We start from the raw sequence: 56,709 nt of genomic DNA, 5'->3' as shown, positions 1-56,709 counted from the left end.
TGTCGGCGGCGTTCTTGACGCTGCCGGCGGTCCCGAGGGGCGTCTCCTCGGTGGCGTAGTGCAGGCTCATGCCGAGCTCGTCGCCGTCGCCGAAGTAGTTGCGCACCAGGACGGCCAGGAACTGCACGGTGACGACGGTCTCGGTGAACCCGTGCCGCCGCAGCAGCCGCAGCACGTGTTCCATGATCGGCCGGTTGATCACAGGGAGCAGGGGCTTGGGCTGGTTGGCGGTCATCGGCCGGAGCCGTGTCCCCTCCCCGCCCGCCATCACGACGGCCTTCACGAATCACCTCTTAAGGCGTTTGGCTCCTTTGACGAGCTGCCGCACCTGTACCCAATACAGCACTCCCGACCACCAGTACAGGCCCGTGCCCCAGATGGCCAGCGACCAGCCGACGATCCGGGCCGGACCGGCGTACCACGCGTCGTGGTGGGCCAGGAACAGCAGGGGGAAGGCGTAGAGCAGGTTGGCGGTGGCGGCCTTGCCGAGGAAGTGCACCGGCAGCGCCGGGCCGTACCCGAGGCGGCGCAGGATGGGCGGGATGCCCAGCATCATGACGTCGCGCAGCGGGATCGCCAGTGCCAGCCACCAGGGGATGATGTCGCGCAGGGCCAGGCCGAGCAGGGTCGCCAGGATGTAGAGGCGGTCGGCCAGCGGGTCCAGCAGGCGGCCGAGTCTGCTGGTCTGGTTCCACGCCCGGGCGATCTTGCCGTCCAGCCAGTCGGAGAAGCCGGCCAGCATCAGCAGCCCGACGGCCCAGCCGTCGGCCTTGGGGCCCAGCACCAGCCACAGAAAGACCGGCACACCCAGGAGCCTGGCCAGGCTGAGCGCGTTGGGGACCGTCCAGATACGGTCCTCGGTTTCCGATGCTTCCGGATTCACCGGTATGTCTCCCCTCCCGTACTTGATGCCGACCCTACCTGTGCGGGGCATGCGCGAACCGTATCCCTGTTACGGGTACGGCCCGCGGCCTCCCCCCTCCTTCCGGCGGCGTCCCCGCCCGGCCCGCCCCGTACGGTGCCAGGTCCCGCCGGATCGCACCGGTCCGGACGGCCCGGCGCCGGGCACGCCGAAACGCCGCGGTCCCGGGGGGACCACGGCGGCGCGGGGGTCTTCCGCACGCCCGCCGGGGACGGCGCGCGACGCGGGCTCGGTCAGGAGCGGGCCGGTCAGGAACCGGCCGGTCAGAAGCGGGTCTGTCAGAAGCGGGTCTGTCAGGAGCGGCGCACCGCCGCGCGGGACGACCAGGCCCAGATCAGCACGGCCACGACCAGGCCGAACAGCGTCAGCCCGCTGGGCACGTGCGTGCCGAGCATCTCCCAGCTGAAGTGCTGGCCCAGGCCGATCAGCAGCAGGCCCAGGCTGGCCAGCGCGGGCCAGCCGGCGCCCCGGCCGGGCCGCCAGACCAGCACGGCGGCGACGACCTGCAGCAGCGCGATCAGGTGCACCACCATCCCGGCCATGACGTGCGTCTCGGCCAGTGCCTCCCCGCCGCGTACGGCCTGGCCGGCGAACGAGGCCGCGACGATCAGGCCGGCCGCCTGGGCGGTGACCAGGACGCGCAGGCCGTACAACAGGCCGGCGGGGACGGGACGGCCGTCCGCCGTCGGCCTGGCGATGACCTCCTGCATGAGAGGTGTCCTTCCTCGGATGAACGATTCCGGACACATCGTGGCGGTGGAGGGGCCGCCGCGTCGTCACCCCCGGGGCGGATGCGCCGATCCGCCCCGGGGCGGATGCCCGACCGGGCGGAAACCGGCGTCGACCAGCCCGATCCGGTGCGCGACCACCGCGGCCTGGGTGCGGTTGCGCACGCCCAGCTTGTCCATGGCGGTGGAGACGTGGCTCTTGACCGTGGTGACGCCCACGTGCAGCGCGTCGGCGATCTCGGCGTTGGACAGGCCCGCCCCGACCAGCGCCAGCACCTCCAGTTCCCGGTCGGTCAGCCCGGCCGGGACGTGCGCGGCGGCCTGCTCCTCGGCGGCCAGCGCCCGCTCCACGACGCGGCGCAGCACCGAGGGGGCGAGCAGCGGCTCGCCGGTGGCCGCCCGGCGCACCGCGTCGACCATCCGGCCCGGCTCGTCGTCCTTGACCAGGAAGCCGATCGCCCCGGCGCGCAGCGCGGCGTAGACGTTCTCGTCCTCGGCGAACGTGGTGAGGATCACGATCCGCGCCGCGGGCCAGGCCGCGAGGACGCGCCGGGTGGCCTCCAGGCCGTCCATCCGGGGCATGCGCAGGTCCATCAGTGTCACGTCGGGGCGCAGCCCCTCGGCCAGCCGTACGGCCTGCGCGCCGTCCACCGCCTCCCCGCAGACCTCCATGTCACCGGCCGCCTCCAGCAGCATCCGCACACCGGCGCGCACGAGCGCCTGGTCGTCGGCGACGACCACCCTGATCACATTGCCTCCTCCGGGACCGTCCGGTCCTCATGGCACACCCTGTTCCAGCCCGTCCGTCCCGGCAGGCCGGTTCGTCCAGCCCGGCCCGCCGGATCCGCGGGGTCGGCGGGGAGCGTCACCGCCAGGCGCCATCCTCCCGCCCCGTCGGGGCCGGCGGACAGCCGCCCGCCCAGCGCCCTGGCCCGCTCGCGCATCCCCGCGACGCCCTGTCCGGCGCCGGGCAGGGCGTCGTGGAGCCCCCGGGCCCCGGTCTCCGGGGTCTTCGGGGTCTCCGGGGCCTCCGGGGCCTCCCGGTGCTCCGGCGAGCCCGGATACGCCGGGAGGTGTGGGGGCGCGCCGTCACGGGAGGCCGGGGGCGCGCCGTTGACCACGTCCACCGCGAGCCCGTCGCCGGTCACGGTGAGCTCGACGGCGACGGGGGTGCCGGGCCCGGCGTGCTTGAGGACGTTGGTCAGCCCCTCCTGGACGATCCGGGCCGCCGAGGCCCGGCTCACCAGGGGCAGCCGCCCCACCTCGGGGTCGAGGCGCAGCTCCGCCCGCAGCCCGGCCGCGTTCATCCGCTCCACCGCCTCGCGCACGACGTCCTCGGGGTCGAGCAGCGGCGGGTGGACGAGGTCCGGGTCGCGCACCACGCTGAGCAGGCCGCGCAGGTCCTCCAGCACCTGGTGGCCGGTGGCGCGGATGTCGGCCAGCGCCTCGGCCACCGGGCCCGACGGCGCGGCGTACTGGGCGGCTCCGGCCCGCAGCACCATGGCCCCGACGTGGTGGGCCACGATGTCGTGAACGTCGCGGGCGATGCGCTCGCGCTCGGCCAGCAGGTCGGCCCGGGCCCGTTCGGCGGTGAGCAGCCTGGCCTCCTCGGCCATCGCCAGCCGCAGCTCGGTCGTGGCCCGGCGGATGCCGACGTAACGGCCGATGGCGACCGGCGCGGCGACCATCGCCAGCAGCGCGACCACCCGGGCCGGGGTGACCTGGGACAGGTCCCCGTCGATGAAGTTCAGCGCCGTGACGGTGGAGGCGGTCACGTAGGCGACGCCCGTCCACGACCAGGAGGCCCGCATCGCGAACACGCCCAGCGTGACGAGGAACAGGCCCTGCATCGGACCGACGGCGAAGCCGGCGGTGCGGTCGGCCATCAGCACCAGCAGCGCCTGTACGGCGAAGGCCGTGCCGGGCAGTGTGCGCGTCAGCCCGGCGGTGAGGCCGCAGCAGATGATGAACCAGCCCGCCCCCCACACCGGCAGCGGCCCGTCGTGCCACTTGGTCCAGGTGTCGAGCACCATGAAGGCCACCCCGCCGCCCGCGAGCAGCAGGTCAAGGCCGGGACGCCGCTCCACCAGGGCCATCGGCTCGATGGGGTGGCGCAGGTAGCGGCCGACCGCCACGGGGATGACGCCCGCCACGGCCGGGACGTACCAGGAGGCGGTGGTGAGGGCGATCCCGGGGTCGGCCACGTTGACCGCGGTGGCGGCCCCCGCCAGGACCGCGGCGGCCGCGGCGCGGCGCCGGTCGCCGCGGTGGGCGGCCACGCCCGCCGCGACGGACAGCAGGATCTGCGCGGTGTTGGCGGTGTAGGCGCCGACCTGGTCGCACACGACGAGGACGGCCGCCAGGAAGGCGCAGACCGTCAGGGGGAACCGCCGGACGAACCCCATGGGCACCCCGGCCAGCAGGGTGAACCCCCAGGTGATCAGCGCCGGGACGGCGCCGCCGGAATATGTGCCGCCCGAGATGAGCCGGTCCAGGGCGACCGCCGCGGCGGCCACGCAGACGTCCACGGCCCAGCCGCGGCGCCCCGCGCCCGGCGCCGGGCGCGGGGCCGCGGACGGGTCACGGAATCTCATGTGGCACGTCACGCAGTCGCATACACAGCACGGTATAGGCCCGGAGGAGGGGAGGCTCCTCCTCCGGAAGGTCGGCCGCCTCCTCCAAGTGGCCGCCGGGTCCGGCCGCCCGATGGGGCGATTTCCCAGCTCACAGCGCCTATGGTGCACTGCATGAGCAGTGACGCCGCACTCTTCCTCAGGCAGTGGATGCGCTCCCCGGCGACCGTCGGGGCGGTGGCTCCCAGCTCGCGCCGGCTCGCCGGGGCGGTGACCGCGCCGATCCCCCGCCGGGGCGACCCGGTGGTGGTGGAGCTCGGCGCGGGCACGGGCGTGTTCACGGCGGAGATCCAGCGGCGGCTCGGTGGCCGGGGGCACCACCTGGCCGTGGAGATCAACCCCCGGATGGCCGGGCTCCTCGCCGCCCGGCACCCCCGGGTGGACGTCGTCGCCGCCGACGCGGCGCGGCTGCCCTCCTTGCTGCGGGAACGCGGGCTGGCCGGCGCCGACGTGGTGGTGAGCGGCCTGCCCTGGGCGGCGTTCCCCGACGGTGTCCAGGTGGGGCTGCTGGACGCGGTCCGCGCGGTCATGGGGCCCGACGCGGCCTTCACCACCTTCGCCTACGGCTTCGCCCGCCACCTGCCGCCCGCCCGGCGCTTCCGGCGGCGCCTGTCGAACGCCTTCGAGGAGGTCGTGGCGGGCCGGACCGTGTGGGGCAACCTGCCGCCGGCCTTCGTCTACCACGCGCGCCGGCCGCGCCCCGCCGCCGAGGCGGGCCGTCCCGGCTGAGCCCGTACGGCGGCGCGCGGACCCGGAGGGCGGCGCGCGGGCCCGGAGAACGGGCGGTACGCGGGCCCGGAGGGCGGCGCGCGGGCCCGGAGAACGGGCGGTACGCGGGCCCGGAGGGTGGCGCGGTACGCGGGCCCGGAAGGCGGGGCGGAAGGCGGGCGGTACGCGGGCGGCGGGCACGGGCGCCGAAGAGACGGGCGGCGGAGACGGGCGGCGGGCGCGTGGCACTGGATCGGGAACAGAACTTCGTTCTAAGATCGCGCGACCGGAATGGAGTTGATCGCCCGTGGACTTCACCCTTCCCGAGAGCGCACTCGCCGTCCAGCGCGGCGTCACCGACGTCTGCGCCCGCTACGACCTCGGCTACTGGCAGCGCTGCGAGTCCGAGAAACGCTGGCCGCAGGAGGTCTGGGACGACCTGGCCCGGGGCGGCTGGCTGGGCCTGGCCGTACCTGAGGAGTACGGCGGGGGCGGCCAGGGCCTGCTGGAGCTGGCCGTGGCCACCGAGGCCCTGTCGGCGTCCGGCGCGGCCGGCGGCTCGGCGTTCACCTACGTCCTCACCCCCGGGTTCGGCGCCCTCACCCTGGCCCGGCACGGCAGCCCCCGGCAGCGCGAGGAGCTGCTGCCGAAACTGGCCACCGGCGAGGTGGAGACCTGCTTCGCCCTCACCGAGCCCGACGCCGGGTCCGACTCCCTGGGCATCTCCACCTTCGCCCGCCGCGACGGCGACGAGTTCGTGGTCAACGGCCGGAAGGTCTGGATCACCGGCGTGCAGCGCGCGACCTGGATGCTCCTGGTCACCCGGACCGTCCCGGCCGCCGAGGCGAAGCCGCGCAGCCACGGTCTGACGATCCTGCTGGTGAACGTGCCCGAGGCGGTCGCCGCCGGATCGCTGTCCTACCGGCCGATCCCGAAGATGGGCGCCAACACCACCCCCTCCAACACGGTCTTCGTCGACGGCCTGCGGGTGCCCGCGGCGAACGTGGTGGGCGAGGTGGACCAGGGGTCGCGGGTGCTGTGGGACATCCTCAACCCCGAGCGGATCCTCCTCGCCGCCGGCGGGCTGGGCGCCGCCGAGGTCGCCCTGTCGGTGGCGGTGCGCTACGCCGGGGAGCGGGAGGTCTTCGGCCGGCCGATCGGCGCCAACCAGGCCGTCGCCTTCCCCCTCGCCGAGGTCAAGGCGAAGATCGAGCTGGCCAGGCTGATGGTCCACAAGGCCGCCTGGCTGTTCGACGCCGGGCTGCCCTGCGGGACCGAGGCCGGCATCGCCAAGCTGGCCGCCTCCCAGGCCGCGTGGGAGTCCGCCGACCGGGCCTTCCAGACGCTGGGCGGCATGGCCTACTCGCTGGAGTACCCGGTGGCGCGGCTGCTGGCCGACGCCCGCATCGGCAAGGTCGCCCCGGTCACCGAGGAGCTCCTGCTCAACCACCTGGCCACCCGGGTGCTGGGACTGCCCAGGAGCTTCTGACCCGGTTGCGGGGCCGTCCCGGGGGGCAGACTCCCCGCAGGGCCGGGCGATCACCGCCGGGCCCGACGACGGCGAAGAGCGTGAGACCAGCGACGAGGGGAAGCAGCCGATGCCCGCCTACGCCAGCACCGTGATCGACGCCTCCGCGGACGAGGTGTGGAGCTACCTGAGGGACTTCGGGAACCTCGCCGAGTGGCTGCCCGGGATCTCCTCCTGCGTGTTCGAGGAGGGCGGGGGCGGTCCGGGCACGGTGCGCCGGATCGAGGGCGCGGGCGGGCTCTTCCGGGAGCGGCTGCTCACCCTCGACGACGACTCGCGCTCGGCGGCCTACGAGATCCTGGAGAGCCCCCTGCCGGTCCGGGGGTACCGGGCGGTCTACCGGGTCTGCCCCGTCACCGACACCGGCCGGGCGTTCGTGGAGTGGTCGGCGGTCTTCGAGACGGACGGCGGGGCGGACGAGGCCAAGGTGACCAGGAACGTGGTCCGGTACATCTTCGCGCCCGGCCTGGCGGCCCTGGGCGAACGGCACGCCGGGCACCGCCCCGCGGCGGGCGCCGAACCGGTCGGCTGACCCGGCGGGGCGCCCCGGGCGACGGCCGGGGGACGGCTCCCCGGGCCTGCCCGGCTCTCACGGGACGGGCTCCCGGCTTTCACGGGGGCCGGCGCTCCGGCGGGTCCACCCGGCCCGTCAGGTGAACTCCGGCGGGCGCCGCTCCCGTACGGCCCGCACCCCCTCGGCCACGTCCGGGCCGGTGAAGCCGAGGAACTCCATGGCCAGGGAGGCGTCGAAGGAGGGGCCGGCCAGGCGCAGCCAGTTGTTGAGCGCGTACTTGGTCAGCCGGATCGCCTCGGCCGAGCCCGCGGCCAGCCGTACGGCGATCTCCAGTGCCCGCTCGTGCACCTGGTCGTCGTCCACGCACAGGCTGACCAGCCCCATCGCCTCGGCCTGCTCCCCGGTGACCGGCTCGCACAGCAGCAGGTGGTACTTGGCCTTGGCCAGCCCGCACAGCAGCGGCCAGACGATGGCGGCGTGGTCGCCGGCCGCCACGCCGAGGCGGGTGTGGCCGTCGATGACACGCGCCGTACGGCCCGCCACGGAGACGTCGGCCAGCAGCGCGACCGCCAGGCCCGCGCCCACGGCCGGGCCCTGGACGGCCGAGACGATCGGCTTGGAGCAGTTGATCACGTTGTAGACGATGTCGCGGGCCTCGGTGAAGACGCGCATGCGCGTGGCGTGGTCGCGGGTCATCTCCTCGATCATCGCGAGGTCGCCGCCGGCGGAGAACGCCTCGCCCTCGCCCCGGACGAGCACCGCGCGCACGGCGTCGTCGCGGTCGGCGTCGAGCCAGATCCCGGCCAGCTCGCGGTGGCCGACGGTGTCCACGGCGTTGAGCCTGCGCGGCTCGCTGATCGTCACCCGGAGCACCCCGTCGGCGGCCCAGTCGATCCTCAGCTTCTCGTAGTCCTCGTATCCCCTCATCGCCGGGCCCCCTCCGGCAGCGCGGCGGCGCCGGGCAGGTCCCGCACCCCTGGTGGCGCTTCGGTTCCGGCCCCGGATCGGGCTTCGGGCCGCGGTCCGGGCCGCGGTCCGGGCCGCGCCGCGGCCTCGACCAGCGCCGCGACGAGCCGGTCGTCGTCGCCGCGCTCGGGGTGCCACTGGACTCCGACGCCGAAGGGGTGGTCCCGCAGCTCGACGCCCTCGACGATCTGGTCGTCGGCCCAGGCCACGGGGATCAGGCCGGCGCCGAGCCGCCGGATCGCCTGCCGGTGCGGCGCGGTCGCCTCGACGCGGTCGCCCACCGCCCCGCCCAGCCTGCTCAACACGCTGACCTGGACGACGTGCCCGCCCCCGGTGTGGAGCTCATGGCTGTCGACCGCGTCGGGAAGCCACGGGATCAGGCTGCCGCCCTGGGCGACGTTCAGCACGTGCATGCCCCGGGCGACGCCCAGCAGGGGCAGGCCGGCCTGGACGGCGGCGCGGGTCAGGGCCAGCTCGAAGCGGTCGCGGTGGGGCTGGGGCTCGCCGAGCCGTTCGTCGCGGGCCGCGCCGTACAGGGTGGGGTCGAGCTCGCCGCCGCCGGTGAGGATCACCGCGGAGAGGTGGCGCGCGTGCTCGGCGGCCATGGCGGGGCCGAGCGACGGGAGCAGCACCGGGACGCCGCCCGCCCGCTCCACCGCCCGGGCGTAGGCGGGCGGGGACAGGACGGCCTCGCGGACCCAGTCGCCCCAGCGGGCGGCCTCGAGGTAGGAGGTGATGCCGATCAGAGGTCTGGGCATGGGCTCTCCAGTGGCCGTGCGGGAGGCGGCGCCCTGTTCCCGGACGGCGCCTGTCCCGTCTTTCGGCAACATCCCTATCATGCTGCGCGCCATTTCGGTTATGCCACCCATATCAGATCTCAATGGCCCAGCACGGCGAACCCGCCCCGGCGGACCGCTCCAGGGGAATGGAGCGCTCCACCCACCGGTGGCGTCCCGGGGCGATGGAACGATCCACCTTCCGGAGACGCCCCGAAAAGGCCCGCGAGCCGGCTGGGCGGTTCGACGCGACATTAAATACGAAATATTACGAATATCCCTCATTTCCGCACACATGGCCATCAAGAGGTTATTATCCGCGACGCCCTCGCAATTACGGAAGGCCAGATTTCGCACCATATTCCAGAGAAACGGTTGTGACGCCTATGGGAAACTGCAAGAATTCAATGTGAGCGAACCGGCGGGCCGGGGTCACCGGGCGCTCGTCACCCGGAACCGTCATGGAGGTGGTCTGCGTGATCGGACTTTGATCCGGTCGGTGGGGTGAGGTCCGATCACATGTCGTTGAATCCGCGTCTCGTCAAGGAAAGCTTCGCCGTCATCGAGCCCGTCGCGGACCGGGCCGCGGCATACTTCTACGGGCGGCTGTTCGCCGCCAATCCGCACCTGCGTGGAATGTTCCCCCCGGCGATGAACGCCCAGCGCGACCGCCTGTTCGGCGCGCTGACCCGCATCGTCTGGAGCGTCGACGGCCCCGACGGCATGGCGCCGTTCCTCGGCCGACTGGGCCGCGACCACCGCAAGTACGGCGTGCTCACCGAGCACTACGCCGTGGTCCGCGCCGCGCTGCTGGCCACCGTACGGCACTTCGCCGCCGAGGTCTGGACCCCCGAGGTCGAGCGGGCGTGGGAGGCGGCGTACGACGTCGCCGCCGACTTCATGATCAAGGCCGCCGAGGCCGACGCGGGCGTCTCCCCCGCCTGGTGGCTGGCCGAGGTCACCGGCCACGAGCTGCGCACCCCGGACGTCGCCGTCCTCACCCTGAGGCCCGCCCAGCCCCTGCCGTACCTGCCGGGACAGCACGTCAGCGTGCAGACCTCCCGCTGGCCGCGCGTGTGGCGGCCCTTCTCCATCGCCAACGCCCCGCGGCCGGACGGCACCGTCCGGCTGCACGTCCGCGCGGTGCGGGGCGGGTGGGTCTCCGGCGCGCTGGTCCGGCACACCCGCGTCGGCGACACCCTCATGCTCGGCCCGGCGTCCGGGTCGATGGCCCCGCCCGCTTCCGGCCGCGACGTCCTGTGCGTCGCGGGAGGCACCGGGCTGGCCCCGCTGAAGGCGATCATCGAGCACGCCATCGCCTCCGGGCGGCGGTCCGGCATCCACCTCCTGTACGGCGCGCGCCGCGCCGCGGAGCTGTACGACCTGCCCGACCTGGTGCGGATGGAGTCGGAGTTCCCCCGGCTGCGGGTGCTGCCGGTCGTCTCCGACGAGCCGGGCCACGACGGGGTTCGGGGCACCGTGAGCGAGGTGCTGGACCGCTTCCCCTCCTGGGCCGGCCACGAGGTCTACGTCTGCGGCCCGCCCGCCATGGTCGGCGACGCGGTCCGCCGGCTGCGGCGCGGGGGCGTCCCCCTGACCGACATCCACCGGGACATCATCGAGTCCTGAGGTCGTCCCCGAAGCCGTCCCCGCCGTTCAGGCCGTCTCCCCCGCCCGGATCTCCTCCCCGGCCCGGGTGTTCTCCGCCGTCGGAGCGTTCTCCGCCCGGGCCGCCTCCCCCCGGACCTCCTCCGTCCGGACCGTCTCCGCCGTCCGGGTCCCCTCCATCGGAGCCGCCTCCGCCGTACGGGTCTCCTCCGCCGTACGGGTCTCCTCCGCCGTCCGGGTCTCCTCCGCACGGGCCGCCTCCTCCGCCGCGGTGACCGAGGCGGTCGTGACGGAGCGGGAGACCACGGCGACGGCGACGACGCACAGCGCCGCCGCGGCGCAGAACACCGCGGGCAGCCCCGCCCGTTCGGCGAGGAACCCGCCCGCCGCGGCGCCCAGCGGGGTGGCCCCCATCCCGATCAGGCGGGCGGTGGCGTTGATGCGGCCGAGCATCGCCTCGGGGACGATCCGCTGCCGCAGCGAGACGATGACGACGTTGGAGACGGCGTTCGTCACGCCGAGCAGCACCGCCGTGACGGCGATACCGGGCACGGTGGGCAGCAGGACCGGCACGAACAGCAGGAGCCCGTTGACCACGTCGGCGACGATCAGCGTCCTGATCTGGCCGGTCCGGCGCGCCAGCCGGTCGGCGACCAGCGATCCCGCCACCGCGCCCGCCGCCAGCGACGCGGTGAGCACGCCGTACCCGGCGGAGGTCAGCCCCACCCGGGACTCCTCGCCGACCACCCACAGCACGAACACCGCGAAGTAGGCGGCGTTGGCGAAGTTGAGCACGCCCGAGAAGAGGGCCAGGCTCCGCAGCACCCGGTGACCCCACAGGTGGCGCAGACCCTCGGCGATGTCGGCGCGCAGCGGCCGGGTGGAGGGGGTCTCGACGCGGAACCGCCCACGCATGCCGAGCAGCGTCAGGGCCGCCGCCGCGTACAGCAGGGCGGGCGTCCCGAGCGCGGCCGTCGCGCCGATCCCGACCAGGATCCCGGCGGCCGGGGCGCCGAGGAAGTTGTTGCCGACGGTCTCCACCGCGACGAGCCGGCCGTTGGCCTCGCCCAGCCGCTCGCGCGGCACGATCATCGGCAGCACCGACTGCGCGGAGGTGTCGGCGAGGACCTCCGCGACGCCGGTCAGCAGCGTCCCGGCCAGCAGCACCGGAAGGCTCAGCAGCCCGAGCCAGGCGGTCAGCGCCACCCCGGCCAGCGCGGCCGCCCGCAGCGCGTTGGCGGCGACCATGATCCGGCGGCGGTCGTGCCGGTCGGCCAGGGCGCCCGCGTGCAGCGCGAGCAGCAGCCACGGCAGCGTGGCCGCCGCACTGACCAGGGAGACGAGGACCGGCGAGCGGGTCAGCGTCACCGCGACCAGCGAGACGCCGACGACGGTGATCCCGTCGGCGACGTTCGACAGGCCGGAGGCGGCCACCAGCCGGTGGAGGGGTCGTCCGGTCATGCGTGCTCCCGGTATCGTGGAAAGAGAAGTTTGCAAACGATTCTTTGCAAAGATATGGCTGCACATGACGGATGACAAGACCCGTTCCATCGACGCCGCCGCGCTCAAGGGGCTGGCGCACCCCTCCCGGCTGCGCCTGCTGGAACTCCTGGAGCAGCGCGGCGAGGCGACCGCGACCCAGCTCGCCGCCCTGACCGGGGAGAACACCGGCGCGACGAGTTACCACCTGCGGCAGCTCGAACGGTACGGCTTCATCGAGGACGTCCCTGGACGCGGCAGGGGCAAGGAACGCTGGTGGCGCGCGGGCAGCTTCTCCATGGACGGCGACCGCTTCCGCCGCGACCCCGACACGGCCCAGGCCGCCGAGATGGTGCTCGCCCAGGTGGTCCGCCAGCGCGGGGCCGAGCTCACCCGCTGGCTGGAGGAGTCACGGACCGCGCCCCGGGCGTGGATCGAGGCCAGCGTCACCTCCAGCAGCGGCATGCGCCTCACCCGCCAGGAGCTCGCCGATCTGGTCGGTGAGGTCTCCGCCGTCCTGGACGTCTACCGGAAGCGGGCCCGGGGCCGCCCCGGTGACACGCCGGACACCGCCCAGGTCGTCGTCCACTTCGACGCCCTGCCCTTCGGCGTCGGCGAGGCGGATCCCGACAGGGCGGACACCGGCGGGGCGGACACCGGTGGGGCGGATCACCCCGGATGAGCTCCCGGCCACGCGATGTCGTCGACCGCCAGGAACGGCTCGCCGGCCACGGCCGCCGGGGTCGCCCCGGTGAACGCCATGACGTCCCGATGCAGGTGGGACTGGTCGGCGTAGCCGGCCTCCACCGCGACCCGCCGCCCTCCTCCTTGCCTTCACCGCGGCCCATGCCGTGCGGGCCGGATGAGGTGAGGGCGGCGGAGGATGACCTCGGTGTCCGGGCGCCGGCCGGAATACGCCTCGGCCTCCTCGCGGACCTGGTTTCCCCCACAGGCGACCGCCTCGGCGACGCGAGCCTGTCACCTGGTCATCGCGGCCGGCTGGCCATCGAGGCGGGCTTCGACGCCATCGAGATCCACCTCGGCCACAACTACTTCGCCAGCTCGTTCCTCAGGCCGAAGATCAACAAGCGCCGTGAGGTTACGGCGGACCGCTGGCCAACCGCGCCAAGGTCGTCCTCTCCGTCACCCGCGCCGTCCGCGACGCCGTCGGCGACCGGATCGCCGTCCTGGCCAAGCTCAACATGGACGACGGCGTGCCCAGCGGGCTCTGGCTCGACGAGAGCCGCCAGGTCGCCCAGTGGATCGAACGCGACGGCAGCGTGGACGCCCTGGAGCTGACCGTCGGCAGCTCCCTGCTCAACCCCATGTATCTCTTCCGCGGCGACGCCCCGATCCGCGAGTTCGCCGCTACCTTCAGGCAGCCCATGCGACTGGGCGGCAACCTCGTCGGCGACCGCTTCATCCACGCGTACCCCTACCGGGAGGCGTACCTGCTCGACAGCGCCTGTCAGTTCCGCGTCGCGCTGGGCATGCCCCTGATCCTGCTGGGCGGCGTCAGCCAGCGCGCCACCATGGACCTGGCCATGGCCGAGGGCTTCCGATTCGTCGCCATGGCCCGCGCGCCGCTGCGCGAACCCGACCTGATCAACCGCATCCGGTGTGAGCCCGCCACCCGGTCGCTATGCACCCACTGCAACAAGTGCATGCCGACGATCTTCAGTGGTACCCGGTGCGTCCTGGCCTGAGGGCCAGGCGCGACCGGCGTCGTGCCCGATCATCCATGGCGGCGTGCCGGGCCCCGGCGGCCGACCGGTGCCCGGCACGCCGGGTGCTCAGAGCGGGACGACCCGGTAACCCCCGTCAGGGGGCGACGCGGCCGTTGGCGACGAACGCAGCGTGGGTGAGGGGCATCAGCCCCGCCCAGACGGCCTCCATCTTCTCGGCCACCATCTCGATCTCCCGCTGCGGGAACGAGGGCACCTTGGCCTGCTCGCTCTTGGTGCGCAGCGACAGGAAGTGCATCAGGGACCGGGCGTTGCAGGTGGCGTACATCGAGGAGAACAGGCCCACCGGCAGCACGGCCCTGGCCACCTCGCGGGCGACGCCGGCCTCCAGCATCTCCTGGTAGGCGGCGTAGGACTGCCGGTAGGAGGCCTCCATCGCCTCGGTCACCAGCTTGTGCTGCTCGTCGGTCCCCTCGACGAACACGTATTTGCCCGGCCGGCCCTCCTGGACGAGCCTGCGCTCCCTACCCGGAACGTAAAAATCGGACTGCAGCTCCCTGTATCTCCCGCTTTCCTCGTTGTAGGAATTGTGAACGACGATTCCATTGGCGAGGAAGTTGTGCCAAGGACCCTCGACCGACAGGTCATAGGTCATCTCCTCGCCACCGTCCTCGATCGAGACGATCGGGTCGGGTTTCGCGATCGAGACCTTCCCTCCTCGCTTGGCGAGTGCCTGCTCGGCGTCACTCTTCTTCCGGTGACATGGCGAGCAGGCAGGCATGAGATTGCTTGGATCAAGGGCTTTCAACAGGTTTGCAGCCACAGGAACCACATGGTCGAGCGCAAGTTCCTCACGCGGGAAGCTCCTGAAGCATAGGTGGCACGTGTCCGTCTCCCTGATCAACCGGAGCCTCTGCATGGACGTCCAGACACCGATCCCGCGCCGCAGGGAGGGCGGAACCAACGCCTCCGAAGGAGGTACGGCGGTGGCCGCGGCCATGAGCTGGTCTCCGACTTCCAGTTCTCCGGCTTTTCGCCACCCTTCAGGTGTGAGAACCGCATGGTCCACCGAGCACCTCAGCGACCGGCCGCTCTCCGTGGTGAGATGGATCAGCCGCTTCACTCCGGACTCCATGACGTCCAGAATCCGGGCGCGGGAGGCGAGCAGAGTCGTCTCGTCGTAGCAGCGGACGTGGTTGCGACGGACGGATGCGAGCTTGCGCAGCCGCTTGGAGGGGTGCTCGGCCCTGAACTCGGCCACCACCCGCTCAGCGGCCTCTCTCGTCTCGTGCAGCCCCAGATAGTGGGATTTATTAGCGTATTTGACCTGAGCGCTCCACTTCCCGGCGCTCTTCTTCCACGTCACCCCTCCACCAGAGCTGGGCAGGGCGTCTTCGACTCCGTGATGCCAGAGCCTATAGAGCTCGGCGATCGTCCGCCTGCGGATGTTCCCCTTCTCGCTCACTAGTGTGATCTCAGAGTCACCCGCCAGACACCATCCCACCCTGTGACGGTGGAACTCCCGGAAGACGAAGATGGGCGCCCTGACGAAGAAGGTCATGGAGTTGTGCTCGAACGGGCTCCCGTGCCTGTCGCGCATGAGGTAGTTGATCAGTCCCTTGGACCGCTCCGGGTCCTTGTTGATCTCCTCCAGGGACTGCTCCCCCGCGGTCGACACCCGCGCGGCCCAGAGCACGTCGGTGTCCGAGGCGCTGTGCCTGACCAGCTCGACGGTGACGTCGTCGAGGAAACGCGGCTGACTGTCGTCCATGGGCGGTAGACCTTCCGGTGGCGGTTCGCGGGCACAGGCAAGCCTAGCGCCGCCTCTCCGGACGCCCCCGGCGCCCGGGCCGGCCGCCCCCGGTGTCCGGTCCGGAGGTCTCCGGTTCGGGGGGCGCGGGGAGCGGATCGCTGAGCTGCTCGCGCAGGTAGTTCCACACCACGGCGATCAGGGCGGTGATGGGTACGGCCAGCAGGCTGCCCACGATGCCCGCCAGGCTGCCGCCCAGCGTCACCGCCAGCAGGATCACCGCCGCGTGCAGGCCCAGGCCACGGCTCTGCACCATGGGCTGGAAGACGTTCCCCTCGAGCTGCTGCACGGCGACGATGATGGCGAGCACGATCAGCGCGTCCGTCAGGCCGTTGGACACCAGCGCGATGAGGACCGCGACGAAACCGGCGAACAGGGCTCCGATGATGGGAACGAAAGCCGCGACGAAGGTCAGGACGGCCAGGGGAAGGACCAGCGGCACGCCCACGATCCACAGGCCGATACCGATGAAGACGGCGTCGAGCAGGCCGACGAACGCCTGGGAGAGGACGAACGAGCCGAGGGTGTCCCAGCCGCGCGTGGCCACGGCCGGCACGTCCCTGGCGAGACGGCCGGGGAGCTGGCGGGTCAGCCACGGCAGGAAACGCGGGCCGTCCTTGAGGAAGAAGAACATCAGGAAGAGCGCCAGGACGGTGGTGACCAGGCCGTTGACCACGGTGCCCACCCCGCTGAGAGTGGCGGTGACGATGCTGCCGACGCTGGACTGGATGCGGGTGACCGCGGTGTTGAACACGTTGCTGACCTGGCTGTCGCCGAAGTTCAGCGGTGGCCCGGAGGCCCAGTCGCGCAGGCGCTGGATGCCGTCGCCCACGCCGGTGACCAGCTCGCCGGACTGGGAGGCCACCGGGACGACGATGAGCACCACGATGCCTGCGGCGACCAGGAGGAAGAGCAGGGTCACGACCGAGGCGGCCAGGGTGGGGTGCCAGCCGCGCCGGCGCAGGAAGCGGGTCACGGGCCAGGTCAGGGTGGTCAGGAGCAGCGCGATGACGAGCGGCCAGATGACGGACCACATCTGCCCCAAGATCCACAGGGCCACCGCGGTCATCAGCACGACGAGCAGCGTCTCCAGGGAGACGCGTGCCGACGTGCGCAGCGCGGCGCGGGTCTTCTCGGCGTTCAGCGGGGCGGCCACGAGAACACCTTAGACATACCCGGCCGGGCCCGCGTCGGCGGGGAACCCGGCACGGACCCGGGCCGACGCGGGTGAGGCGCCGGCGCGGCGCGGGCCGGATCCCCGGCCTTCACGGCTCTGTCGCCCGGTTCGGCGTGACCTCCGGGAACGGCCGGTTCACCCGGATCGACCTGGAGCTCACCGCATGGTCCAGGCGATCGGGCGACAGAGGTCCTTCAGGCCGGGGAGCGCGTCAGGAGCACGGAACGCGGACTACACGGGGGTGCGGCAGAGCCGGAGGACATTGGCGATGATCTTTGCTCCGGCGCCGCCCTCGGCGGTGAGGATCGACTCGGGGTGGAACTGCACGGCGAAGCGCCGCCGTTCGGTGTCCTCGATCGCCATCACCGCGCCGTCGGGGGTGAGGGCGGTGGCGGTGAAGCCCACCAGGCCGGGCCGCTTGGCGTGCAGCGAGTGGTAGCGGGCGGCGACGAACTCCTCGGGCAGGCCGTCGAGGAGGGCGCTGTCGCCGGCCCTCCTGACCTGGCCGCGCTTGCCGTGCTCGGGGTTGGCCAGCAGCTCCAGCGTGCCGCCGGCCTGCTCGACCATGCCCTGCAGGCCGAGGCAGACGCCGAACACCGGCAGGTCGCGCTCGTAGAGGGCGTCGATGAGCGACGACAGGCCGAAGTCGACGGGCCAGCCCGGACCGGGCGAGAGCACCACGAGGGACGGCGCGATCTCGTCGATCATGGCGACCGGGAAGCCGTGGCGCAGCGTGACGACCTCGGCGCCCTGCTGGCGGAAGTAGTCGGCGAGGGTGTTGACGAAGGAGTCCTCGTGGTCCACGAGCAGCACCTTCATGCCCTCCCCCGTCCTGGGGGCCTCGGGGGCCGGCGCCTGCTCGCGCTCCTCGCCGACCGCGGCCAGGGCTTCGAGCAGCGCGCTGGCCTTGAGTTCGGTCTCGCGCTCCTCGGCCTCGGGGTCGGAGTCGAACAGCAGGGTCGCGCCCGCCCGGACGGCGGCGACGCCGCCGCGGATCTGCGCGGTGCGCAGCGTCAGGCCGGTGTTCATCGAGCCGTCGAAGCCGATGTAGCCGACGGCTCCGCCGTACCAGCGGCGGGTGGTCTCCTCGTGGTCCTCGATGAACTGCATCGCCCAGGTCTTGGGGGCGCCGGTGACGGTGACGGCCCACATGTGGGTGAGGAAGGCGTCCAGGGCGTCGAACTCCGGGCGCAGGCGGCCCTCGATGTGGTCGACGGTGTGGATCACGCGGGAGTACATCTCGATCTGGCGCCGCCCGATGACCTGGACGCTGCCCGGCACGCAGATGCGGGACTTGTCGTTGCGGTCGACGTCGGTGCACATGGTCAGCTCCGACTCCTCCTTGACGCTGCTCAGGAGGGTGCGGATGGCCTCGGCGTCCTCGATGGGGTTGCCGCCGCGGGCGATGGTGCCGGAGATGGGGCACGTCTCGACGCGGTCGCCGTTGACGCGGACGTACATCTCCGGGGAGGCGCCGACCAGGTGCTCGCCGTCGCCGAGGTTGAACAGGAACTCGTACGGTGCCGGGTTGCGCCTGCGCAGGGTGCGGTAGAAGCCGGCCGGGTCGGTGCACACCCCGTGGAAGACCTGGCCGGGGACGACCTCGAACAGGTCGCCGCGGACGAACTTCTCCTTGGCCGCGGCGACGACCTCGGCGTAGGCGCCCTTGACGGGGGCGGCGGGGACCTCGGCGGGGGCGGGAGGCAGCGGGACGCTCTCGCCCTCGCGGGCCAGGCCGCGGGTGGAGACGCCGTCCACGGTGAACTCGTAGAGGTACTCCCTGCTGGTCTCCCGCTTGCGGTCGACCACCATTATCCGGTCGGGCAGGTGCAGCACGAGGTCGCGCTGGTCGTCGGCCCGGGTGAGGACCTGCCGGATCGGCTCGAACTGGAAGGCCAGGTCGTAGCCGAAGGAGCCGTACAGGCCCAGGTGCTCGTCCTCGCCGCTGAAGGCGGCGATGATCTCGCGGATCGCGGTGAAGACGGTGGGCCGGCGGCTGCGCATCTCCTCGGGGAGGATGTCCTCGGACTCGGCGACGTGGACCTCGACGTGGTCGGCGGTCGGCTCGCCGGTGGGCTTGCCGGCGGCCAGCATGCACGAGGCGACGGCGGGCAGCACGACCCGGCCGCGGGCGTTCAGGGCGCGGGCCGAGATCCTGCGCCCGCGGGCGACGATCTCCAGGCAGGGGTCCGCGTAGGCCAGGTGCCACCGGCTGTAGCGGCCGGGATACTCCATCCCCGAGGAGAGCACGCCGCCGCGGCGCTCGCCGAGAGCGGTGACGACGTCCTCCAGCATGGTCTCCGGCACATCGGACGTCGTGACTTCGACGCCGATGCCACCGGCAGTGGTATATCCGCTGGTCTCCACTTGCAGCCTCGTCCCTTTTGGTCGCTCGATGCCCGGAAGGAGGCGGAAACAGAAAAGGCCGCCTTCCCGGGCGGCCGTCTGTCCACTTCGCGAATGCGAAACACGCGCCGCCTAGCAGCGGCGCCACCACTGGAGGGTGTCGAGGTCTCGCATGCCGCAAGGGTACCGGCGGAAACCGTGATCATGCAACGTGCCCGCACCGGACCGGACCGCACGGTGAGCGGGTCGCACGGCGGGCGGGTCGTACGGCGGGCGCGGCGGCCCGGTGCCCGGATCCCGGAGGCTTACGGCGGGCGGGTCGTACGGTGAGCGCGGCGGGGCCGGGTGGCCGGGCCGGGCCGTACGGCGGGCGGGTTAGGGTCGGCGGGTGCGTGCGGCCAGGCTGATGTCGTTGCTGTTGCTGCTCCAGGCGCGCGGCGGGATGACCGCCGCGGAGCTCGCCCGCGAGCTGGAGGTCTCCGAGCGGACCGTCCACCGCGACGTGCTCGCCCTGTCCGAGGCCGGGGTGCCGGTCTACGCCGACCGCGGCCGGGGCGGCGGTTACCGCCTGCTGGAGGGCTACCGCACCCGCCTGACGGGCCTGGACCGGGCCGAGGCGGAGGCGCTGTTCCTGTCCGGGGTGCCGCGGGCGCTGCGGGAGATGGGGCTCGGCGAGGCGGCGGCCTCGGCGCGGCTGAAGGCGGCGGCGGCGCTGTCGCCCGGTGCGCGCGACGCCGCCGCGAGCGCCGCGCAGCGCTTCCACCTCGACGCCCCCGGCTGGTTCGCCGGGGGCGGGCCGCCTCCGGAAGCGCTGGCCCCGCTGGCCAGGGCGGTGTGGGGCGACCACCCCGTCACCGGCCTCTACCGGGGCGCGCCCCGGACGCTGGAGCCGTACGGGCTGGTGCTCAAGGCCGGGGTCTGGTACCTGGCGACGCGGTCGGCGATCTACCGGGTGGACCGGTTCTCGGGGGTCGAGGCGCACACCGACCGGCGCTTCGAGCGCGACCGCGGCTTCGACCTGGCGGCGTTCTGGGAGGAGCGCGCCGCCGAGTTCGCCCGTTCGCTGCTGCGGACCCGGGTCACCGTACGGCTGAGCCCCGTCGGCCGCCGCCGGCTGCGGGTCTTCGCCGACCCGGCGGCCCTGGACGAGGCGCTGGCGTCGGCCACCGAATCCGACGGGGAGGGCCGGGTCACGGTGTCGCTGCCCGTCGAGTCGCTGGAGGTCGCCTACGGCCAGCTCCTGGGGTTGGGGCCCGATGCGGAGGTCCTCGACCCGCCGGAGCTGCGCGCGCTCCTGGCCGACGCGGCCGCGCGGATGAACGCCCTGTACGGCGGGCCCGGGGACGAGGCCGTGCCGGGCTGAGGTGACGGATCGCGCGGCCCCGTGACCGGCGGGCCCGCGCGCCGGTCCGGGACACGGCCGAGGCCGTGCCCCGGCGGGACGGCAGCGGGCCACCGGCGGGTCAGCGGTAGCCGGTGACGTCGGCGGGCTTGCCCTTGCTCTGCACCTCCTCCATGTAGCGCCAGGCGTCGGGCACGCTGCCGTCGACGTCGGTGACCCCGTACGCCCGGGCGAGCTGGACGCTGGAGACGGTCCGCCCGGACCAGCGGGCGCGGTCGTCGGCGGCGGCCAGCGCGGCGACGGCCCGGCCCGCGAAGGCGGGCGACTCGGAGATCGCGAAGTGCGGCTCCCTGGCGGTGGCGTCGAGCCAGTTGTCCTCGGTGACGCCGTAGTGCTCCAGCATCGCCTCCGAGCGGATCCAGCCGGGCGTCAGCGTGACGGCGGCGCAGCCGTGCGGGCGCAGCTCGTGGTCCATGGAGAACGCCAGGCGGTTCAGCGAGGTCTTGGCCAGGTCGTAGAAGACCGAGAGGCGGTAGTTGGCGGCGTTGTACTCGGCGGTGCCGTCGGTCACCTCGACGAGCAGGCCGCCGGGGTTCCCGATCATCAGGGGCAGGAGGTGGTGGCTGGTGATGAGGTGGGTGTCGATCGCCAGGCGCATCAGGCGCAGCCCGTCGTCCAGCGGGTGCTCCCAGACCGGGACGTCCCATTTGGCGAACATGTCGCCGCCCCAGATGTCGTTGACGAGGATGTCGAGGCGGCCGTGCTCGCGGCCGATCCGCTCGGCCAGCGCGCGCACCTGGTCGCTCTCCAGGTGGTCGACCCGCTGGGCGACGCCCCGGCCGCCGGCGCGGGTCACCAGCTCGGCGGTCTCCTCGATGGTCTCGGGGCGGTTCATCTCAGACCGCGCCCCGCGGGTGGTCCGGCCGGTGCAGTAGACGGTGGCGCCCGCCTCGCCCAGCGCCACCGCGATGGCCCGTCCCGTTCCCCTCGTCGCCCCGGCTACCACGGCGACCTTGTCCTTCAGCGTGTTGTGCATGGGGATGACGCTGCCGGGAAAAGAGGACACCCAGTGTCATGTTTTCCCGGTGATCCTCGGTGATCCTCCACCAGCCCCGGAGCGCGCGCCCGCTGGGTTCTGTTCTGCGGATCCTCACCACGGCGAGGATCCGCAGAACAGAACCTAGGCGCGCCAGAGGGCGGCGAGCCGCCGGGTGGCCAGCCGGGACGGTACGGCGCGCAGCAGCGCGTCGCGCAGCCAGGCGGCGGCGCCGGTCTGCGAGGTCAGCCGCGACTGCCGGGACGCCGCCCGCATCATGCGGTTGGCGACGGGCCTGCGCTCGGCGTCGTAGCGCAGGAGCCGCCGGGCCACGTCCGCCGGCCGGGCGCCGGCCAGATGGCGGATCAGCGCGGCCGCGTCCTCGAAGGCCTGGCTGGCGCCCTGGCCGAGGTCGGGCGGCATGGCGTGCGCGGCGTCGCCGAGAAGCGCGATCCTGCCGACCGCGAACGAGGGCAGGGGTCCGGCCAGACGAGTGATCGGATCGACGTGGACGTCGGCGGGCGGGGTGGCCTCGATCAGCTCCGTGACGAGGGGATGCCAGTCGGCCATCAGGGACAGCATCCCCCGGCGCGCCTCCTCCGCGCCGGGGGGCGCGCCGTGCAGCACGGAGTCGGTGAACCAGTACAGGCGGTCCTCGCCGACGGGGAACAGACCGAACATCGCCCCGCTGCGGCGGTCGACCAGTTGATTGGCGAGCAGGTCCGTCGCCAGGCCGGCAGGACGGGACAGCATGCCGCGCAGGTCCATCCGGCCGGTCCGCCGCAGCCCGGGGTGGCCGGGGAAGAGCTGCCCGCGCAACGCGCTGCGGATGCCGTCGGCGGCGATCACGGCGTCCGCTCTCGCGACGGGTTCTCCGTCGCTGATCACGGTCACCCCGTCGGGGCCGGGTTCCAGGCGCTCGACCGGAGCCGAGGTTCGCACCAGGTCGGCGGGCAGCGGGGCGCGTAGCGTCCGGTGCAGTTCCGCCCGGTCGACGATGGCCGGGGTCCCGACGTCCTGCTGCGCCTGAACCGCATCGGTGACCAGCAGCGGACGCCCGCGCCGGTCCCGCAGTCCCGCGCGGGCGGCGTGCACGGCGTGCCCGCGAACGCCTTCGGCCAGCCCCAGCGCGTCCAGCGCGCGGAGCCCGTTGGGCATGATCACGATCCCGGTGCCCGCCTCCCGGAGCTCGGCACCCCGTTCGAAGAGCGTCACCTCATGGCCCAGGCGATGCAGGCCCACCGCGGCCGCCACTCCCCCGAGCCCGGCGCCGACCACCACGATCCTCATCGGGCCTCCCACCGATTCACTACGATCGTACTAGTACGCCTATTGGTAGCATGGCCGCATGCCGCCCACCAATCCGGCCCGTCGCCGGGCTCTGGCCGATGCCGCCATCGAGCTGCTGGCGTCATCGGGCGTGCACGGGCTGACCCACCGAGCGGTGGAGAGGCACACGGGCCTTCCGCCGGGCACGGCCTCGAACTACTTCCGCGACCGGGAGGCGCTGCTGGTGGCCGCCGCGGAGCGCATCGCCGAGCTCCATCACGCCGACACCGGCCGGGCCACCGGGCACCCCGCGACGCTGGTCGACCTGCTGACGGAGTCGCTGCTCACCGCGGCGACCACGCTGCGCGACCGCTATCTGGCGATCTTCGAACTACGGCTGGAGGCCGTGCGCCGACCGGCGCTCGCCTCGGCGCTCGCGCGCCTGCAGGACACGTCGCTGCGGATCACCGCCGGCCACCACGACGAACTCGGCCTCGCCATCCCGCGCGAGAAGATCCCCGCCCTGATCGCGCTCTACGGAGGCGCGCTGTTCACCCTGGTCACCGCGCCGCCCGGGAGCGTCGGCAGGGACGTCGTCCGGAACACCGTCCGGGTCATCGTGCACGGCTGCGCCGTGCACGATGACCCGGGACGGTAGGAGAGGACTAGGCGAGGTAACGGAACCACAGGTACGGCGTGGCGATCGCGACGGTGGCGAAGGTGACGACGAGGCCGTACTTGGTGAACTCCCAGAAGCTGATCGGCGTCCGGTTGCGCGCGGCGATGCCGAGGACGACCACGTTGGCCGCCGCGCCGACCGCGGTGGCGTTGCCGCCCAGGTCGGCGCCGAGGGCCAGCGCCCACCACAGCACCTGCGCCGGGCCGTTGCCTCCGTTGGCGTTCACCAGCTCGGCGACGATCGGGCTCATGGTGGCCACGTAGGGGATGTTGTCCACGATCGCCGAGATGACGGCGGAGATCCACAGCAGGCCCAGCGTGGCCACCCCCAGGCGGCCCTGGGTGGCCTCGACGGCGGCCTGGGAGACCTGCTTGATGACGCCGGTCTCGACCAGCGCGCCGACCATGACGAAAAGCCCGGCGAAGAACACCAGGGTGGGCCACTCGACCTCGCGGATCGCCTCCTCGGTGGTGACCCTGGTGACCGCCACCAGGATCCCGGCGCCGAGGATCGCCACCACCGACGGCTCGTAGTGCAGCACCGGGTGCAGGACGAAGGCGGCCAGCACCAGGACGAGCACCGTGAGGCTCTGCCACAGCAGCCGGCGGTCGGCGATGGCCTCGCGCTCGTTCAGCTGCATGATCTCCGCGGCGCGCTCGGGATCGTAGACGAACGCCCTGCGGAACAGCAGGCGGCACAGGCCGATGAACACGATCATCAGCACCACCACCAGCGGCGCCAGGTGGACGAGGAAGTCGTTGAAGGTCAGTCCGCCGCGGCTGGCGATGATGATGTTGGGCGGGTCGCCGACCAGGGTGGCGGCACCGCCGATGTTGGAAGCCATGGCCTCGGCGATGAGGAACGGCGCGACCGGCAGCGCGAGCCGCTCGCACACCAGGAACGTCACCGGGGCGATCAGCAGGACCGTGGTGACGTTGTCCAGCAGCGCCGACGCGAGCGCCGTGATCACCAGGAGCAGCACCATGAGCCGGAAGGGGCGGCCCCTGGCCCGTTTGGCGGCCCAGATCGCCAGATACTCGAAGACGCCCGTCTGTTTGAGCACCCCGACGATGATCATCATGCCGAGCAGCAGGAAGATGACGTTCCAGTCGATCCCGGAGTGCTCGGAGAAGAACGCGGCCCGGCCGTCGGTGGCGTGGATGACCAGCATGATGCCGGCCCCGCCGAGCGCCGCCGCGACGCGGTTGACCTTCTCGGTGGCGATCAGCGCGTACGCGGCGAGGAAGATCGCGACCGTCAGCCACGCGGTGGCCGTCACGACGACAGCACCCGGCCCAGCAGCCTGGTCAGCAGGACGGCTCCCAGCAGGCGACCGTCGTCCATGACCGCGACCAGCGGGCTGGAGGTGCGCGCCATGAGCGCGGCCACCTCCAGCACGGTCGCGTCGGGGTCGGTCACCGGCAGCTCGCGGGGGTCGTCCGGCATGCAGTCGCGGACGGTGCGCCCGGACAGCGACCGCAGGAACGCGTCGGCGTGCGCCTCGTCCACCACCCGGGCCAGCGCGGGATCGTCCAGGCAGTAGCGCGGCACGGCCAGGCGCAGCACCGCGGTGGCGGGCAGCACGCCGACGGGCGAGCCGCCGGCGTCGACGACGATCAGCGCCAGCAGGTGCCGGTCGGCCACGATCCGGGCGGCGTCGGCCGCCGGGGCGTCGAGGGAGATGGTGGGGAAGTCACTGACGAGGTCGCGGGCGCGCATCGGATGCACCGGCACTTTCGGGGTCGACGACAGAAGCGCCGACCAGACTTCCCGGCTCACCCCGCCGGTCAACCTATCAAGGCGCCGCGGGACGGCTCCAGGAGGGTCGGCCCCCGCCGCGGCGGGGGCCGCGGGACGGGGCTCAGCGCTCCGGCGGGCAGGGGACCACGATCAGCGGGCAGGCGGCGTGGTGGATCAGCGAGTGGCTCACCGAGCCGAGCAGCAGGCCGCCCAGCTCGCCGCGCCCGCGTGACCCCACGACCAGCAGGTCGGCCCGCGCGGACAGGTCCCTGAGCACGTCGACCGGGTGGCCCTGCTCCACCTGTTCGACGACCTTGACGTCGGGGTGGCTCTCGCCCCGGCCGGCCAGGGCCTCGGCCAGTGCCCGCCGCTCGCCCCCGGCCACCGCGCGCACCGGGAGCGGGGTCGCGGGCCGTCCCCAGGCGTGGACGGCCCGCAGCGGTGCGCCGCGCAGAGCCGCCTCGGTGAAGGCGAAATCGACGGCCGCCGCGCCGCCCGGGGAGCCGTCGACGCCGACGACCACCTCGCCGCGCGAGTGGGCGGGCAGGTCGCGCACGACGGCCACCGGGCAGGAGGCGCGGCCGGTCACGCCGAGCGCGATCGAACCGAGCAGCATCCCCCGGAAACCGCCCAGCCCGTGGCTGCCCACCACCAGCAGCTCCGCCTCCCGGGCGGCCTCCAGCAGCGCGCTCCGGGGTTCGCCGGGCAGCAGTTCCGTGTCCGTCTCGACGCCGCCGCCCTCCTCCTCCACCCGCCTCAGCGCGCCGGTCAGCGTGGCGGCGGCCCCGTCGCGCATCCACCGGCCCACGTCGGCGTACGGAGCGTCCTCGGCCATCTGAAGCGGCCAGGCCGGCATGACGTGCACGACGCGCAGCGCGGTCCGGCGCAGGCGGGCCTCCCGGACCGCCCAGCTCACGGCGTCCAGAGCGGCGCGCGAGCCGTCGACTCCCACCAGGATCACGGTGTCCTCCCCTGCTCTCGCGGGCCCGCGGCCCGGTCGTACGGTGTTCCCCGGTTCCCCCGGTTCCCTTGGTTTCCCGGTTCCCCTGGTTCCCCGCGCCGCCGGCCTGTTCGCCGGCCGGTGATCGCCACGCGAGCCGGCGGGGCCCCGGCCCGTACCGACCGGAGCGGCCCGGCGGGTCAGTGCGGCGGGCGTTCCTCCAGCACCTCGGAGACCGGCCGCCGGACGGCGGCGTTCTCGTCGAAGGTGAACCCGAGACGCATGATCATCTGCGGGTACTCGCCGGACAGCAGCTCCTGCCGGATGAACTCCCGCAGGTGGTACGCCTCCAGCGCCTGGGTGTGGAAGGCGGCGCTGAGGCCGTACGCCGAGGCGTGCAGCAGCACGCGCTGCAGGGCCTGACCGGCGGTGATCCAGTCCTCACGGGAGTCGCCGCGCGTGGTCAGCACGGCCACCGTGCCGGTGGAGGTGCCGAAGAACTGGTCGCTGTCGTTGCCCCACGGGTGGCCGTGGGCGTAGTCGCGCTGGGCGAAGTGCGGGCGCGTCCGCCGGGGCTCGCGGGGGTAGCCGCCGGCCGGGACGCCGTCGCCGCGCGTGCTGCCCGGCGGCCGGGCCCAGCGGACCACCTCCAGGGAGAACAGCCGGTCCTGCGACTGCACGTCCTGGGCGGCGCAGGTGAGCGCGGCGAGCACCCGGACGGCGGCCTCGGCGCGGATCGGCGTGAGCCGGGCGCCCTCGGCGGCGGCCTGGGCGGCCAGCGTCTCCTCCAGGCGCTCGGGGACGGGCAGCTCGGTGAACCCGGCGCGGTGGGTGCGGCGGCGTTCGATCTCGGCGTGCAGCCGGACGGTGTGCTCGTCGGGGACGACCGTCCCGCCGACCCGCACGGTCGCCACCAGGGCGGGGCGGTCGGGGTCGGGCAGGACCCGCACGAGGGGTTCGTGGCCGAGGCGGCGCAGCGTGAGCCGGACGTTCGTCAGGGCCGCGCCGCAGCTGATCAGCAGCTCGCGGCCGGCGGCGTCGCCGGTCCGCAGCTTGCGGTCGCTGTCGGCGCGCATGGCGATCTCGTCGCCCTCGACGGTGAAGGACCACGGCTGGGTGTTGTGCACCGACGGCGCCCACACCGCGGCCTGGACCGCCGCCCTCGTCGCCGAGATGATCTCCTCGATCGGATGAGCGCTCATGACCGTCCTCCGCCGGGCGTCCGCGCGGAGGCGGCCCGCGCGCCCGTGCCATCCTTGGTCGTCATCATCGCCTCCTTTCGTCGATCGTCCCCGGGCGGCGGCCGGGCGGTCAGCGGCGAAAGTCCCCGATGGCAGGGACCATGGCCCCGGTACGGACCCGCCCTCCACCGGGCCCCCGGTGCGGCGGCGCCGGAGGGCCCGGCCGCCGCCCCGGACCGCGGCGGGGGTCACGCCGGGGAGCGGGCGCCGAGGGCGAGGGAGAAGTACGCCTCCTCCTCCTGGTCGAAGTGGAGCAGCAGCACCGCGTGCAGGCCGTACAGGCAGGAGCGCAGGTCGTCGAGCTGTTCCGGGCGGAGCCCGGCGTCGCCGGCGAGGTCGAGGTGGCGGCCCAGCCGGCGGACGAGCCGTTCGATCTCGGCGTGCGCCCTGCTCATCGTCATGGTCACCTCCGGGCCGCCGAGGACCTGCCCCATCGCCGGGTACAGCGCGTGCTCCTCGGCCCGCTCGTGCGGGAGCAGCCGTCCGGTGAGGAAGCGGTGAACCTCCCGCAGGCGTCCGAGGTCCTCGGGGCCGGGACGTTCGCCCAGTTCGTCGGCGGTCCGGCGGATCAGCTCCAGCGGGGGCCGCAGCGAGGAGTGGTCCAGCTCGAAGCGGTGCAGTAGGGACTCGGTGGCGGCGTCCACCGCCGGGCGGGTGCCGTGCGCCGGGCGCAGCGCCCGCAGCGCGTTGACGATCACGGCGATGTCGATGGCCTCCTGCAGCAGCGCGCCGGCCGCGGGCGGCAGCATCCCGGCCGCGGCGGCGGCCATGGCGAGCAGCGACATCGCCATCCCGGCGGCGGCGCTCTGCACGGCGATGCGCCGGGAGCGGCGGGCGACGTCCATGGCGTCGGCCAGGCGGTCCAGCCGGTCGGCGGTGAGCACCACGTCGGCGGCCTGGGTGGAGGCGGCCGAGCCCCGGGCGCCCATGGCGACCCCGACGTCGGCGGCGGCCAGGGCCGGGGCGTCGTTGACGCCGTCGCCGACCATCACGGTCACCGCCCGGCCGGTCTCCCGCCGTACCGCCGCGACCTTGTCCGCGGGCGTCTGCCCGGCCAGCACCCGGTCCACGCCGAGGACCACGCCGACGCTCTCGGCGACCTCGGGGCGGTCGCCGGTGAGCATGACCACCCGTTCGATCCCGGCGTCGCGCATCCGGCGCAGGGTCCGCGCCGCGTCGGGCCGCACGGTGTCGCGGAGCAGGATCACCCCGGCCGGGTCGCCGTCGGCGGTCACCCAGACGGTCATGGCGCCGTCCAGGGCGGCCCGCGCCCGCTGGACGCGTTCCCACTCCGGGTGGGAGGGGGCGGTGGCCTTGCCGACCTCGACGCGGTGGCCCTCCACCAGCCCCTCGGTGCCGGTGCCGGGCCGCTCGACGACGCCGGACGGCTGCGGCGGGGAGATGCCGCGCTCCCGGGCGGCGCGGACGATCGCCTCGGCGAGCACGTGGGACGACATCCGGTCCACCGCGGCGGCCCAGCACAGCACGTCGCCGGGGTCGGCGCCGGGCGCGGCCACGACGCCGGAGACGTGCGGCCGGCCCGAGGTCAGCGTTCCGGTCTTGTCCAGCACCAGCGTGCGAGCCTGCCCGAGCCGCTCCAGCGCCCCGCCGCCCTTGACGACCACGCCGTGGCGGGCGGTGCGGGACAGACCGGAGGCGATCGCGGCGGGCGCGGCCAGCAGCAGCGGGCAGGGGGTGGCGACGACCAGCACGGCGACGGCGCGGACCGGGTCACCGGACAGCCACCAGGCCGTCCCGGCCGCGAGCAGCGTGACGGGCAGGAACCAGGCGGCGAAGCGGTCGGCGAGCCGTACGACGGGGGCGCTCGCCGCCTCGGTCTCCCTGGCCAGCCGCACGACGCCGGCGTAGGCGCTGTCGGCCGCGGTGCGGGTGGCGCGCAGGTCGAACGCGGCGCCGGCGTTGACGGCGCCGCTGCGCACCGGCCGGCCGGCGCCGTACTCCACCGGCAGCGACTCGCCGGTCAGCGCCGACTCGTCCAGCAGCGCCGAGCCGGCCGCGACGACGCCGTCGGCGGGGACGGTCTCGCCCGCGGGGACCATCAGCAGGTCGCCGGGGCGGACCACGTCCACCGGCACGAGGCGGGGCTCGCCGTCCTCGTAGCGCCGGGCCGAGCGGGGGGCGCGCTCGTACAGCGCGGTGAGGTCGCGCCGGGCGCGGCGCAGCGCGTGCTCCTCCAGGGCCCGGCCGGTGGCGAGCATCACGCCGATCAGCGCGCCGGCGAGGTACTCCCGTACGGCGAGCGCTCCGCCCAGGGCGAGGACGGCGATCGCGTCCACGCCCACCCGGCCGCCGCGCAGCGCCGAGACCACCCACCACGCCGCGGGCGCCAGGGCCACGACGGTGACCGCCGCCCACACGGCGCCGGCCGCGGTGACCTCGCCCGCCAGGTACAGCGCGCCGCCGCACACCAGCCCGGCCACGGTGACCGCGAGCAGGACGGCGGTGGCCCGATGCGCGGCGCGGCCGGGGTTCATGCCCGCACGACCGCCACCGGGCAGCGGGCGTGGTGCAGCACCCCCCGGCTGACCGAGCCCAGGATCGCCGAGCCGATCGTGCCCATGCCCCGGGAGCCCACGACGACCAGGTCGGCGTCCGCCGACGCCTCGACGAGGGCGTCGACGGGGTGGGCGCTGGAGACGTCCTCGATCACCTGCACCTCGGGGAGCTTCTCCCGCCAGGCGGTGAGCTTCTCACGCACCATGCGGTCCTGGTAGCGGCGGACCTCGTCCATGTCGTAGGTGACGTCGGGCGCGAAGGCGTGCACCGGGAGCTGCCAGGCGTGGACCGCGCGCAGCGGGCAGCCGCGCGCTTTGGCCTGCTCGAAGGCGTAGGCGAGGGCGGGGTCGGACTGCGGGGAGTCGTCGACGCCGACGACGACCTCGCGGCGGTGCTCCTCGCCGCCGGGGCGGACGACGACCACCGGGCAGCGGACGTGCCCGGCGACGTAGGTGCTCACCGAGCCGAGCAGGGCGCTGGCGAAGCCGCCCAGGCCGCGGCTGCCGAGCACGATCTGGGCGGCGTCCGCGGCCTGCTCGCACAGGCTCCTCGTCCGGGACCCCTCGATCAGCTCGGTGGCCACCTCCAGCGTCGGCTGGCGGGCGCGCGCCTGGTTCTCGGCCTCGTCGAGGACGCGGCGGCCGCTCACGACGAGCGTTCCCGGCCACTCGGGGGCGGAGAACCGGGGGATGTCGTACGGCCCGCGCTCCACGACGTGCACGAGGCGCAGCGGCAGCCGCCGCCGGAAGGCGTCGTCGGCCGCCCACCGGACCGCCCTGGCGGCGTCGGGTGAGCCGTCCACCGCGACGATGACGGGCGCGGGGCCGCCGGCCGCTCCGGGGACCGGCCGGCCGGTGTCGTTCGAGGACATGGTCTCCTCCTCGGGTAGGGGGCCGTCGGTTCAAGCGTCTGCGCGGGGCGGCGGGGCTCCCAGAGCCGCTGGGCCCGCCGCCGGGGGACTTTCGGCCCGTTTCCCGGCGGGGCCGTCGCCGGATCTTCTCCGGCCCGGAAAGGCCCCGTCGCGCGGCCCGTTTCCCGGGCCGGTCCGTCGTGCTCCGCGGCCCGTTTCCCGGGCCGGTCCGTCGTGCCCCGCGGCCCGTTTCCCGGGCCGGTCCGTCGTGCTCCGCGGCCCGTTTCCCGGGCCGCCCCGTCTCTCGGCCCGTGCACCTCCGGGGAGCGTGCGCCGGTCCGCGCGGGTCCGCGTGGGTCTCAGTCGCGGTCCTTGACCACCGCCACCGTGCACCCGGCCCGCTGGAGCAGCTCCCGGCTGACCGAGCCGAGCAGGCGGCTTCGCACCGGGCCGAGCCCGCGCGAGCCGACGACCAGCAGCCGGGCCCGGTGGCTGCCGGGCAGCAGCACCGGCAGCGGCGGGCCGCCGACCGTGCTGGTCGTGACGGTCACCCCGGCGGTTCCCCGGGGCAGCGCGGCGACGGCCTCGGCGACCCACCGCTCCAGTTCCTCCCCCCGTCTGCCCGGCCCGTCCCGGCGGGCGTGGATCGCGTGCACCGGCAGCCGGTGCCCCCGGGCGTACTCGAGTGCGAACCGCAGGGCCGCCAGCGAGCAGTCCGACCCGTCCACCCCGACCACGACGGTCTCCGCGCCCCCCGCCGCCTCGGCGGTCCCCCGTACGGCCAGCACGGGGCAGGCCGCGTGCGTGGCGACGTGGACGCTCACCGAGCCGACGAGCAGCCCGGCCATGCCGCCGCGGCCCCGGGTGCCGAGCACCAGCATCTCCGCCGTCCGGCCGAGCGAGACCAGCTCCGTCCCGGGGTCCCCCCGCAACAGCACCGACCGCACGGCGCGGCCGGGCAGCAGCCGCTCGGCCAGTTCCACGCCCTCCGACAGGACGAGTCCGGCGAGGCCGCGTTCGCGCGTGGTCACCGCCGCCTCGCGCTCGGCCCGGGGACCGTCCCACACGTGGCAGACGGTCAGCCTCCCGCCGCGCACCCCGCACGCCCGCGCCGCCCACCCGACGGCGGCGCGGCTCTGCGGTGACCCGTCGAACGCGACGACGATCTCGCGTCCCGCGCGGGGGCGGGACGCGGCGCCGTACGCGACCCGGGCCAGGAAGTGGATCCGCGCGGCGAGCTGCGCGTCAACGCCACGAGTCATGCGGCAGCACCGGGACCAGGCGGAACATCCCCGTCATGAGCTCCGGCGGCTCCCCTTCGCCGGTCTCCTCGGCGATCCGGCCGGCCACCGCCCGCAGGATGTCGGTGGTGGTCACCATTCCCACGACGGTCCCCGACTCCCCCAGGACCGGGACCGCGGCGGTCCCGGCGCCGATCATGGCCGCCGCGGCCTCCCGCAGCGGCGCGTGCGCCGAGATGCGGGGGCAGCGGCGCCCGGAGATCAGGTCCTGGACGCGAACCCTGGACTGCTCGGCCGGGCCGCCCGACCAGCGGGCGGTGATGTCCTCCCGGGTGAGGACGCCCACCAGGTGGCGGTCGCCGTCCACGACCGGCAGGTGGTGGACGCCGGCCCGGCGCATGATCTCCCAGGCCAGCAGCGGGGACTCGTCGGGGTCGACGGCGACGAGCGTCCGGCTCATCACCCGGCCGACCGTGAGGTCGCGGACGTCCGGCGGGCTCTGCACGTCCATCACGCCTCCCCGTGGGCGCGCACCACGGCGACGGGGCAGTGGGAGTGGTGCAGCACGCCGTGGCTCACCGAGCCGAGCAGGGCGGAGCCGGTGCGGCCCAGCCCGCGGGAGCCGACGACCACCAGGTCCGCGTTCCGCGACGCGTCGCGGATGACCGCGACCGGGTGCCCGCAGACCACCGTCTCGGTGACCTCCACCTGCGGGTACTTGTCCCGCCACGGGGTGAGCGCCTCCCTGGTGACGTGCCGCTCGGAGGCGGCGATCTCCTCGATCAGCGGCGTGTAGGCGGTGGCGCCCGGTCCCACGACGGGCATCTGCCAGGTGTGCACGGCGTGCAGCCGGGCACCGCGCCGGGCGGCGTCCTCGAAGGCGTACTCCAGGGCCGCCACCGAGTGGGCCGAGCCGTCGAAGCCGACGACGACCTCGCCGAACGGCTGCTCCCTCGGCTCCCCCTTGACCACCACGACGGGAACGCCCACGCGCCCCGCCAGGGCCAGGGAGACCGAGCCGAGCAGCAGGCCGGCGAACCCGCCGAGACCGCGGCTGCCGACCACGACCTCCCGGGCGTCGGCGGCCTCGCGGCGCAGGACCTCCACGGTCCTGCCCGGCTCCAGCACGCTGTTCACCTCCAGCTGCGGGGCGTGTTCGTGGGCCAGGTCGGCGGCGCTGTCGAGCATCCCCCGGCAGTACGCGGCCATGGAGTCGTGGAAGCCCGGCGGGGTCTGGAGCGGGAGGTCGTAGGTCCACGGTTCGCACACGTGCACGATCCGCAGGGCCCAGCCGCGCCGGACCGCCTCGTCGGCGGCCCACCGAACCGCGGCCCGCGCCGGAGCGGAGCCGTCCGCACCCACCAGTACGTGCGCTGTCATGTCGCCCTCCTTGGGTCCGTCACCGTCCATCCGACACCCGGGCCCGGGGCCGCCGCAGCGGCCGAAAGACCCGTCCACCAGGGACTTCCGGTCCGGGTGCCGGTAGCGTCCGCGTGCCGCGTCACGGGGCGGCGCGGGCGCGCCGCGGCCGGGGGCCGCACGCCCTCACTCCTCCTCCGGGGACGGCACCACCGCGACCGGGCAGTGGGCGTGGTGCAGCACCCCCCGGCTGACCGAGCCCAGCACGAGCGAGCCGAGCCCGGTCAGGCCGCGCGAGCCGACGACCACGAGGTCGGCCTGAGCCGAGGCCTCGCAGAGGGCGGACACCGGGTGGGCGCAGACCGACGTCTCGGCCGTCTCCACCTGGGGGTGGTCCCTGATCCACGACTCCAGGACCCCGCGCACCGCCTCCCGGCCGGAGGCGAGGGCGTCCTCGGCCAGCGACGAGCAGCCGGCCGCGTACGGGGTCATCACGGGCGCGTGCCAGGCGTAGACCACGCGGAGACGGGCGCCGCGGCGGGCGGCCTCGGCGAAGGCGTACTCCAGCGCGACGCGGGACGCCGCCGACCCGTCGAAGCCGGCGACGACCTCGCCCTGCACGGCCTCCTGGGCGCCGCGCACCACGACCACGGGACAGGCCGCCCTGCCCGCCAGGCCCACCCCGACCGACCCGACCAGCATGCCGGCGAAGCCGCCCAGGCCCCGGCTGCCGACGACGACCTGGGCCGCCCGGCGGGACTCCTCCAGCAGCGTCTCGATGATCCGCCCGGTGACGAGCACGGGCGTCACCTCCACGCCGGGCGCCTGCTCGCGGGCCAGGTCCACGGCGGCGGCGAGCAGCTCCTCGCAGGCGCGTGACACGCCCACGGGCGCCCCGGGCACCCGTGCGCCGGGCACCTGCGCCCCGGGCGCCTGGACGCCGGGCACCTGCACGTACGGCAGGTCGTAGGCCCACGGCTCGCAGACGTGGACGACGCGCAGGCCGCACCCGCGCCGGGCGGCGTCGTCGGCCGCCCACTTCACCGCGATCGACGCCGGCCTCGATCCGTCCGTGCCGGCCACCACCTGCCCGCCCATGGCTTCCTCCCGTCCGTGTCGCCGTCCGCTGTCCTGCTCGCTGTCTCCTGCCCGCTGTCTCCTGCTCCCTGCTTCCTGCTCCCGGGGAGCTGCTCTCGAGGGGCCCGCCGTCGGGGCCCGCTCCCGGAGAGACCCGCTCTCAGGGACCCGCCGGGACCGGCGGGTCCCGCGGCGGGGGCACGACCGCGACGGGACCGGAGGCGTGCCTGACCAGGGAGCGGGTCACCAGCCCCAGGTGCCCGGACAGCAGCGCCGACCGCCCGGCCCCGGCCACGAGGAGGGTCGCCTCGGCCGACGCTTCCAGCAGCGCCTCCTTCGGCGCGGTGGTGCTGAGGCAGACGTCGACGGCGACCTTCGGATACTTCTCCTGCCAGCCGGCGAGGCGCTCGTCCACCCACTCCCGGCAGACCCGGGCCGAGTCGTCGACGTCGGGCAGCGGGGCCATGGCGACGCCCCACGCCGTCAGGTGGTGCGGGTGGCCGGCGTGCATGACGAGCAGCCGCAGCCGCCGCAGGGCCGCCTCCTCGAAGGCGAACTCCAGCACCTCGTCGGCGGTGGTGTCCTTCAGGCCGAGGACCACCGGGCCGGGGTGCAACGGCACGGGGATCGGGCCGGTCCCCCGGGTGATGAGCACCGGGGCCCGCGCGTGGGCGGCGACGGTGGAGGCCGTGGAGCCGATCACCGACCGGGCCGGGGCGTTCCGCCCGCGGGAGCCGATCACGACGAGCTCGGCGTCGGCGGACAGCTCCACCAGCCGCCGGGCCGCGGACCCCTCGTAGAGGTCGGTGACCACCTCCACGATCGTGCTGCACGCCCGGGCGCAGTCGGCGCCGTGCCGCAGCACCCGCCCGGCCGCCGGCCGGCCGCGGTCCCCGGCGTCCTCGCCGGCCTCACCGGCCTCGCCGTACGGCCACTGCCAGGTGTGGACGACGGTCAGCGGGAGCCGTCTGAGCTCGGCCTCGTCCATGGCCCACTCCAGGGCCTGCAGCGAGTGGTCCGATCCGTCGTAGCCGGTCACGACCCTGCGTCGTCTCATCCGCGGTTTCGCCATGCTGTTCCCCTCGATGCTCCCCTCGATGCCCGTGTCCGGGGACGGCGGGCGGCCGTCTCAGCCGCCCCTGGCCAGCCGTACCGCCGTCACCTTGTACTCCGGGCACGACGTCACGGTGTCGGTGTGGTCGGAGGTGAGGGTGTTGACCCCGCTTCCGGGGAAGTGGAACGCGCAGAACACCTGCCCGGGGGTCACCTCGTCGGTGAGCCGGGCGAGCAGCGTGGCCCGGCCGTGCCGGCTCTCCACGACCACCGGCGCGCCGTCGGCGAGGCCGTGCCGGGCGGCGTCGGCCGGGTGCAGGTCGAGCCGGTCGTCGGGGTCCAGCAGGAGGTTGCCCGTGCGGCGGGTCATGGTGCCGGAGTTGTAGTGCGCCCAGCGCCGCCCGGTGACCATGACCAGCGGGTAGCGGTCGTCCGGCGTCTCACCCGGCGGCAGGTACGGCGGGGCGGCCAGGCGGGCCAGGCCGTCGGGGGTGGCGAACCGCTCCCGGTACAGGCTCGCCTCCCCGGGGGCGGCGGGGTCCGGGCACGGCCAGGGGACGGCGCCCTCGGCGTCCAGCCGCTCGTGCGACAGCCCGGCGAACAGCGGGGCCACCTCGGCGCACTCGGCCAGCGCGGCGGCCGGGGTGGGGCAGCCGAGGTCCGCGCCGAGCGCGGCGGCGACGGCGTGGATCACCGCGAAGTCGGCCATGGCCTCCCCCGGCGGGTCGAGCGCGGGACGGACCCGCTGGAAGCGGCGGTCGAAGTTGACGAAGGTGCCGTCCTTCTCCAGCCACGACGCCACCGGCAGCACGACGTCGGCGCGGCGCGCGGTCTCCGACGGGAACAGCTCCTGGCAGATCACCAGCGGGCAGGCGTCGAGCGCCTCGGCGACCCGGCCCGCGTCCGGATCGGTGGCGCAGACGTCCTCCCCCATGATCCACAGCGCCCGCAGCGTCCCGGCGCGGGCGGCGGCGAACATCTCCGGGATGCGCATGCCCGGCCGTTCCGGGACCGGCGCGCCCCAGACGGCCCCGGCCCGCCGCCGGGCGGCCGGGTCGGTGACCCTGCCGTAGCCGGGCAGCGTGTCGGGCAGCGCACCCATGTCGGAGGCGCCCTGGACGTTGTTCTGGCCGCGCAGCGGGTTGATCCCGAAGCCGCGGCCGGTGCCGACCGCACCGCGCAGGATCGCCAGGTTGGCCAGCGCCCGCACCCCGTCGGTGCCGTGCAGGTGCTCGGTGACGCCGAGGCCGTAGACGATCGCGGGACGCTCGGCCCGGCCGTACAGGCGGGCGGCGGCCACCAGGTCGGCGGCCGGGACGCCGGTGAGGGCGGCCACCCGCTCCGGCGGGTAGCCGTCGAGGAGCGCGGCCAGCTCCGGCAGGCCGGCGGCGCGCCGCCGCAGGAACGCCTCGTCGATCATCCCCTCGGCCAGCAGGACGTGCGCCAGCCCGTGGAACAGGGCGACGTTGGTTCCGGGGCGGGGCCGCAGGTGCACGTCGGCGTGGCGGGCCAGCCCGACGGTCCGCGGGTCGGCGACGACCAGCCGCGTCCCCCGTTCCAGGACCTGCCGCAGCAGCCGGGCGCCGGCCACCGGGTGGGCCTCGGCCGGGTTGGCGCCGGTCAGCAGCAGGCAGTCGGCGCGCTCGACGTCCTCGAAGGCGTCGGTGCCGCCGGGCAGGCCCAGGGAGGCGGTCAGCCCGGCCGCCGAGGGCGAGTGGCACAGCCGGGAGCAGTTGTCGACGTTGTTGGTGCCGAGGACGACCCGCATGAGCTTCTGCAGCAGGTAGTTCTCCTCGTTGGTGGCCCGCGCCGAGGAGATCGCCGCCACCGCGCCGGGGCCGCCGTCGGCGACGGCGGCCCGCAGTCCCCGGGCGACGCGGTCGAGCGCCTCGGCCCAGGTGGCCTCCTCCAGGCGGCCGTCGCGGCGCAGCAGCGGCCGGGTGAGGCGGTCGGGTGAGCGCAGGAAGCCGTGGGCGAAGCGGCCCTTGACGCAGGCGTGGCCGCGGTTGACCGGGCCGCCGCGATCGGGCAGCACTGCCGCCACCTCGCCGTCGCGGGTCAGCACTTCCAGCGAGCAGCCGACGCCGCAGTAGCCGCAGGTGGTGCGGGTGCGCGCGGTCACCGCCGCCCGGCCGCCGAGCGGCAGGCCGGGTTCGGTGAGCGCGCCGGTGGGGCAGGTGTTGACGCAGCCGCCGCAGGCCACGCAGTCGGAGTCGATCCACGGCCCGCCCGTGCCGGGGGCGACGACCGTGTCGGCGCCGCGGCCGGTCAGCGTGAGGGCGAAGGTGCCCTGGACCTCGGCGCACATGCGCACGCACCGGCCGCAGGCGATGCACAGGTCGCGGTCGAGGCGGACGTAGGGGTGGCTGTCGTCCCGGCCGCGCCCGCCCGGCGCGCGGGCGGCCTCCGGCCCGACGCCGAGCGCCCGGCACGCCTCGGCCAGCTCGCTGTCGGCGTCGCCGGCCAGGGCGCGCGGCGGCAGGCCCGCCACGATCAGCTCCACGGCCTCGCGGCGCAGCTCCGCCATCTCCCCCGAGGCGACCTCCACGGAGGCGCCGCCGGCCGCCGGGGTCACGCAGGCGGCCACGACGTGCCCGCCGACCCGCACCAGGCAGGTACGGCAGGAGCCGGCCGGCGACAGGCGGTCGTCGTGGCACAGCGCGGGCAGCGTCGCCGGCCCGGCCCCGGCCGCGCGCGCCGCGTCCAGCAGCGAGGCGTCCTCGCCCACCTGGACGACGACGTCGTCCACCGCGACCTTCACCGGCGCCGCCCCGGGATCCTTCGCGGGGCTCACGGGTCCCACCCTTCGAGCCGGTCGCCGTAGGCGCGGGCGAGGCTGCGCACGGCGGCGGGGACCCGGCGGCCGAAAGCGCACAGGCTGGCCCGGTCCATCACCCGCAGCAGCCGCGCGTACTCCTCGCCGGGCGGCCCGCCGTCCGCCGCCGGGGTCTCGCCGTCAGCCGCCGGGCGCTCCTCTCCGGCGGCGCCGTCCGCGGCGCCGGGAGCACCGGGACCGCCGGGAGCACCGGGACCGCCGGGAGCACCGGGACCGCCGGGACCGCCGGGAGCGCCGCCGCCGGGCGGCCCGCCGTACCCGGCGATCTCCAGGCCGCGGCGGGAGCCGACGCGGCAGGGCGAGCAGGCGCCGCAGCTCTCGGCGGCGGCGAAGGCCCACACGTGGCGCAGCACGTCGCGCGGGGCCGGGCGCCGGTCGAAGGCGACCAGGCCGGCGTGCCCGAGCGCGGCGCCGCGGGCGGCCAGGGCCGTCTCGGTCAGCGGAACGTCCAGCCGGTCGGGGGCCAGGAAGCCGCCCAGCGGCCCGCCGATCTGCAGGGCGGCGAGTTCCGCGCCGTCGCGCAGGCCGCCGCCCAGCTCGGTGACGATGCGCGACAGCGGCGTGCCCAGCTCGACCTCGTGGCAGCCGGGGCGGGCGAACCGCTCCGACAGGCAGACCAGCTTCGTGCCGGTCTCGGCCGGGGTGCCGCGGCGGGCGTAGGCGGCGCCGCCCCGGCGCACGATCCACGGCACGGCGGCGAGCGTCTCGATGTTGTTGACCACGGTCGGGTCGCCCCACAGCCCCTCCCGGACCGGGTACGGCGGGCGGGGCCGGGCGCAGCCGCGCTCCCCCTCCAGCCCGGCGATGAGGGCGGTCTCCTCACCCGCGACGTAGGAGCCGGCTCCCGCGACGACGCGGACGTCGAGGCCGACGCCGGTGCCGTGGACGTCGAGGCCCAGATGCCCGGCGGCGTGGGCCCGGTCCACCGCGGCCCGCATCGCGGCCAGCGCCAGGGGATACTCCGAGCGCACCAGCACCACGGCCCGGCGGGCGCCGCAGGCGAAGCAGGCCAGCGCGACCCCCTCCAGCACCCGATCGGGGTCGGACTCCATCAGCAGCCGGTCGGCGTAGGAGCCGGGGTCCCCCTCGTCGCCGTTGGCCACGACCACGGTGGCGGGCGAGCCGCCCGCGGCGGCCCACTTGGCGGCCACCGGGAACCCGGCGCCGCCCCGCCCGCGCAGCCCGGAGGCGGCCACCTCGGCGGCCACCCGCGCGGGGTCGCCCTCCCGTACCACCCGGGGCCACACCTGCCAGGCGGTCTCCCGGCCGATGATCCCGGCCAGCACGACCGGGTCTCCGGTGGCGTCGGCGGCCGGGATCGACGGCGCCCGCGGCGGCACCCGGCCGGAGAGCTGGGCGGCGAGATCGGGGCCGGCGCACGGGACGTCGCCGTCGAGGCAGGCGGGGCCCGCGTAGCAGTAGCCGAGGCAGCGCACCCCCTGCAGCGAGACCTCGCCGTCCGGGGTGACGCCGTCCACGGCGACGCCGAGCGTCTCCTCCACCTCGGTCAGGTGGCGGCCCGCGTCGGCGGCGAAGCAGGCCGCCGCCGTGCAGACCCGCACGTGGCGGCGGCCGTGCGGGACGGCGAGGTCGGCGTAGAAGGTCGCGGGGCCCAGGCCCGCGGCGGCCGGCAGGCCGAAGGCGCGGGCCATCCGCGGGGCCCACGCCGCCGGGCCGTCCGGCACGGTGGCGGCGGCCCCGGCCAGCGAGTCGATCAGCCGGGCACCGGGACGTCCGCGCCGGTCGGCCAGCGCGCGGAAGGCGTCCCAGCGGGCGACCGCGTTCATAGACCCATGATGAACCAGACCGGTTCGCCCCCTTGGTGCCATGGGAGTACCGCGATGGGACTTTTGCCGCTTCTCTACCGTCCTCCGCACGCCGCCGGCCCGCCCGGTCCGGCCCGGGGCGCCCACGGGGAAAGTTTCAGCGCCGACCTGCCGTTGCCCGCCGTACGGAAAGCGTTTCCTTGACAGCGGACCGACCGGTCACCACCCTCCCTGTGGGAGCGCTCCCACAGGGAGGGCTCACGACCGCCGCAGCATCGGAAGGAAACCCACCGTGCGTCAACGAAACGCGCTCCTGTCGGCCGTGGCCGGGGTGCTGGCCGCCGGCCTGGGGCTCGGCCAGCTGACCGGCCTCGCCGGCGCCGCCGTCGCGGGCCCCGCGCTGAGCGTCGACCCGGTCTCCGGCCGGCACGCGATCAGCCCCGACATCTACGGCATGAACTTCGCCGACGAGGCGCTCGCCCGCGACCTGCGGCTGCCGGTCCACCGCTGGGGCGGCAACGCGACCACCCGCTACAACTTCCGCAACGACACCACCAACCGGGCCTCGGACTGGTACTTCGAGAACATCCCCAACGACAACCCCGACCCGTCGGCCCTGCCGAACGGCTCGGAGACCGACCGGTTCGTCGAGCGGGACCGGGCGACCGGCACGCGGACCATGCTGACCCTGCCGCTGATCGGCTGGGTGGCCAAGGAGCGGGCCAGGGCGTGCGGGTTCAGCGTCGCCAAGTACGGCGCGCAGCGGTCCACCGACCCCTGGGCCCCCGACTGCGGCGACGGCAGGAAGCCGGACGGCACCCCGATCACCGGCAACGACCCGAAGGACACCGGCGTCGAGGCCGGCCCGCAGTACGTCAAGGACTGGATCACCCATCTCAAGGGCCGGTACGGCGCCGCCGCCGACGGCGGGGTGAAGTACTACGAGCTCGACAACGAGCCCGACCTGTGGCACGCGACCCACCGGGACGTCCGCCCCGAGGGGCTGGGCTACGACGAGCTGCGCGACCGCACCTACCGGTACGCCGCGGCGGTCAAGGAGGCCGACCCGGGCGCCAAGACCCTCGGCCCGGTCGGCTGGGGCCTGAACTCGATCTTCTACTCCGGCCTGGACCAGGACACCTGCAACCGGACCGGCTGCTGGGGCGACCCGCCGGACCGTGCGGCGCACGGCGGGCAGGACCTGGGCCCGTGGTACCTCGACCAGATGAAGGCGTACGAGGACGAGAACGGCGTCCGGATCCTCGACTACTTCGACAACCACCTCTACCCGCAGCAGTCCGGCGTGAGCGCCGCCGACGCGGGCGACGCCGCCACCCAGGCGCTGCGGCTGCGCTCCACCCGCCAGCTGTGGGACCCCACCTACGTGGACGAGAGCTGGATCAACCAGCCGGTGCGGATGATCCCGCGGATGCGGGAACTGGTCGACCGGCACTACCCGGGCACCAAGATCGCCATGACCGAGTACAGCTGGGGCGCCTACGGCCACATCAACGGCGCGCTGGCCGAGGCCGACGTGCTGGGCGTCTTCGGCCGGGAGAAGCTCGACCTGGCGGCGCTGTGGACGGCGCCCAAGGGCACCGACCCGGTCGCGTACGCGTTCCGGATGTACCGCAACTACGACGGCAAGGGCGGCGCGTTCGGCGAGACCGCGGTCGCCGCCACCAGCACCGACCAGGGAAAACTCGCCGTCTACGCCGCCGAGCGGAGCGGCGACGGGGCCCTGACCCTCGTCGTGGTCAACAAGACCGGCGAGGACCTCACCAGCGACATCGCGATCAAGGGCCGCACCGGCGTCTCCACCGCCCAGACCTACCACTACAGCGCCGCGGACCTCACCGCGATCCAGCGCGCCGCCGACCAGCGGGTCGGCGCGAACGGCTACACCGGCACCTTCCCCGCCGACTCCATCAGCACGGTCGTCATCCCCGAGGGCGGCGCCGAACCCACCCCGACCCCGGACCCGAGCGCCACCCCCACGGCCACGCCGACCCCGAGCGTCACCCCGACGGCCACGCCGAGCGCGACGCCCACGGTCGACGACACCCCCACGCCGAAGCCGGCCGCCTGCACGGTGACCTACACGGTCGCCGGCCAGTGGCAGGGCGGCTTCCAGGGCGGCGTGAAGATCACCAACAACGGCGCCGCCCCGGTCAACGGCTGGAAGGCCGGCTGGGCCTTCACCGACGGCCAGAAGATCACCCAGTCCTGGAACGGCACCCACACCCAGAACGGCTCCGCCGTCACCGTCACCAACGCCTCCTGGAACGGCACCCTGGCCGCGAACGGCGGCAGCGCCGAGTTCGGCTTCCTGGCCTCCCTCGGCGGCACCGCCAACGCCAGACCCACCGCCTTCACCCTCAACGGCTCCCCCTGCCGGACCGGCTGACCCGCCTGCCCTCCCCTCCCCCGCCGCGGCCGGTGACCGCACCGGCCGCGGCGGCCCCGCCGGGACGCGTCCCCGGCGTCCCGGGCGCTCCAGATCCCCAGCGCCCGGCGGGTGATCAGCGCAGCGCGTCCACCGGCTCCATACGGGCGGCGCGCAGGGCCGGATACAGCCCGGCGAGCAGCCCCACCGCGGCTCCCGCGCCCGGTGCGGCCAGGGCGAGACGCACGTCGAGGACGGGCGTCCACCGCTGGACGGCCGACACCGCGACGATCGCCACCACCCCCAGGGCGGCGCCGATGACCCCGCCCGTCAGCCCGACCAGTGTCGACTCCAGCAGGAACTGCGCCGCGATGTGCCTGCGCGCCGCCCCGAGCGCCCGGCGCAGCCCGATCTCGGCTGTCCGCTCCATCACCGTGACCAGCGTGACGTTGGCGATGCCGACGGCGCCCACGACCAGCGAGACCAGTCCGAGGACGAGGAACAGGGCCTCGACGTCGCCCGCCACGGCGTCGCGGGCCCTGGCCGGGGTGGCCGGGGAACCGACCAGGAGCAGGTGCTCGTTGCCGGGGCTGAGCGCGGCCGGCGCCTGGCGGGCGATCAGTTCGGCGGCGCCGAGGCCGGTGGCGACCAGTACCCGGGTGACGTGGCGCAAACCGAACCGGGGGCCGAGGGAGGACGGCACCATGACGGCGGCGGCGAGGGCGCGTTCGCGGCGCGGTTCGCCGAGGACGCCGATGACCGTGTAGGGCTGCTCGCCGATGAAGACGGCGGGTGCCCGGTCGATACGGGTGACACCGAGCATCCTGGCCGCCTGTTCGCCGAGCACCACGACCCTCTCCCCCCTGTCCACGTGGCCCTGGTCGAAGAAGCGGCCCTGCACCATGCGCCCGCGCACCGTTTCCGGCAGCCCCGAGGTGGCGGCCAGCACGGTGAGCGTCCGGCCCGCGGCCCGGGTGGGGTCCACGAGGCGGTTGGCGCGCACGGCGACGTTGGCGGCGGCCTCGCTCTCGGCCAGGGCCACGGCGGAGGTCACACCGCGCAGCCGCGTGACCTGCTCGACCGCGTCCCAGGCGACGAGCGGGGGGTCGTGCTCCGGCACGTCCACGGTGACGGACGTGGCGGTCAGCTCATCGAACCGGCCGACGATCTGGTTGCCCGCCGTGGCCGCCACACCGAGCGTGACGACGAGCGTGGTGATGCCGAGGACGGTCCCGAGCGTGGTGAGCGCCGTCCGGACGGGACAGGCCAGCATGCCGGCGAACGCCTCGCCGGCGAGGTCGCGCACGTGCATCCTCACACCTCCGCCAGCACGCCGTCGATGATCCTGACGCGGCGGGCGGCACGCTCGCTGACCTCGGCCTCGTGCGTGATGACCACGATCGTCAGGCCCTGGTCGCGCAGCTCGTCGAACAGGTCGAGGACCGCCTCGGTGTTGCGGCTGTCGAGGTTGCCGGTGGGCTCGTCGCACAGCAGCAGGGACGGCTCACCGAGCAGGGCGCGGGCGATGGCCGCCCGCTGCCGTTCGCCGCCTGACAGCCGGTCGGGAGGGAAGACGGCGCGGTGGCCCAGCCCGACCCGCTCCAGAGCGGCGTGCGCGCGTTCGCGCCGGCCGCGCCGGGGCCGGCGGCCGTACACCTCGGCCAGCATCACGTTCTCCGCCACACTGCGGTGGTCCAGCAGGTGGAACGCCTGGAAGACGAACCCGATGCGCCGGCCGCGCAGCCTGGTCCTGGCGCCGTCTCCGAGCGTGGTCGTCTCGACGCCGTCGAGCCGGTAGCTGCCGGCGGACGGCCGGTCGAGCAGGCCCAGCACATTCAGCAGGGTCGACTTGCCGGAGCCGGACGGGCCGATGACGGCCACGTAGTCGGCCCGTCCCACCCGCAGGGAGACGTCCGCCAGGGCGCGCACCGGCGGGTCGGCGGAGAAGTCGCGGCCGATCCCCACCAGTTCGATGACCGGCTCAGACACCGCCGACCACCACCCGGTCGCCCGGCCGCAGGTCCCCGATCACCTCGACCTTGCCGTGCGCGGTGAGCCCCGTCCGCACCCGGACCTCCTTGACCCGGTCCGGCGCCACCTCCACCTGCACCCGCGGCCGGCCGTCGGCGGCGGTGACCACGGCGGCCGACGGGACGGCGAGCACCTCCGACTCGGTGGCGCCGACCGTGACGCGGACCGTGACGGCCTTTCCCGCCTGGTGTTTCAGGCCCTTGGCCTCGCCGGGCGTGACGAGGACGGGTTCGGAGCCCGCCCGGCCCTCGCCGCCCGCCTTCCGGTCCTCCTCGGCCGTCCCCGCCGCCTGTTCGCCGACGGCGGTCAGCGTGCCGGGGTACGTACGGCCCGCGTCGGTCTCGATGACCGCCTTCATGCCTTTCTTGAGCAGGTCGGCGTCGGCGGCCTCGGCGGTGCCGGCCACGACGAACGACGAGCTCGTCACGGTGGCGACCGCCTTCTCGACCGTTTCACCGGCCTTGACCTGGGCCTTGTTCAGGCGTGCCGGCAGCTTCGGCAGGAAGATGATCTCGCCGGGCGGGATCGTGGTGCCGTAGGTGCGCTCGAACTCCGCCAGCAGCGCCTTGGCGGCCGCCAGTTCCTCACGCGCGCCGGCCACCTTGAGCCGCGCCGGCGAGACCCGCTTCGCCTGCCGCAGTGCCTGCTCCGCCGTCAGCAGCGCCTCCCTCCGGTCGCGTACGGTCTTGCGGAGTTCCTCCAGACGCGTGCGCCGCGCCTGGGCGGCCTCATGTTCCACCCGGTCGAGGGCGGTCCGTGCGGCGTCCAGTTCCCGCCGGGCGTTGGCGACCCGCAGGTCCAGGAGCCGGGTGTCGGCGGGCGGCTGAGGGGACGGCTGGGCGGACGGCGTCGGCCCGGGTGACGCGGCGCGGGCGAGCTCCTGCTCGGCCTCCAGCGCCTTCTCCTCCGCCGCGCGCACCGTGGCCTCGGCCGCGTCCCGTCTGGCCTGGTCCTCGGGCGTGTACGGCTGCCGATCGGCCGCGTCGAGCTCCCGCTCGGCCGCCTTCAGGTCCGCTCTGGCGTTGGCCGCCCTGGTCTTCTGCGGTGCCACGTCCCCGGCGGCGTCGAGCGCCTGGCTCTCCGCGGCGAGGGTCTGCCTGGCGGTCCGCACGGCCTTGCGCAGCGTCTCGCGCCGCTCTCGGGCCTCCAGGGCCGGCCGCTGGGCCGTGTACCCTTTCCGGGCGTAGAAGCGGGTGACCGCGGCGATGGTGGCCCGGTCGAACACCCCGGTGACGGGCGCCGCGTGGCCGAGGCGGCGCAGCGTCCGCTGGAGCTGCCGCACGTCGGCGCCCTTCGCGCCGGGGACGATCGTGCGGTGCATCGGCACCCGGCCGGCGAGGACGAACACCGGGCGGCCGTTGACCTCCATGAGCAGGCCGCCCTCCGTGAGCCTGCCGGGGCGCGGCGCCCGGGTGACCCGTTGCGCCGTGTCGTCGCCGCCGACGACGCCGGCCAGCGTGATCGCGAGCGGGGAGCCGTACTCCAGCGTTCCTCTGACGACGACCGTGCTGGTCAGCCGGACGCGTTCGACGGGCGCGGTGACCAGCGACGGTTTCGGCGGCCTGCGCAGCGCCGCCTCCTCCGCGGGTGAGCGCAGCCGCGTGCCGACCGCCCAGCCGGCGCCCGCGATCAGCAGGACTCCGGCGAGCGCCCCGGGCAGGACCTTGCGTGGAGATCTCATCGGCGGGCCGTGCCGTTCGCCGGACGTTCCCGCGGCCTGTCCGGCCTCTGGCCGGAAGGCCCGGCGGCCGTCGCCGGGGGCCGCTTCCCCCCGGCGGGATCAGCGGCTCTCGCCGCGGGCCGCGTCTCCGGGGGCGCGGGCGGCCGGAGCGGACGCGGTCGTGCGGCCATCGTCAGCTCACCCCGAACTCGCCCTGGACCCGCCGCACGATCTCATGGAACTTGGGCAGGTACGCCGGGTAGAAGTCCTTGCCGCACTCGAGGTCGTCCAGGGCCGCCTTGATCTCCTGATCCAGGTGGCGGCGGGCCTCACTGGCGCTCAGGTGCGTGGGATCGTAGTACTTCCCTTCGGGGAGATCCGTGTCCGGGATGTCGTCGTTCTTGGCGACCTCGTCCTTCTGCGCGGTGAACGCCCTCTCTCCCCGGAGCGCCATGTCCGTCGGTTTGGCGGACGTCACCTTGTAGCCCTGGCGGGAGAGGCAGCCGGACATGGCCGAGGCGAGCTCGGCAAGCGCCGGGTCGCCGTCCAGCTCGCGCCGGACGGTCTGGTCGATCACCTGGTTCAGCTGCGTGAACCTGTCCTCCTCGGACCTGACGACCTTGCCGGTGACCTTGGTGATCGCCCGCCCCTGGCACGACGTCTCCGCCTTGTCGTAGGCCTTCTGCTGGGCCGGCGACAGATCTCTTTGGATCTTCCAGTTGGGATCGGCGCCGGGCTCGCCGATGTCCGTGAAGTCGTGGGGGTAGACCAGGGTGGAGAAGACGCCGAAGCCCGTCTTCGAGCGTTCCGCCTTCATCGCGGCGTAGTCGCCGCCGGCCGCCTTCTGCATTCCCTCGGGGAGGGACGGCGGGGGCGGCACGAACGGGACGTAGGTGAAACCCTCGCCCTTCATGCAGTCCGCCAGCACGGACTGGATCCGGCGGGCCGTGTCGTCCGGCGGCGCCGACGGGGTCGCGGACCGGGCGGAGGGGCTCGTCCCGCACCCCGCGAGCGCGCAGAGCACGGCCAGGGCCGCAAGTGATCTTCTAGGCATGGCAGGGGACCATACTCCGTTCAACGGAGTATGGTCAATTCGGGACGGCGCCCCGGATGCCGCCCGGCGTCAGTTCGGGACGGCGCGCCGCCGATCGCCCGGCACGAGCGCCGCCGTGGCCGTCAGCGCGGCCAGCAGGCCCCAGTACGTCAGGTGCTGCCGGGTCAGTTCGGTCAGCCGCTCGGTGAGCTGGCCCGAGACCACCAGCAGGTGGAGCGCCGCGGCGAGCGCCCAGCGCGCGTCACGGGCCGTGCGCGCCGCCCACACGCCGAGACAGAGCAGGCCGACCTCCAGTACCAGCCTGCCGAGGCCCACCGGGAGCGTCGCCTCGATCGCGAGCAGGCCGGGCCCGGCCCACGCCGCCACCGGCACGGCCGCCCACCACCACGACGACCTGGGCCCCGGCGGTGGTCCCGCCGTCAGCACCAGCAGGCCGCAGCACACCACCGCGTACCCCAGCCCCACCGCCGCGGGCCCGCTCGCCGCGAACAGCGGGCGGTCGGTCAGAAACCCCGGGTACACCGGCAGAAGGGTCACGTCGACCGGCTGCCACGCCGCGGCGAGCAGCAGCGCCTTGCCCCCGCTCAGCGCGGCGCACAGCAGCGCCGGCCAGACCCGCCCACGCGACACGGCCAGCAGCCCGGCGGCGGACACCAGCACCCATACCCCGATCCGCCCGGCGTAGGGCAGCAGCGCGGCGAGTTGCCCCGCCATCACGGCCGTCACGCCGAGGTGCAGGCCGTCCCGCCAGGCCTCCCCCCGCGCCGCCTGCCGTACCCGCTCCCGCAGACCGCCGGAGACCAGCCCCGCCACCTGCCGCGCCTCCGGCACCGTACGGCCCGGCTCGGCGCAGTCGAGGAGGACCCCCAGCACCTCCTCGCCGTGGTCGGACCGGTAGCCACGCGGGTAGGCCAGCCGCATCAGCAGCCGGTAGCGGCGTTCGATCGGGGTCACGCCGGGGAAAGGCGGTCGATGACCAGGGACGCGGCCCGCTGCATGCGCCGGGCCTCGGCCTCCAGCACGCCGCGGCCGTCCTCCGCCAGACGGAAGTAGCGCCGGCTGCGACCGCCGACCGTCTCCTCGCGGTCCACCGCGATCAGGCCCCGGTCGTTCAGCCGCTCCAGGATGCCGTACAGGGTGCCCACGGACGGGTTCACCCGCCGCCCCGACAGCTCGGCCACCGCCTTCAGGATCGCGTGGCCGTGCAACGGCTCGTCGAGCAGCGCGACGAGCACGTAGTACATGGGTTCACTGACTTCACCGGTCCCCCTGGGCATGCCGCAGAACATAACACGCCCGGCATACGCCGCCCGCCCGCGCGCACGGCGCCCGGTCCCGGACGCGCACCGAGCCCCGCCGGTCCCCCGGCCGGGAGCGAGCGGACGCCCCGCGTTCCCGGACGCGTGCCAGGCCCGTTTCCCGATGCGCACCCGTTCCGGCGGCGCTCACCTGCGCTTTCCCATCCCCGGACGCCGCCGGGCCGCGTCGGGAGGCGCGGCCGGGGGTAAGGGACGGGCATCGGGGACGTCCGCCCCACAGCGCGGGGCCGGGCGGCGCCGGCCGGGCGGCCGGACCGGGACGCGGAGGCGTGATCGATGGAACCGTGGGCGCAGGTCAGGGAGACGCACTCCGGCGTCGTGATCCTCCTCGGGGATCGCGCCGTCAAGCTCAAGAAGCCGGTGAATCTCGGCTTCCTCGACTTCACCTCCGTCGAAGCCCGACGGGCCGTCTGTCAGGAGGAGGTGGAGCTCAACCGGCGGCTGGCCCCGGACGTCTACGAGGGGGTCGCCGACGTGGTCGGCCCCGACGGGCGGGTCTGCGAGCACCTCGTCGTGATGCGGCGCATGCCCGAGGAGCGGCGGCTGTCGGAGCTGGTCCGGACGGGTGAGCCGGTCGACGACCACCTGCGCCGGATCGCCAGGGCGCTCGCCGGCATGCACGGCCGGGCCCGCCGCGGCCCGCGGATCGACCGGGAGGGCGGCGTGGCGGCGCTGCGCTCGCGGTGGACGGCGAGTTTCGGCCAGGTCAGGGCACTGCCCGAGCAGGTGGTCGGCGCCCCGGTGCTGGACGAGATCGAAGGGCGCACGCTGCGCTTCCTCGACGGCCGCGGCCCCCTGTTCGCCGCCCGCGTCGCCGACGGCCGGATCGTGGACGGCCACGGCGACCTGCTCGCCGAGGACGTCTTCTGCCTGGACGACGGGCCGCGGATCCTCGACTGCCTGGAGTTCGACGAGCGGCTGCGCTTCCTCGACGGCCTGGACGACGCGGCCTTCCTCGCCATGGACCTGGAACGGCTGGGCGCGCCCCGGGCGGCGGAGCTGTTCCTGCACTGGTACACCGAGTTCTCCGGCGACCCCGCCCCGCCCACGCTGTGGCACCACTACGTCGCCTACCGGGCCTTCGTCCGCGTCAAGGTGGCCTGCCTGCGGCACGCCCAGCACGACCCCGGCGCGGCGCGCCAGGCCCGTGAGCTCGCCGGCCTCACGCTGCGCCACCTGCGGGCCGGCGCGGTGCCGCTGATCCTCGTCGGCGGGACGCCCGGCACCGGCAAGTCGACCCTGGCCGCGGCCATCGCCGACCGGCTCGGCGTGACGCTGCTGAGCAGCGACCGCGTCCGCAAGGAACTGGCCGGCGTCACCCCCGAGCGGTCCGCCGCCGCCCCCTTCGGCGAGGGCGTCTACGACCGGGAGCACACCGAACGCGCCTACGGCGAGCTGCTGGCGCGGGCCGGCAGGCTGCTGCGGAACGGCGAGCCGGTCGTCCTCGACGCCTCCTGGACCGACGCCGCGCACCGGGCGGCGGCCGGAGCCGTCGCCGACGGCGCGTCCAGCGAGCTGTTCGCGCTGCGCTGCACCGCCCCGCCGCAGGTGGTCGCCGACCGGCTCGCGAGCCGTACCGGGGGGATCTCGGACGCCGGTCCGGAGATCGCGGCGGAGCTGGCGGCGCGGGCCGCGCCGTGGCCCGGCGCGGTCGTGATCGACACCGGCGTCCCGCTGGAGCGGTCGCTCGAACGGGCGCTGGCGGCGATCCGCCCCGCCCCGGAGCCGTCCTCCGTACGGTTCCACCGCCCCCTCCTGGAGCCCGGGTGAGCGCGGGCATCGCGGCGGCCACCGCCCCGGTCTCCGCCCGGACCGAAGTGTTTCCGTGCGAGACGGGTGGTTTTCCACGCCGCAGGACAAACAGGGCAGACAGTCCCTGACAAACAAACAGGGCCGACAGTCCCTCACAAAAGGGCATTTAGCCTCTAGAGGACGGCCATCCGCGCGCCCAGTCTTCTGGGTGTGAGGTGAGTCAGTTCTTCGCAATGCGCCGTCCGTACCGTCGCCTCACACGTGCGGGCCGGGATCCTTCACGGGCACCCGCCCCGTCCGGGCGGGGCTGGAGGCACGATGTGCGTCAACGTCGGAGACGTCATGACCCGGAAGGTGATCTCGGTCCGCGAGGACGCCTGCTTCAAGCAGATCGCCGCAATGTTCGTCGCCCACACGGTCGGCGCCGTGCCGGTGCTGAACGCCGAGGGCCGGGTGACCGGCGTCGTCTCCGAGTCCGACCTGCTGCGCGAGGAGCCGGAGGACCCGCCCGGGACCACGGCCTGGAACGGCGACCGCCGCGCGGGCCGGTGCGACCTCGCCCGGCGGCTGATGTCCTCCCCCGCGATCACCGTCCGGGAGACCGCGCCGCTGACGGACGCCTGCCGCCTGATGCGCGACCACCACGTCAAGCGGCTGCCGGTGGTGGACCGTCTGGGCCGGTTGGTGGGCATCGTCAGCCGCCGCGACCTGCTGAAACCGTTCGTCCGGCCGGATCGGGACATCGAGCGCGAGATCCGCCGGAACGTCCTGACCCGCTCGCTGTGGATGGACACCTCGCGGGTGCGTGTCTCCGTCAGGAACGGCGTGGTGACGCTGAGCGGCACGATGACCCTGCGCGGCGACACCCGGACCGCCCTGACGATGATGCTGCGGGTCGACGGCGTCGTCGGCGTGATCGACGAGCTTCTGTGGGACCGGGACAACGTGCCCGTCGGGCAGGGATCTTAAGGCCGGTCCCGCGGATCTCCTCGCCCGCCGAGGCCGTCCAGGCGGCTTCTCACCCGCCGCGGTCGCCCAGGCGGTTTTCCACCCGTCGCGGCCCCCGGGCCGGTCCTCGCCGCGGCGAAGATCCGTGGAAGCGGGCCCCGGAAAGCACCGCCGAAGGGCCGTGGGGCCGAAGGTCCGTACGGCACGGGGCCATGGTCCGCGAGAAGGGGACCTTCTCCCCTCAACCGCCGGGGCCTCCCTCGACGAAGCTTCAGGTATGGACATCGACTCGATCCGGCCGCACACGCTCTCCCGGGAGGAGTGCGTGAAGTTGCTGTCGTCGGCCCCGATCGGCCGGATCGTCTTCACCGACCGTGCCCTTCCCGCGGTGGAGCCGGTCGACTTCTACGTCGACGGAGGGAAGATCGTGATCTGCACCGACTCCTCCTCCAAGGTGGCCGCCGCCACCCGGGACACCGTGGTGGCCTTCGAGGCGGACGACTTCGACACCGACGCCCGCACCGGCTGGTCGGTCACCGCCGTGGGGCGGACCCGGACCGTCCACGACCCCGAGGAGGTCACCCGGCTGACCGGGCTGCCGCTGACGGCGTGGACCACGGGCTGCGGGGACCACTTCATCGTGCTCCACATCGAGCGGATCTCCGGCCGGCGCGTCCACCGTTAGCGGCGCCGACGGGAGCGCGCAGGCCGACCGCGGCCCCTTGGCCGAGAAGCTCGGGACGCGCAGGCCGACCGCGGGCCCCCCGGCCGAGGAGTTCGGGGTATGCAGGCCGACCGCGGCCCCCGGCCGAGGGGTTCGAACGGCGCGTCGCCCGGACGGCCGCAACCCGGTACGCCGTGACGACCCGCGACGGGTCCGCCGTCCTTCGGCCCGCCACGCGCTCAGCCCAGCGGAACGCTCCAGGTGAGCCGGGTGCCGCCGCCGGGCGGGACGTCGACGTGGAAGGCGCCGCCCAGCCGGTCGGCGCGTTCCCGCAGGTTGCGCAGGCCGCTGCGGCGGCCGTCGGCCGGAAGGCCGACACCGTCGTCCTCGACGAGGAGGGTCAGCCGGCCACCGGCGAGCCCGGCGTGCACGCCGACGCGGGTGGCCTTGGCGTGGCGGACCACGTTGGACAGCGCCTCGCGCAGTACGGCCAGCAGGTGGTCGCCGATCTCGGGCGGGACCCCGTTGTCCAGGGGACCGTCCATGATCAGGGCGGGCCGGAAGCCCAGGTGCGCGCCGGCGTCCTCGACCAGCGTGGTGATCCGCCCGCGCAGCCCTCCGTCGTCGCCGCCGTCGGGGCTCTGCAGGGCGAAGATGGTCGAGCGGATCTGCCGGATGGTGCTGTCGAGTTCGTCGATGGCGTTCTGCACCCGGGTGGCGGCCTGCGGCCGCTCGATCAGCGGCACCGCGCTCATCAGCGTCATCGCGGTCGCGAACAGGCGCTGGATGACCACGTCGTGCAGGTCCTTGGCGATGCGGTCGCGGTCCTCCAGCAGGCCGAGGCGCTCGGCGTGGATGCGGCTCTCGGCCAGCTCCAGCGCGATCGCCGCCTGCCCGGCGAAGGCGTGCAGGGTGCGCAGCTCGACCTGGCTGAACGGGATGCGGCCGGGGCGCTTGGCCAGCGACAGCACCCCGCGCACCGTGCCGGCCGCGCCGATCGGCACCGCCGCGGCCGGTCCGGGTGCCGCCGGGTCGGCCCTGCCCGGCAGGGAGCCGCCGACGGGGTCGGTCACCATGAACGGCTCACCGGAGGCGAACGCCTGCCCGGCCAGCGAGCCGGACACCAGGGTGGACGCGCCCACCTTCGGGCACAGCCGTCCACCGGCGTGACCGCCGCACTCGTCCGGCGTTCCCGGCGCGTCCCGGCCGCCGCCCGCGGTGTCCGAGGCATCCGGCGCGTCCCGGCTGCCTTCTCCGGCATCCGAAACATCAGGGACGTCTTGGATGTCCGGTGCGGTGCCGGGGCCCTCGGCGATGACGACCCGCAGCCGACGGCCGTCGCCGTCCGGCAGCAGCACCGCCACCGCGTCGGCGCCCGCCATCCGCCGCGCCCGCCCGGCGATCAGCGTCAGCACCTCGGTGGGCTCGGCGCCCGACAGCAGGGCGGTGGTGACGTCGGAGGACGCCTGCAGCCACACCTCCCGGCGGCGGGTCTCCTCGTACAGGCGGGCGTTCTCGATGGCGACGCCGGCCGCGGTGGCCAGCGCCTCCACGATCGCCTCGTCCTCCTCGTCGAACTCCCCGCCGCCGCGCTTCTCGGTGAGGTAGAGGTTGCCGAACACCTCCTCGCGGATCCGGATCGGCACCCCCAGGAAGGAGCCCATCGGCGGGTGGCCGGGCGGGAAGCCGTACGACTCGGAGTGGTCGGCGATGTTGGCCAGCCGTACCGGGCACGGGTCCTTGATGAGCAGGCCCAGCAGGCCCAGGCCGTGCGGCCAGTGCTCGATCCGGGCGATCTCCTCCTCGCTCAGCCCCACCGGGAGGAACTGGACGAGCGTGTTCTCCTCCCCCACCACGCCCAGCGCGCCGTAGCGGGCGTCGACCAGGGTGGTGGCGGTCTCCACGATCCGCCGCAGCACCGTCTCCAGGTCCAGGTCGCTGCCCACCGACACCACGGCGTTCAGCAGGGCCTGCATGCGGTCGCGGGTGGCCAGCACCGCCTCCAGGCGCACCTGCAGCTCCGCCAGCAGCTCGTCCAGTCGCATGTGCGGAGTCAGGGCATATGGCTCAACATCTGCCATACATATCAGTTTCCCCACCAAATACGCATTGCACCCACACCGGTACGCGGTGATTCCGCCCCCGGTGGCCGAAGGTCCCCGTCGTTGAGGACCTCCGGCCGCTGCCCGGCGGGCCCCCGCGGCGGTGTGATGAGAGATGCGAGCGGCACGGGAAGCCCGGAGGAGGTCCGGCCATGCACGTGAAGGTCAAGGACGTCATGACGACGGAGGTGGCGTCGGTCAACGGCTGCACCCCGTTCAAGGACGTGGCGGAGGTGCTCATCGCCCACGGCGTGAGCGCGGCCCCCGTGGTGGACGCCGAGGGGCACGTCGTCGGCGTCGTCTCGGAGGCGGATCTGCTGCGCAAGGAGGAGTTCAGGGAGCGCTACTACCGCGAGGGCTACCAGCCGCCGCTGCGCTCCAGGCTGCGCGACCGCCTGAGCGCCAAGGGCGGGGACGGCCGGGCCAAGGCCCGCGGCGACACCGCCGCCGAGCTGATGACGGCTCCCGCGGTCACCGTGCGGGCGCACGCCTCGATCGTCTCGGCGATGCGGCTGATGGAGGAGCACGGGGTCAAGAGGCTGCCCGTGGTGGACGCCGAGGACGTCCTCCAGGGCATCGTCAGCCGCCACGACCTGCTGAAGGTCTTCGTCCGCGACGACGCCGACATCGCCGAGGAGGTGCGCCGGGACATCCTCGACCGCACCCTGTGGGCCGAGCCCAGCACCGTCTCCGCCACGGTCCGTCAGGGCGTCGTCACCCTGACCGGGCGCATGCACCGGCGCAGCGACGCCCGCCTGGCGACACGGATGGTCCAGCGGGTCAACGGGGTGGTCGACGTGGTGGACGAGCTGCGGTGGACCCTGGACGACACCCCGGCCTGGAGCGGCCGGTAGCCACGGACTCCGCGGGGGCGCCCTCAGTCCTCCACTCCGCGGGGGCGCCCTCAGTCCTCCGGGGCCGTCCTCGCCAGGGTCACCCGGCCGGTCCCGGCGGCCTCCGCCGGGCGGTCCGCCGGTTCGCCGGTCAGGTCGTCGGCCAGGTCGTCGTGGTCGTAGGTGACGTCGATCCGCAGGTCGACGACGCCGTCCGCCTGCTGCGCGGCCTCGGCCAGCCCGGCGATCTGCGACCGCCTGGCCAGCCTCCCCTGGATGCGGACCACGCCGGCGTCCACCGAGATCGTGAGCGTACGGGGGTCCAGCCGCAGCCGGGCCACGGCCGCCGCCACGTCGGCCAGGACCTCCGGCGCCCGCCGGGCGAAGATCCTCAGCAGGTCGGCCTGGTGCACGGTCCCGGCGATCCGGCCGCTGACGGCGTCGATCACCGGCAGCTGCCTGACCCCGTTGACGTGCATCAGGCGGGCCGCCTCCCGGACCGGGGTCTCCCCCACGACCGTGAGCGCCGGGCTGGCCATGAGCTCCTCGGCGGTCATCTCCATGATCCTCCGGCGGTCCGGGCACCGCCCGCCGCCCGCGGGCGCGTCCTCGCCGCGCGGAAGGCCCGCCTCACCGGACGGGAGGTCCGTCCCACCGGACGGGAGGTCCGTCCCACCGGACGGGAGGTCCGTCCCACCGGGCGGGAGGTCGGTTCCGCCGGACGGGAGGTCGGTTCCGCCGGGCAGCAGGTCGTCCTCCGACACCGTGCCGACCGGACGCCCGTCGGCGTTGACCACCGCGACGGCGTCCACCTTGAAACGGCGCATGGTCGCGACGAGCTCGGCGAACGTCGCGTCACGCTGGACCGCGATGGCCACCCTGCCCATGACGTCCCTGACCCGCATGACCATGGTCCCCTCCCAACCTAGTCGGCCCCGGCCTGCGCGACCCCGGCGGGCGCGACGTCCTCCTCCTCCGGAAGGACCGGCACCGGGACGACCGCGACGGCGCACGCGCTGCGCTGGAGGATCGATCTGGTGACCGAGCCCAGCCGCCCGTGCCCGCGCGCCCCGTCGACCACCATCAGGCTCGCCTCCCTGGAGACGTCGGCGAGGACGTCCTTCGGCGGCCCGGCGACGCCGTGAACCCGGACGGCCACCTCCGGGTACCTGAACTGCCATGGCCGCAACCGCTCGGTCATCTCGCCCTCGGCCGTCTTCGTGACGGTCCCCGGCTCGGTCGCCGGCGGCCCCTGCGACAGCCACGACGCCGGCTGGAGGGAGACGCCCCGCACCGCCACCAGGCTGAGCTGCCGGACGTCCGCCTCGCCGAAGGCGAACCCGATCGCCTCGTCGCGCGTGTCCGCGGCCATGCCCAGGACCACGGCTCCCCGGTGCAGCGGCACGGGGATCGGGCCGGGACCGCGCACCACGACCACCGGGCAGCACGCGTGCGCCGCGACGTAGCCGGCGACCGACCCCAGGACCGTCCTGGCCAGGGCTCCCATGCCACGGGATCCGACCACGACCAGCTCGGCGCGGGCCGACAGCTCCACCAGCCGCTCGGCGGCGGACCCCTCGTACAGGTCGGTGGCCACCTCGGTGATCGAACTGCACGAGCGGGCGCAGTCGGCGCCGTGGTACAGCACGTGTTCGGCCGCCTTGCGCAGGTGGAGCTTCACCTCCTCCTCGGCCTGGCCGTACGGCCAGCGCCAGGCGTGGGCCACCCTCAGCGGCAGCTGCCGCAGCTCCGCCTCGTCCATCGCCCATTCCAGAGCCTGCATGGAGAAGTCCGAGCCGTCGTAGCCGACGACCACCTCGCGGGTCTCGGTCATCCTTCTCACCCCCTCCCATGGTCGGGAGGGGGGCCTCCGGAAGGGCAGGGCGGAAGGTCCCACCGGCATGGGACCTTCCGCCCTCGTCCCCCGCCCGCGTGGACGGCCCCGTCATGGGCCGCCCCGCGGTCCGGCGTCGTTCCCCGTTCCCGCCCGCGCGGACGGCCCCTCACCCCGTCCGCGCGGGCCCTCAGACCTTGGTGACGCGGACGGCGTCGGCGATGACGTAGCCGGTGCCGGCGGTCCAGCGGCTCACGCCGACGACGTTGTAGGTGCCGGCGTTGAGGGAGAAGGTGCCGA

General features: G+C 74.6%; 50 protein-coding genes (1 of these 50 only partly in view). 13 read left to right on the top strand and 37 right to left on the bottom strand.

Annotation, left to right across the window (positions count from 1 at the left end):
- From IEZ10_RS32460 to IEZ10_RS32440, 5 genes are all read right to left on the bottom strand, one after another.
- Positions 1-283, bottom strand: the start of a protein-coding gene (locus IEZ10_RS32460) for a mannose-1-phosphate guanyltransferase (RefSeq protein ID WP_189250342.1). The gene continues 2,219 nt to the left of window position 1, outside the view; the window shows 283 of its 2,502 coding nt (coding positions 1-283); it begins with the start codon at positions 281-283; the stop codon falls past the left edge of the window.
- 3 nt (positions 284-286) lie between these two features.
- Positions 287-883: a cardiolipin synthase ClsA gene (clsA, locus tag IEZ10_RS32455; protein WP_189250341.1), complete on the bottom strand. Its 597-nt coding sequence runs from the start codon at positions 881-883 to the stop codon at positions 287-289.
- A 332-nt stretch (positions 884-1,215) separates the two neighbouring features.
- Positions 1,216-1,632 (bottom strand): hypothetical protein, encoded by a 417-nt coding sequence (locus tag IEZ10_RS32450; RefSeq protein WP_189250340.1) that lies wholly within the window; start codon positions 1,630-1,632, stop codon positions 1,216-1,218.
- 66 nt (positions 1,633-1,698) lie between these two features.
- Positions 1,699-2,400: a response regulator gene (locus IEZ10_RS32445; protein WP_189250339.1), complete on the bottom strand. Its 702-nt coding sequence runs from the start codon at positions 2,398-2,400 to the stop codon at positions 1,699-1,701.
- Positions 2,397-4,244 (bottom strand): sensor histidine kinase, encoded by a 1,848-nt coding sequence (locus IEZ10_RS32440; RefSeq protein ID WP_189250338.1) that lies wholly within the window; start codon positions 4,242-4,244, stop codon positions 2,397-2,399. The genes IEZ10_RS32445 and IEZ10_RS32440 overlap by 4 nt, the downstream gene beginning before the upstream one ends.
- Before the next feature lie 153 nt (positions 4,245-4,397).
- Here IEZ10_RS32440 and IEZ10_RS32435 point away from each other — a divergent pair, with 153 nt between their 5' ends.
- The 3 genes from IEZ10_RS32435 to IEZ10_RS32425 all read left to right on the top strand — a co-directional run bounded on the left by IEZ10_RS32435 (position 4,398) and on the right by IEZ10_RS32425 (position 7,051).
- Entirely contained in the window at positions 4,398-5,012 is a 615-nt protein-coding gene (locus tag IEZ10_RS32435; RefSeq protein WP_189250337.1) for a class I SAM-dependent methyltransferase, read from the top strand.
- Positions 5,013-5,298: 286 nt separating this feature from the next.
- Positions 5,299-6,480 (top strand): acyl-CoA dehydrogenase family protein, encoded by a 1,182-nt coding sequence (locus IEZ10_RS32430; RefSeq protein WP_189250336.1) that lies wholly within the window; start codon positions 5,299-5,301, stop codon positions 6,478-6,480.
- Between the two features lie 109 nt (positions 6,481-6,589).
- A complete protein-coding gene (locus IEZ10_RS32425) occupies positions 6,590-7,051 on the top strand; it encodes an SRPBCC family protein (protein WP_189250335.1) in 462 nt (153 codons plus the stop codon).
- Positions 7,052-7,168: 117 nt separating this feature from the next.
- On the opposite strand, the gene IEZ10_RS32420 is transcribed toward IEZ10_RS32425, so the two are convergent.
- Together IEZ10_RS32420 and IEZ10_RS32415 are read right to left on the bottom strand one after the other, a co-directional pair.
- Positions 7,169-7,960: an enoyl-CoA hydratase/isomerase family protein gene (locus IEZ10_RS32420; RefSeq protein WP_189250334.1), complete on the bottom strand. Its 792-nt coding sequence runs from the start codon at positions 7,958-7,960 to the stop codon at positions 7,169-7,171.
- The gene (locus IEZ10_RS32415; RefSeq protein ID WP_189250333.1) at positions 7,957-8,757 is read right to left on the bottom strand and encodes a gamma-glutamyl-gamma-aminobutyrate hydrolase family protein; all 801 of its coding nucleotides are present in this window, start codon (positions 8,755-8,757) and stop codon (positions 7,957-7,959) included. Before IEZ10_RS32415 ends, IEZ10_RS32420 begins: the two co-directional genes overlap by 4 nt.
- A 537-nt stretch (positions 8,758-9,294) precedes the next feature.
- Between IEZ10_RS32415 and IEZ10_RS32410 the strand changes: the two genes are divergently transcribed.
- Positions 9,295-10,404, top strand: a complete 1,110-nt coding sequence (locus tag IEZ10_RS32410) for a globin domain-containing protein (RefSeq protein ID WP_189250332.1) — start codon at positions 9,295-9,297, stop codon at positions 10,402-10,404.
- A 27-nt stretch (positions 10,405-10,431) separates the two neighbouring features.
- On the opposite strand, the gene IEZ10_RS32405 is transcribed toward IEZ10_RS32410, so the two are convergent.
- Positions 10,432-11,844, bottom strand: a complete 1,413-nt coding sequence (locus tag IEZ10_RS32405) for an MFS transporter (protein WP_229811876.1) — start codon at positions 11,842-11,844, stop codon at positions 10,432-10,434.
- A 64-nt stretch (positions 11,845-11,908) separates the two neighbouring features.
- Here IEZ10_RS32405 and IEZ10_RS32400 point away from each other — a divergent pair, with 64 nt between their 5' ends.
- The gene (locus IEZ10_RS32400) at positions 11,909-12,544 is read left to right on the top strand and encodes a helix-turn-helix domain-containing protein (RefSeq protein ID WP_189250330.1); all 636 of its coding nucleotides are present in this window, start codon (positions 11,909-11,911) and stop codon (positions 12,542-12,544) included.
- On the opposite strand, the gene IEZ10_RS32395 is transcribed toward IEZ10_RS32400, so the two are convergent.
- Positions 12,532-12,669, bottom strand: coding sequence for a helix-turn-helix domain-containing protein (locus IEZ10_RS32395; RefSeq protein ID WP_229811875.1), 138 nt, complete (start codon positions 12,667-12,669; stop codon positions 12,532-12,534). The genes IEZ10_RS32400 and IEZ10_RS32395 overlap by 13 nt on opposite strands.
- A gap of 407 nt (positions 12,670-13,076) precedes the next feature.
- Between IEZ10_RS32395 and IEZ10_RS39440 the strand changes: the two genes are divergently transcribed.
- The gene (locus IEZ10_RS39440) at positions 13,077-13,568 is read left to right on the top strand and encodes a beta/alpha barrel domain-containing protein (protein ID WP_229811873.1); all 492 of its coding nucleotides are present in this window, start codon (positions 13,077-13,079) and stop codon (positions 13,566-13,568) included.
- A gap of 115 nt (positions 13,569-13,683) precedes the next feature.
- Here the strand turns inward: IEZ10_RS39440 and thyX are convergent, their stop codons facing one another.
- The 3 genes from thyX to IEZ10_RS32375 form a co-directional block, all read right to left on the bottom strand.
- Positions 13,684-15,318, bottom strand: coding sequence for an FAD-dependent thymidylate synthase (gene thyX, locus IEZ10_RS32385; RefSeq protein ID WP_189250329.1), 1,635 nt, complete (start codon positions 15,316-15,318; stop codon positions 13,684-13,686).
- A gap of 43 nt (positions 15,319-15,361) precedes the next feature.
- Positions 15,362-16,513, bottom strand: coding sequence for an AI-2E family transporter (locus tag IEZ10_RS32380; RefSeq protein WP_189250328.1), 1,152 nt, complete (start codon positions 16,511-16,513; stop codon positions 15,362-15,364).
- A 252-nt stretch (positions 16,514-16,765) separates the two neighbouring features.
- Complete coding sequence (locus IEZ10_RS32375) at positions 16,766-18,901, bottom strand: anthranilate synthase component I (protein ID WP_189250327.1); 2,136 nt, start codon at positions 18,899-18,901, stop codon at positions 16,766-16,768.
- 367 nt (positions 18,902-19,268) lie between these two features.
- Here IEZ10_RS32375 and IEZ10_RS32370 point away from each other — a divergent pair, with 367 nt between their 5' ends.
- The gene (locus IEZ10_RS32370) at positions 19,269-20,243 is read left to right on the top strand and encodes a helix-turn-helix transcriptional regulator (protein WP_189250326.1); all 975 of its coding nucleotides are present in this window, start codon (positions 19,269-19,271) and stop codon (positions 20,241-20,243) included.
- A gap of 100 nt (positions 20,244-20,343) precedes the next feature.
- On the opposite strand, the gene IEZ10_RS32365 is transcribed toward IEZ10_RS32370, so the two are convergent.
- Together IEZ10_RS32365 and IEZ10_RS32360 are read right to left on the bottom strand one after the other, a co-directional pair.
- A complete protein-coding gene (locus tag IEZ10_RS32365) occupies positions 20,344-21,258 on the bottom strand; it encodes an SDR family oxidoreductase (protein WP_189250325.1) in 915 nt (304 codons plus the stop codon).
- A gap of 144 nt (positions 21,259-21,402) precedes the next feature.
- Entirely contained in the window at positions 21,403-22,548 is a 1,146-nt protein-coding gene (locus IEZ10_RS32360; RefSeq protein ID WP_189250324.1) for an FAD-dependent oxidoreductase, read from the bottom strand.
- A 58-nt stretch (positions 22,549-22,606) separates the two neighbouring features.
- On the opposite strand from IEZ10_RS32360, the gene IEZ10_RS32355 reads away from it, so the two are divergent.
- A complete protein-coding gene (locus tag IEZ10_RS32355; protein ID WP_189250323.1) occupies positions 22,607-23,185 on the top strand; it encodes a TetR/AcrR family transcriptional regulator in 579 nt (192 codons plus the stop codon).
- Between the two features lie 7 nt (positions 23,186-23,192).
- Here the strand turns inward: IEZ10_RS32355 and IEZ10_RS32350 are convergent, their stop codons facing one another.
- The 13 genes from IEZ10_RS32350 to IEZ10_RS32290 all read right to left on the bottom strand — a co-directional run bounded on the left by IEZ10_RS32350 (position 23,193) and on the right by IEZ10_RS32290 (position 39,847).
- Positions 23,193-24,485, bottom strand: a complete 1,293-nt coding sequence (locus tag IEZ10_RS32350; RefSeq protein WP_189250322.1) for an ArsB/NhaD family transporter — start codon at positions 24,483-24,485, stop codon at positions 23,193-23,195.
- The gene (locus IEZ10_RS32345; RefSeq protein ID WP_189250321.1) at positions 24,482-24,925 is read right to left on the bottom strand and encodes a CBS domain-containing protein; all 444 of its coding nucleotides are present in this window, start codon (positions 24,923-24,925) and stop codon (positions 24,482-24,484) included. Before IEZ10_RS32345 ends, IEZ10_RS32350 begins: the two co-directional genes overlap by 4 nt.
- Before the next feature lie 142 nt (positions 24,926-25,067).
- Positions 25,068-25,907: a universal stress protein gene (locus tag IEZ10_RS32340; RefSeq protein ID WP_189250320.1), complete on the bottom strand. Its 840-nt coding sequence runs from the start codon at positions 25,905-25,907 to the stop codon at positions 25,068-25,070.
- 179 nt (positions 25,908-26,086) lie between these two features.
- Entirely contained in the window at positions 26,087-27,088 is a 1,002-nt protein-coding gene (locus IEZ10_RS32335) for an Acg family FMN-binding oxidoreductase (protein WP_189250319.1), read from the bottom strand.
- Positions 27,089-27,315: 227 nt separating this feature from the next.
- The gene (locus IEZ10_RS32330; RefSeq protein ID WP_189250318.1) at positions 27,316-29,622 is read right to left on the bottom strand and encodes a heavy metal translocating P-type ATPase; all 2,307 of its coding nucleotides are present in this window, start codon (positions 29,620-29,622) and stop codon (positions 27,316-27,318) included.
- A complete protein-coding gene (locus IEZ10_RS32325) occupies positions 29,619-30,515 on the bottom strand; it encodes a universal stress protein (RefSeq protein ID WP_189250317.1) in 897 nt (298 codons plus the stop codon). Before IEZ10_RS32325 ends, IEZ10_RS32330 begins: the two co-directional genes overlap by 4 nt.
- A gap of 338 nt (positions 30,516-30,853) precedes the next feature.
- Entirely contained in the window at positions 30,854-31,756 is a 903-nt protein-coding gene (locus IEZ10_RS32320) for a universal stress protein (protein WP_189250316.1), read from the bottom strand.
- Positions 31,740-32,246, bottom strand: coding sequence for a CBS domain-containing protein (locus tag IEZ10_RS32315; protein WP_189250315.1), 507 nt, complete (start codon positions 32,244-32,246; stop codon positions 31,740-31,742). Before IEZ10_RS32315 ends, IEZ10_RS32320 begins: the two co-directional genes overlap by 17 nt.
- A complete protein-coding gene (locus tag IEZ10_RS32310; protein ID WP_189250314.1) occupies positions 32,246-33,115 on the bottom strand; it encodes a universal stress protein in 870 nt (289 codons plus the stop codon). Before IEZ10_RS32310 ends, IEZ10_RS32315 begins: the two co-directional genes overlap by 1 nt.
- A gap of 165 nt (positions 33,116-33,280) precedes the next feature.
- On the bottom strand, positions 33,281-34,192 hold the full coding sequence (locus IEZ10_RS32305; RefSeq protein ID WP_189250313.1) for a universal stress protein: 912 nt from the start codon (positions 34,190-34,192) through the stop codon (positions 33,281-33,283).
- Between the two features lie 139 nt (positions 34,193-34,331).
- A complete protein-coding gene (locus tag IEZ10_RS32300) occupies positions 34,332-35,228 on the bottom strand; it encodes a universal stress protein (RefSeq protein WP_229811872.1) in 897 nt (298 codons plus the stop codon).
- 72 nt (positions 35,229-35,300) lie between these two features.
- Positions 35,301-38,018 carry a formate dehydrogenase subunit alpha gene (gene fdhF, locus IEZ10_RS32295; protein ID WP_229811871.1) on the bottom strand — a complete coding sequence of 906 codons (2,718 nt, stop codon included), beginning with the start codon at positions 38,016-38,018 and terminating at the stop codon, positions 35,301-35,303.
- The gene (locus IEZ10_RS32290) at positions 38,015-39,847 is read right to left on the bottom strand and encodes an NAD(P)H-dependent oxidoreductase subunit E (protein WP_229811870.1); all 1,833 of its coding nucleotides are present in this window, start codon (positions 39,845-39,847) and stop codon (positions 38,015-38,017) included. Before IEZ10_RS32290 ends, fdhF begins: the two co-directional genes overlap by 4 nt.
- 271 nt (positions 39,848-40,118) lie before the next feature.
- On the opposite strand from IEZ10_RS32290, the gene IEZ10_RS32285 reads away from it, so the two are divergent.
- On the top strand, positions 40,119-42,233 hold the full coding sequence (locus IEZ10_RS32285; RefSeq protein ID WP_229811869.1) for a glycoside hydrolase family 44 protein: 2,115 nt from the start codon (positions 40,119-40,121) through the stop codon (positions 42,231-42,233).
- Positions 42,234-42,348: 115 nt separating this feature from the next.
- On the opposite strand, the gene IEZ10_RS32280 is transcribed toward IEZ10_RS32285, so the two are convergent.
- The 6 genes from IEZ10_RS32280 to IEZ10_RS32255 form a co-directional block, all read right to left on the bottom strand.
- Entirely contained in the window at positions 42,349-43,524 is a 1,176-nt protein-coding gene (locus IEZ10_RS32280) for an ABC transporter permease (RefSeq protein WP_189250310.1), read from the bottom strand.
- Between the two features lie 2 nt (positions 43,525-43,526).
- Positions 43,527-44,201, bottom strand: a complete 675-nt coding sequence (locus IEZ10_RS32275; protein ID WP_189250309.1) for an ABC transporter ATP-binding protein — start codon at positions 44,199-44,201, stop codon at positions 43,527-43,529.
- Entirely contained in the window at positions 44,194-45,924 is a 1,731-nt protein-coding gene (locus tag IEZ10_RS32270; protein ID WP_189250308.1) for a peptidoglycan-binding protein, read from the bottom strand. The genes IEZ10_RS32275 and IEZ10_RS32270 overlap by 8 nt, the downstream gene beginning before the upstream one ends.
- Before the next feature lie 172 nt (positions 45,925-46,096).
- The gene (locus IEZ10_RS32265) at positions 46,097-46,957 is read right to left on the bottom strand and encodes a hypothetical protein (protein ID WP_189250307.1); all 861 of its coding nucleotides are present in this window, start codon (positions 46,955-46,957) and stop codon (positions 46,097-46,099) included.
- A gap of 69 nt (positions 46,958-47,026) precedes the next feature.
- Complete coding sequence (locus IEZ10_RS32260; protein ID WP_189250306.1) at positions 47,027-47,911, bottom strand: hypothetical protein; 885 nt, start codon at positions 47,909-47,911, stop codon at positions 47,027-47,029.
- Positions 47,908-48,234, bottom strand: coding sequence for a PadR family transcriptional regulator (locus tag IEZ10_RS32255; protein WP_229811868.1), 327 nt, complete (start codon positions 48,232-48,234; stop codon positions 47,908-47,910). The genes IEZ10_RS32260 and IEZ10_RS32255 overlap by 4 nt, the downstream gene beginning before the upstream one ends.
- 318 nt (positions 48,235-48,552) lie before the next feature.
- Here IEZ10_RS32255 and IEZ10_RS32250 point away from each other — a divergent pair, with 318 nt between their 5' ends.
- The 3 genes from IEZ10_RS32250 to IEZ10_RS32240 all read left to right on the top strand — a co-directional run bounded on the left by IEZ10_RS32250 (position 48,553) and on the right by IEZ10_RS32240 (position 51,661).
- Positions 48,553-50,046, top strand: coding sequence for a bifunctional aminoglycoside phosphotransferase/ATP-binding protein (locus IEZ10_RS32250; RefSeq protein ID WP_189250304.1), 1,494 nt, complete (start codon positions 48,553-48,555; stop codon positions 50,044-50,046).
- Positions 50,047-50,370: 324 nt separating this feature from the next.
- Positions 50,371-50,997: a CBS domain-containing protein gene (locus IEZ10_RS32245; RefSeq protein ID WP_229811867.1), complete on the top strand. Its 627-nt coding sequence runs from the start codon at positions 50,371-50,373 to the stop codon at positions 50,995-50,997.
- Between the two features lie 256 nt (positions 50,998-51,253).
- A complete protein-coding gene (locus IEZ10_RS32240; protein ID WP_189250302.1) occupies positions 51,254-51,661 on the top strand; it encodes a pyridoxamine 5'-phosphate oxidase family protein in 408 nt (135 codons plus the stop codon).
- A 218-nt stretch (positions 51,662-51,879) separates the two neighbouring features.
- Here the strand turns inward: IEZ10_RS32240 and IEZ10_RS39435 are convergent, their stop codons facing one another.
- Positions 51,880-53,721, bottom strand: coding sequence for a sensor histidine kinase (locus IEZ10_RS39435; protein ID WP_229811866.1), 1,842 nt, complete (start codon positions 53,719-53,721; stop codon positions 51,880-51,882).
- A gap of 173 nt (positions 53,722-53,894) precedes the next feature.
- Between IEZ10_RS39435 and IEZ10_RS32230 the strand changes: the two genes are divergently transcribed.
- Complete coding sequence (locus IEZ10_RS32230) at positions 53,895-54,596, top strand: CBS domain-containing protein (RefSeq protein WP_189250301.1); 702 nt, start codon at positions 53,895-53,897, stop codon at positions 54,594-54,596.
- Positions 54,597-54,646: 50 nt separating this feature from the next.
- Here the strand turns inward: IEZ10_RS32230 and IEZ10_RS32225 are convergent, their stop codons facing one another.
- The 3 genes from IEZ10_RS32225 to IEZ10_RS40585 all read right to left on the bottom strand — a co-directional run.
- Entirely contained in the window at positions 54,647-55,486 is an 840-nt protein-coding gene (locus tag IEZ10_RS32225) for a CBS domain-containing protein (protein ID WP_189250300.1), read from the bottom strand.
- Between the two features lie 14 nt (positions 55,487-55,500).
- Positions 55,501-56,409, bottom strand: coding sequence for a universal stress protein (locus IEZ10_RS32220; RefSeq protein WP_189250299.1), 909 nt, complete (start codon positions 56,407-56,409; stop codon positions 55,501-55,503).
- Positions 56,410-56,599: 190 nt separating this feature from the next.
- Positions 56,600-56,709, bottom strand: a 110-nt coding sequence (locus IEZ10_RS40585; protein ID WP_444545404.1) for a golvesin C-terminal-like domain-containing protein, incomplete at its 5' end; no start/stop codon positions are given.

Source organism: Streptosporangium pseudovulgare (genome assembly GCF_014648055.1).
GTDB lineage: Bacteria > Actinomycetota > Actinomycetes > Streptosporangiales > Streptosporangiaceae > Streptosporangium > Streptosporangium pseudovulgare.
This window is presented reverse-complemented; position numbering and strand designations above follow the sequence as displayed.

What these genes read in the sequence shown, in the direction of transcription:
- IEZ10_RS32450 (WP_189250340.1), bottom strand. Translation starts at nt 1,632, where the DNA reads ATGCAGGAGGTCATCGCCAGGCCGACGGCGGACGGCCGTCCCGTCCCC.
- IEZ10_RS32440 (WP_189250338.1), bottom strand. Translation starts at nt 4,244, where the DNA reads ATGAGATTCCGTGACCCGTCCGCGGCCCCGCGCCCGGCGCCGGGCGCG.
- IEZ10_RS32435 (WP_189250337.1), top strand. Translation starts at nt 4,398, where the DNA reads ATGAGCAGTGACGCCGCACTCTTCCTCAGGCAGTGGATGCGCTCCCCG.
- IEZ10_RS32425 (WP_189250335.1), top strand. Translation starts at nt 6,590, where the DNA reads ATGCCCGCCTACGCCAGCACCGTGATCGACGCCTCCGCGGACGAGGTG.
- IEZ10_RS32420 (WP_189250334.1), bottom strand. Translation starts at nt 7,960, where the DNA reads ATGAGGGGATACGAGGACTACGAGAAGCTGAGGATCGACTGGGCCGCC.
- IEZ10_RS32415 (WP_189250333.1), bottom strand. Translation starts at nt 8,757, where the DNA reads ATGCCCAGACCTCTGATCGGCATCACCTCCTACCTCGAGGCCGCCCGC.
- IEZ10_RS32410 (WP_189250332.1), top strand. Translation starts at nt 9,295, where the DNA reads ATGTCGTTGAATCCGCGTCTCGTCAAGGAAAGCTTCGCCGTCATCGAG.
- IEZ10_RS32405 (WP_229811876.1), bottom strand. Translation starts at nt 11,844, where the DNA reads ATGACCGGACGACCCCTCCACCGGCTGGTGGCCGCCTCCGGCCTGTCG.
- IEZ10_RS32400 (WP_189250330.1), top strand. Translation starts at nt 11,909, where the DNA reads ATGACGGATGACAAGACCCGTTCCATCGACGCCGCCGCGCTCAAGGGG.
- thyX (WP_189250329.1), bottom strand. Translation starts at nt 15,318, where the DNA reads ATGGACGACAGTCAGCCGCGTTTCCTCGACGACGTCACCGTCGAGCTG.
- IEZ10_RS32365 (WP_189250325.1), bottom strand. Translation starts at nt 21,258, where the DNA reads ATGCACAACACGCTGAAGGACAAGGTCGCCGTGGTAGCCGGGGCGACG.
- IEZ10_RS32360 (WP_189250324.1), bottom strand. Translation starts at nt 22,548, where the DNA reads ATGAGGATCGTGGTGGTCGGCGCCGGGCTCGGGGGAGTGGCGGCCGCG.
- IEZ10_RS32355 (WP_189250323.1), top strand. Translation starts at nt 22,607, where the DNA reads ATGCCGCCCACCAATCCGGCCCGTCGCCGGGCTCTGGCCGATGCCGCC.
- IEZ10_RS32345 (WP_189250321.1), bottom strand. Translation starts at nt 24,925, where the DNA reads ATGCGCGCCCGCGACCTCGTCAGTGACTTCCCCACCATCTCCCTCGAC.
- IEZ10_RS32335 (WP_189250319.1), bottom strand. Translation starts at nt 27,088, where the DNA reads ATGAGCGCTCATCCGATCGAGGAGATCATCTCGGCGACGAGGGCGGCG.
- IEZ10_RS32330 (WP_189250318.1), bottom strand. Translation starts at nt 29,622, where the DNA reads ATGAACCCCGGCCGCGCCGCGCATCGGGCCACCGCCGTCCTGCTCGCG.
- IEZ10_RS32325 (WP_189250317.1), bottom strand. Translation starts at nt 30,515, where the DNA reads ATGTCCTCGAACGACACCGGCCGGCCGGTCCCCGGAGCGGCCGGCGGC.
- IEZ10_RS32320 (WP_189250316.1), bottom strand. Translation starts at nt 31,756, where the DNA reads ATGACTCGTGGCGTTGACGCGCAGCTCGCCGCGCGGATCCACTTCCTG.
- IEZ10_RS32315 (WP_189250315.1), bottom strand. Translation starts at nt 32,246, where the DNA reads ATGGACGTGCAGAGCCCGCCGGACGTCCGCGACCTCACGGTCGGCCGG.
- IEZ10_RS32310 (WP_189250314.1), bottom strand. Translation starts at nt 33,115, where the DNA reads ATGACAGCGCACGTACTGGTGGGTGCGGACGGCTCCGCTCCGGCGCGG.
- IEZ10_RS32305 (WP_189250313.1), bottom strand. Translation starts at nt 34,192, where the DNA reads ATGGGCGGGCAGGTGGTGGCCGGCACGGACGGATCGAGGCCGGCGTCG.
- IEZ10_RS32300 (WP_229811872.1), bottom strand. Translation starts at nt 35,228, where the DNA reads ATGAGACGACGCAGGGTCGTGACCGGCTACGACGGATCGGACCACTCG.
- IEZ10_RS32290 (WP_229811870.1), bottom strand. Translation starts at nt 39,847, where the DNA reads ATGAACGCGGTCGCCCGCTGGGACGCCTTCCGCGCGCTGGCCGACCGG.
- IEZ10_RS32280 (WP_189250310.1), bottom strand. Translation starts at nt 43,524, where the DNA reads ATGCACGTGCGCGACCTCGCCGGCGAGGCGTTCGCCGGCATGCTGGCC.
- IEZ10_RS32270 (WP_189250308.1), bottom strand. Translation starts at nt 45,924, where the DNA reads ATGAGATCTCCACGCAAGGTCCTGCCCGGGGCGCTCGCCGGAGTCCTG.
- IEZ10_RS32265 (WP_189250307.1), bottom strand. Translation starts at nt 46,957, where the DNA reads ATGCCTAGAAGATCACTTGCGGCCCTGGCCGTGCTCTGCGCGCTCGCG.
- IEZ10_RS32255 (WP_229811868.1), bottom strand. Translation starts at nt 48,234, where the DNA reads ATGCCCAGGGGGACCGGTGAAGTCAGTGAACCCATGTACTACGTGCTC.
- IEZ10_RS32250 (WP_189250304.1), top strand. Translation starts at nt 48,553, where the DNA reads ATGGAACCGTGGGCGCAGGTCAGGGAGACGCACTCCGGCGTCGTGATC.
- IEZ10_RS32245 (WP_229811867.1), top strand. Translation starts at nt 50,371, where the DNA reads ATGACCCGGAAGGTGATCTCGGTCCGCGAGGACGCCTGCTTCAAGCAG.
- IEZ10_RS32240 (WP_189250302.1), top strand. Translation starts at nt 51,254, where the DNA reads ATGGACATCGACTCGATCCGGCCGCACACGCTCTCCCGGGAGGAGTGC.
- IEZ10_RS39435 (WP_229811866.1), bottom strand. Translation starts at nt 53,721, where the DNA reads ATGGCAGATGTTGAGCCATATGCCCTGACTCCGCACATGCGACTGGAC.
- IEZ10_RS32230 (WP_189250301.1), top strand. Translation starts at nt 53,895, where the DNA reads ATGCACGTGAAGGTCAAGGACGTCATGACGACGGAGGTGGCGTCGGTC.
- IEZ10_RS32225 (WP_189250300.1), bottom strand. Translation starts at nt 55,486, where the DNA reads ATGGTCATGCGGGTCAGGGACGTCATGGGCAGGGTGGCCATCGCGGTC.
- IEZ10_RS32220 (WP_189250299.1), bottom strand. Translation starts at nt 56,409, where the DNA reads ATGACCGAGACCCGCGAGGTGGTCGTCGGCTACGACGGCTCGGACTTC.